At 64.7% G+C, this 57671-nt stretch carries 42 protein-coding genes, 1 tRNA gene and 2 pseudogenes (1 of these 45 running past the window's edge); 14 read left to right on the top strand and 31 right to left on the bottom strand.

Annotated features, from left to right (window positions below; translation table 11 throughout):
* The 3 genes from ABFE16_11070 to ABFE16_11060 form a co-directional block, all read left to right on the top strand.
* Positions 1-106, top strand: the end of a protein-coding gene (locus tag ABFE16_11070) for a hypothetical protein (protein ID MEN6345833.1). Its footprint begins 890 nt before the window's first position; 106 of the gene's 996 nt are visible here — the last part of the coding sequence; its start codon lies beyond the left edge, outside the window; the stop codon is at positions 104-106.
* A 141-nt stretch (positions 107-247) separates the two neighbouring features.
* A complete protein-coding gene (locus ABFE16_11065; GenBank protein MEN6345832.1) occupies positions 248-1372 on the top strand; it encodes a Gfo/Idh/MocA family oxidoreductase in 1125 nt (374 codons plus the stop codon).
* 370 nt (positions 1373-1742) lie between these two features.
* The gene (locus tag ABFE16_11060) at positions 1743-2279 is read left to right on the top strand and encodes an HNH endonuclease (GenBank protein ID MEN6345831.1); all 537 of its coding nucleotides are present in this window, start codon (positions 1743-1745) and stop codon (positions 2277-2279) included.
* Here the strand turns inward: ABFE16_11060 and ABFE16_11055 are convergent.
* Both ABFE16_11055 and ABFE16_11050 read right to left on the bottom strand, forming a co-directional pair.
* Positions 2276-3379 carry a phosphotransferase gene (locus tag ABFE16_11055; GenBank protein MEN6345830.1) on the bottom strand — a complete coding sequence of 368 codons (1104 nt, stop codon included), beginning with the start codon at positions 3377-3379 and terminating at the stop codon, positions 2276-2278. The two genes, ABFE16_11060 and ABFE16_11055, sit on opposite strands and share 4 nt — an antisense overlap.
* A gap of 51 nt (positions 3380-3430) precedes the next feature.
* Positions 3431-3868 (bottom strand): universal stress protein, encoded by a 438-nt coding sequence (locus ABFE16_11050; GenBank protein MEN6345829.1) that lies wholly within the window; start codon positions 3866-3868, stop codon positions 3431-3433.
* A 398-nt stretch (positions 3869-4266) separates the two neighbouring features.
* Between ABFE16_11050 and ABFE16_11045 the strand changes: the two genes are divergently transcribed.
* Positions 4267-4896: a hypothetical protein gene (locus ABFE16_11045; protein ID MEN6345828.1), complete on the top strand. Its 630-nt coding sequence runs from the start codon at positions 4267-4269 to the stop codon at positions 4894-4896.
* 13 nt (positions 4897-4909) lie between these two features.
* Here the strand turns inward: ABFE16_11045 and ABFE16_11040 are convergent, their stop codons facing one another.
* From ABFE16_11040 to ABFE16_11025, 4 genes are all read right to left on the bottom strand, one after another.
* On the bottom strand, positions 4910-5086 hold the full coding sequence (locus ABFE16_11040; GenBank protein MEN6345827.1) for a hypothetical protein: 177 nt from the start codon (positions 5084-5086) through the stop codon (positions 4910-4912).
* Positions 5087-5255: 169 nt separating this feature from the next.
* Positions 5256-7055 (bottom strand): translation elongation factor 4, encoded by a 1800-nt coding sequence (gene lepA / locus ABFE16_11035; GenBank protein MEN6345826.1) that lies wholly within the window; start codon positions 7053-7055, stop codon positions 5256-5258.
* A gap of 181 nt (positions 7056-7236) precedes the next feature.
* Positions 7237-8592: a hypothetical protein gene (locus ABFE16_11030; GenBank protein MEN6345825.1), complete on the bottom strand. Its 1356-nt coding sequence runs from the start codon at positions 8590-8592 to the stop codon at positions 7237-7239.
* A gap of 4 nt (positions 8593-8596) precedes the next feature.
* Complete coding sequence (locus tag ABFE16_11025) at positions 8597-9151, bottom strand: hypothetical protein (protein ID MEN6345824.1); 555 nt, start codon at positions 9149-9151, stop codon at positions 8597-8599.
* A 755-nt stretch (positions 9152-9906) separates the two neighbouring features.
* Here ABFE16_11025 and ABFE16_11020 point away from each other — a divergent pair.
* Complete coding sequence (locus ABFE16_11020; GenBank protein MEN6345823.1) at positions 9907-10299, top strand: hypothetical protein; 393 nt, start codon at positions 9907-9909, stop codon at positions 10297-10299.
* Positions 10296-12932: an extracellular solute-binding protein gene (locus ABFE16_11015; protein MEN6345822.1), complete on the top strand. Its 2637-nt coding sequence runs from the start codon at positions 10296-10298 to the stop codon at positions 12930-12932. Before ABFE16_11020 ends, ABFE16_11015 begins: the two co-directional genes overlap by 4 nt.
* A 25-nt stretch (positions 12933-12957) precedes the next feature.
* Here ABFE16_11015 and ABFE16_11010 read toward each other — a convergent pair whose 3' ends face one another.
* The 7 genes from ABFE16_11010 to ABFE16_10980 all read right to left on the bottom strand — a co-directional run bounded on the left by ABFE16_11010 (position 12958) and on the right by ABFE16_10980 (position 20719).
* Positions 12958-14790: a sialidase family protein gene (locus ABFE16_11010; protein ID MEN6345821.1), complete on the bottom strand. Its 1833-nt coding sequence runs from the start codon at positions 14788-14790 to the stop codon at positions 12958-12960.
* A gap of 228 nt (positions 14791-15018) precedes the next feature.
* Positions 15019-15516 carry a reverse transcriptase-like protein gene (locus tag ABFE16_11005; GenBank protein MEN6345820.1) on the bottom strand — a complete coding sequence of 166 codons (498 nt, stop codon included), beginning with the start codon at positions 15514-15516 and terminating at the stop codon, positions 15019-15021.
* 326 nt (positions 15517-15842) lie between these two features.
* Complete coding sequence (gene hslU / locus ABFE16_11000) at positions 15843-17264, bottom strand: ATP-dependent protease ATPase subunit HslU (GenBank protein MEN6345819.1); 1422 nt, start codon at positions 17262-17264, stop codon at positions 15843-15845.
* On the bottom strand, positions 17261-17794 hold the full coding sequence (gene hslV, locus ABFE16_10995; GenBank protein ID MEN6345818.1) for an ATP-dependent protease subunit HslV: 534 nt from the start codon (positions 17792-17794) through the stop codon (positions 17261-17263). Before hslV ends, hslU begins: the two co-directional genes overlap by 4 nt.
* A 23-nt stretch (positions 17795-17817) precedes the next feature.
* Positions 17818-18819, bottom strand: coding sequence for a tyrosine recombinase XerC (locus ABFE16_10990; protein MEN6345817.1), 1002 nt, complete (start codon positions 18817-18819; stop codon positions 17818-17820).
* 81 nt (positions 18820-18900) lie between these two features.
* A complete protein-coding gene (gene trmFO / locus ABFE16_10985) occupies positions 18901-20265 on the bottom strand; it encodes a methylenetetrahydrofolate--tRNA-(uracil(54)-C(5))-methyltransferase (FADH(2)-oxidizing) TrmFO (GenBank protein MEN6345816.1) in 1365 nt (454 codons plus the stop codon).
* 193 nt (positions 20266-20458) lie between these two features.
* A complete protein-coding gene (locus ABFE16_10980; protein ID MEN6345815.1) occupies positions 20459-20719 on the bottom strand; it encodes a hypothetical protein in 261 nt (86 codons plus the stop codon).
* Positions 20720-21051: 332 nt separating this feature from the next.
* On the opposite strand from ABFE16_10980, the gene ABFE16_10975 reads away from it, so the two are divergent.
* The 4 genes from ABFE16_10975 to ABFE16_10960 all read left to right on the top strand — a co-directional run bounded on the left by ABFE16_10975 (position 21052) and on the right by ABFE16_10960 (position 27464).
* On the top strand, positions 21052-24351 hold the full coding sequence (locus ABFE16_10975; protein MEN6345814.1) for a sugar-binding protein: 3300 nt from the start codon (positions 21052-21054) through the stop codon (positions 24349-24351).
* Between the two features lie 109 nt (positions 24352-24460).
* Positions 24461-25486, top strand: coding sequence for a rod shape-determining protein (locus ABFE16_10970; GenBank protein MEN6345813.1), 1026 nt, complete (start codon positions 24461-24463; stop codon positions 25484-25486).
* A 127-nt stretch (positions 25487-25613) separates the two neighbouring features.
* A complete protein-coding gene (locus tag ABFE16_10965; protein MEN6345812.1) occupies positions 25614-26384 on the top strand; it encodes a TIM barrel protein in 771 nt (256 codons plus the stop codon).
* A gap of 75 nt (positions 26385-26459) precedes the next feature.
* Positions 26460-27464 (top strand): Gfo/Idh/MocA family oxidoreductase, encoded by a 1005-nt coding sequence (locus ABFE16_10960; GenBank protein ID MEN6345811.1) that lies wholly within the window; start codon positions 26460-26462, stop codon positions 27462-27464.
* A 103-nt stretch (positions 27465-27567) separates the two neighbouring features.
* On the opposite strand, the gene ABFE16_10955 is transcribed toward ABFE16_10960, so the two are convergent.
* The 16 genes and pseudogenes from ABFE16_10955 to ABFE16_10880 all read right to left on the bottom strand — a co-directional run bounded on the left by ABFE16_10955 (position 27568) and on the right by ABFE16_10880 (position 50120).
* On the bottom strand, positions 27568-28764 hold the full coding sequence (locus ABFE16_10955) for a pyridoxal phosphate-dependent aminotransferase (protein MEN6345810.1): 1197 nt from the start codon (positions 28762-28764) through the stop codon (positions 27568-27570).
* 156 nt (positions 28765-28920) lie between these two features.
* Complete coding sequence (locus ABFE16_10950; GenBank protein ID MEN6345809.1) at positions 28921-29775, bottom strand: tetratricopeptide repeat protein; 855 nt, start codon at positions 29773-29775, stop codon at positions 28921-28923.
* A complete protein-coding gene (locus ABFE16_10945; protein MEN6345808.1) occupies positions 29772-33740 on the bottom strand; it encodes a PQQ-binding-like beta-propeller repeat protein in 3969 nt (1322 codons plus the stop codon). Before ABFE16_10945 ends, ABFE16_10950 begins: the two co-directional genes overlap by 4 nt.
* 184 nt (positions 33741-33924) lie before the next feature.
* A tRNA-Ile gene (locus ABFE16_10940) sits at positions 33925-34000 on the bottom strand.
* 114 nt (positions 34001-34114) lie between these two features.
* A pseudogene (rpoD, locus tag ABFE16_10935) lies at positions 34115-34864 on the bottom strand (RNA polymerase sigma factor RpoD).
* Positions 34865-34999: 135 nt separating this feature from the next.
* Positions 35000-36184 (bottom strand): annotated as a pseudogene (locus ABFE16_10930) (Ig-like domain-containing protein).
* Positions 36185-36189: 5 nt separating this feature from the next.
* Positions 36190-38223, bottom strand: a complete 2034-nt coding sequence (gene dnaG / locus ABFE16_10925) for a DNA primase (protein ID MEN6345807.1) — start codon at positions 38221-38223, stop codon at positions 36190-36192.
* A gap of 202 nt (positions 38224-38425) precedes the next feature.
* On the bottom strand, positions 38426-39445 hold the full coding sequence (locus ABFE16_10920; protein ID MEN6345806.1) for a hypothetical protein: 1020 nt from the start codon (positions 39443-39445) through the stop codon (positions 38426-38428).
* A 105-nt stretch (positions 39446-39550) separates the two neighbouring features.
* Entirely contained in the window at positions 39551-40453 is a 903-nt protein-coding gene (locus tag ABFE16_10915; GenBank protein ID MEN6345805.1) for a hypothetical protein, read from the bottom strand.
* A gap of 209 nt (positions 40454-40662) precedes the next feature.
* A complete protein-coding gene (locus ABFE16_10910; protein MEN6345804.1) occupies positions 40663-43566 on the bottom strand; it encodes a glycoside hydrolase family 38 C-terminal domain-containing protein in 2904 nt (967 codons plus the stop codon).
* 68 nt (positions 43567-43634) lie between these two features.
* Positions 43635-43979 carry a hypothetical protein gene (locus tag ABFE16_10905; protein MEN6345803.1) on the bottom strand — a complete coding sequence of 115 codons (345 nt, stop codon included), beginning with the start codon at positions 43977-43979 and terminating at the stop codon, positions 43635-43637.
* A gap of 148 nt (positions 43980-44127) precedes the next feature.
* Positions 44128-45936: a hypothetical protein gene (locus ABFE16_10900; GenBank protein ID MEN6345802.1), complete on the bottom strand. Its 1809-nt coding sequence runs from the start codon at positions 45934-45936 to the stop codon at positions 44128-44130.
* Positions 45937-46032: 96 nt separating this feature from the next.
* Entirely contained in the window at positions 46033-47076 is a 1044-nt protein-coding gene (lpxD, locus tag ABFE16_10895; protein MEN6345801.1) for a UDP-3-O-(3-hydroxymyristoyl)glucosamine N-acyltransferase, read from the bottom strand.
* Between the two features lie 87 nt (positions 47077-47163).
* A complete protein-coding gene (locus ABFE16_10890; protein MEN6345800.1) occupies positions 47164-48273 on the bottom strand; it encodes a hypothetical protein in 1110 nt (369 codons plus the stop codon).
* A gap of 7 nt (positions 48274-48280) precedes the next feature.
* Positions 48281-49090, bottom strand: coding sequence for an OmpH family outer membrane protein (locus tag ABFE16_10885; protein MEN6345799.1), 810 nt, complete (start codon positions 49088-49090; stop codon positions 48281-48283).
* 250 nt (positions 49091-49340) lie between these two features.
* Positions 49341-50120, bottom strand: a complete 780-nt coding sequence (locus ABFE16_10880) for a sugar phosphate isomerase/epimerase (protein MEN6345798.1) — start codon at positions 50118-50120, stop codon at positions 49341-49343.
* A 256-nt stretch (positions 50121-50376) separates the two neighbouring features.
* Here ABFE16_10880 and ABFE16_10875 point away from each other — a divergent pair, with 256 nt between their 5' ends.
* From ABFE16_10875 to ABFE16_10865, 3 genes are all read left to right on the top strand, one after another.
* Positions 50377-51261, top strand: a complete 885-nt coding sequence (locus ABFE16_10875; GenBank protein MEN6345797.1) for a FecR domain-containing protein — start codon at positions 50377-50379, stop codon at positions 51259-51261.
* Between the two features lie 198 nt (positions 51262-51459).
* Entirely contained in the window at positions 51460-52572 is a 1113-nt protein-coding gene (locus tag ABFE16_10870; GenBank protein ID MEN6345796.1) for a hypothetical protein, read from the top strand.
* Between the two features lie 13 nt (positions 52573-52585).
* Positions 52586-53746: a hypothetical protein gene (locus ABFE16_10865; GenBank protein MEN6345795.1), complete on the top strand. Its 1161-nt coding sequence runs from the start codon at positions 52586-52588 to the stop codon at positions 53744-53746.
* Positions 53747-53878: 132 nt separating this feature from the next.
* Here ABFE16_10865 and ABFE16_10860 read toward each other — a convergent pair whose 3' ends face one another.
* Positions 53879-54970 (bottom strand): radical SAM protein, encoded by a 1092-nt coding sequence (locus ABFE16_10860; protein MEN6345794.1) that lies wholly within the window; start codon positions 54968-54970, stop codon positions 53879-53881.
* Between the two features lie 275 nt (positions 54971-55245).
* On the opposite strand from ABFE16_10860, the gene ABFE16_10855 reads away from it, so the two are divergent.
* A complete protein-coding gene (locus ABFE16_10855) occupies positions 55246-57174 on the top strand; it encodes a DUF6785 family protein (protein MEN6345793.1) in 1929 nt (642 codons plus the stop codon).
* A 131-nt stretch (positions 57175-57305) separates the two neighbouring features.
* Here the strand turns inward: ABFE16_10855 and ABFE16_10850 are convergent.
* The coding region (locus tag ABFE16_10850) for a family 16 glycosylhydrolase (protein ID MEN6345792.1) at positions 57306-57671 on the bottom strand (366 nt) is incomplete at its 5' end.

Below are 57671 nucleotides of genomic sequence, written 5' to 3'. Positions count from 1 at the left end.
CAAGATGTCCATGGGCGAGGACCTGACCTCCGACGTGGTGGACGGAACCGCTGAGGGCATCCTGTGCATGACCCAGATCGTCGAGGGGCTCAGCGCCGGAGAATAGACCTGTGTCCCCTGGGCGGCTCCGCGGGTGCTGACCCAGGCCCGTCGCCGCGCGCTATCACATGACTATCCGACGCGAACGACACACCGTATGAGACGCTCGTCGCAATCCTTCTACACCGTTCGAAGGGAGAGGCAGTGTATGCCCACCACCAAGAAGACGTCGACCAAGAGCAGTGACATCGGATTCGGGATCATCGGCTGCGGCGTGATCGCGCCGACGCACCGTGACGCAATCAAGGGTGCACCGGGTGCCAAGCTCGTAGCCTGCTGCGACATCGTCCTCGACAAGGCCAAGAAGTTCGCCGACGATAGCGGCACCGGCGTCAAGGCCTACCGCAACGTGGAAGACATGCTCAACCAGGACAACGTCGAAGCCGTCTGCGTCTGTGTCCCCAGCGGTCTCCACGGCGACGTCGCGATCATGGCCATGGAAGCCGGCAAGCACGTCCTGTGCGAGAAGCCCATGGACATCACCCTGGCCAAGATCGATGCCATGGTCGAGACCTCCAGGGCCTGCAACCGCAAGCTCTCCGGCGTCTTCCAGCGCCGCACCTACGCGCAGTCCAAGAAGGTCCGCGAGGCCGTGCGCAGCGGCAAGCTCGGCAAGCTCGTCCTTGGTGACTGCTACCAGAAGTACTTCCGCAGCCACCAGTACTATGCCAGTGGCGACTGGCGCGCCACCTGGGGTCTCGACGGCGGCGGCGCACTCATGAATCAGGGCGTCCACGGTATCGACCTGCTCCTCTACCTCATGGGTGACGTCAAGCGCCTCAGCGCCTACTGCCGGCGCCTCGTCCGCAACATCGAAGTTGAAGACACAGCCGTCGCCATCGTTGAGTTCGTCAATGGCGCCGTCGGCGTGATCGAGGGCACCACCTCCGTCACCCCGGGCTACGGCTGCGACATCGAGATCAGCGGCGACAACGGCACCATCAAGCTCAAGGGCGACAAGATCGCTGTCTGGGACGTCAAGGGCGAAGAGGGCGCCGAGGTCCAGGGCGAAGGCGGCAAGGGGACTGCAGCCGACCCGACTGCCGGCCTCACCGCCACCGGCCACACCCAGCATGTTGCCGACCTCGTCCAGGCCATCCGTGAGGACCGCGAAGTCGAGATCCCGGGCTCCGAGGCCCGCAGGGCCGTCGAGGTCATCAAGGCCATCTACAAGTCCAGCCGAGAGGGCGGCGCGACCGTCGAGTTCCCTCTGGCCTACGAGGACGATGGCCCCGGCATCGAACCCAGCACCACCAGCAGTTGGTTTGAGTAGTCGACGGCTTTTTCAGCCGCTTCAAGGGGGCCCGTTGAGCCCTGACTTGACTTGCTCGCAGGCCCTTTGTTACACTCTGCATGTAACTTGACACTGGCCAAAGGGTGTATCCGATGTCTTGTGGACGCTGGTCGGCAGTGACGACTAAGCTCCTGCGACGAGGCAGACACGCTGCCTTAGGCTTTCCGTGTCCACTGGCGATACATCCATACCTGCATGCGTAACACAACGCCCCGCCGAAGGAGTCCTTCCCGGCGGGGCGTTTCGTTTATGTGCACCAGATAGGCGGCCACCCATGCGCAGACGTCGCCTGTCAACTCTTGCGAACCCACCCTGGTCCACCCGATCGCGGGCATCAGAGACATCAACCATGGCTACGAACGGACGCGTGCTTGTCCTCAACCAGAACTACGAACCGCTCAATGTCACTAGCTGGCAGCGGGCCGTCACCCTCATCTACCTGGGAAAGGCCAGTACTGTCCAGCCGGATGGCAAGGTCCTGCGCTCCTGCACGAAGAGCCTTCGCATGCCCTCGGTGGTCCGGCTCAACTACCACGTTCGGCGTCCTTTGCCTGAGGTGAGGATCTCGCGTTCGAGCATCATGGCCCGCGACGGCTATACCTGCCAGTACTGTGGCAAGAAGGCCAAGAACCTCACGCTGGACCACGTCATCCCGAAGGAGCGCAGCGGCGGGCACACCTGGGAGAACCTCGTCGCCTGCTGCGTTGAGTGCAACAACAAGAAGGGGAACAAGACGCTTGAGGATGCCCAGATGACACTGGCGCGGCCCCCACGGCGACCGCGCTTCATCCCCTATCTGAGCTATGCCACCTTCACCGACGCCCTGCGGCACCAGGAGTGGCGCGACTACCTGGAGCCCTTTGCGCCACAGCTGATCTCTGACTAACCCCGCAGCCACTCACCTGCTTGTAGCCCTTCCTCGAGTTGGCTGATCTGCGCGAGCGGCTCACCGGCGTCCTCCAGCAGGTAGGACAGCCGCTCCCTCTGTGCCACCTTGCGCTGCATCGCGTCGACCCGGCAGAAGAGCCAGCGCGCCCGGAGCAGATCCGGCAGAGCGCGCAACTCTTCGGCAGTCGGCTCTATCTCGGCCCCATACCCCTGCCCGAAGGACCCAAGAAGCGCCCGATCGAACCGGAAGGTCTGTGTCAGTGCCCGAATGTCGCCGGCGTCCATGGGTGCCTTCCGGACTCCGCATCCGAAGATGAGCCCGTCTGCAACGTCCACCATCCGCGGCTGTTTCCCCACCCAGTCGAAGTCGAACAGGCCCACGATCTCGTTGCCCTGGTACTTGAGGTTCGCCGGGTGGTAGTCGCCGTGGATGACACACTGCGGAAGGCCCCAGTAGGCGGCATCCGGGAGCCGCTGGAGGATGTCGTGCGCCGTGTCCTCCAACTCCGCCAACTGAGAGGCCCAACTGTCCAGGCGTTCGGGCGGGTCCTCGGCCCTGCGCTGCCGGGTCTGCAGCTCCTGGCCCGCCTCTCGCAGACCGGCCAGGGTCGCTCGCGGGTCGTGCATGCGCACCTGGGGCTTTTCGCCCTTGGGTGCGAAGTCCTCGGTGGCGCGATGGAACCGGCCCAGGAGTCCGCCGGCCGCTTTCACCTGGTCGACGTTCCCCAACTGCGCAGCCTTGCCCACGATGAAGGGGTAGAGCTCGTAGATGCTCTCCTCGCGCTCCAGCCAGCGACTGCCGTCCAGGGTGCGGACCGGCGTGACCACCGGCAGGCCGGACTTGGCCAGATGCCGGACCACCGAGTGGTCGTAGTTGAGCTGCCCCCGCGAGCAGTACCGGGGATTGCGCCGCTTGAGGAAGAAGGTGCCACGGTTGGTGACCACGATGACGGCCGGACTGGCCGTGCCTGCACCGGGCCGTGTGAACTGGAGCTTGCCGACATTGTAGGCCCGCAGCACCTCGGTGACCTCATAGCTGCTGAGGCCCCTGCCTGTGTCGCCGGACTTCCGTGCGCGGTGCTTGCCTTCGCTCTTCATCGACGAGCCTCGATCTCAGCGTAGTGCCTGGAGGTTACCACGGGTGCCGGATCACTCGCGTTCCGTGGCGCGCACCAACAACACCGGAACCTTCGCGTGACGTAGTACTCGGTCGGCGATGCTGCCGTAGACCCAGCGTCCCAGACCCGACCGGCCATGGGTTGACATGACGATCAGGTCACAGTCCTGCTGGTCGCAGTAGCGCAGGATCTCCTCAGCCACATCGCCCTGACAGACGTCCCATTCGGCCTCTACGCCCTCGCCCATGACGCGCTTCCGGATACCGCCCATGTAGTCCCGGGCACTCTCGACTTGGGCGGTCCAGTCAATGGACACCCCTGCCGCGAACATCGTCTCTGCGTCCAGCACCGGAATGACGGACACAAGGTGAATGGTCGCCCCGAAGGCCTTGGCCAGAGCCACGGCATGGGGCAAGGCCCTTTCCGCCAGTGCCGATTCGTCGAGGGTTACAAGAATGTCCTTGTACATGCCTGATACCTCCCCAGGATGTCACGCCTGGACGATCTGGTTACCGCCAGGTTCTTCAGTTCCACTCATCATTCCTGCAAGTCCGGCCGAAGTAGCAGGAGTCACTACTCGTGGCGCGAATAGGACTGCGAGCCGCCGTCTCATGTATTCGCCACAGTTGGAGGGCACAAATGGGAAAGCTCTGCAAGAAATGCGGCATGGAAAGCGATCGAGATGACATCTGCACCTGGTGCAGCGCGGATCTGCGGCCCCCGAAACAGGCTCAACCTAAGGCGCAAACGACCGCGACCCGATCCCAGGTTCCCGCCGGGTCGACAGCTGCGCCGTCGACGCCCAGTGCTCCGCGCGCGGCGCGCCGACCGGAGCCCGTGGAGTTGCCACCCGAGAAGCCCGCATGGATGATGCCGCTGATCGTGGGAGGCGGGCTCATTGTCCTGCTGGTCGTCATCCTGCTCGTGGTGGGCATCGCAGCTTCCGGGGCACCGCCGGATCCAGGCACCTGGAAGACCTTCGTCGAGAAGGACAAGCAGTTCACAGCCCAGTACCCCGGCGGTTGGACGAAGCCCAGCAACTCCGGCTCGTCGGGATCCTACGTGTCCGTTGACTTCCGCGCGAGTAAGCTGTGCTGGGTGCAGGTACAGGGCACCCAGAAAGCCGGCGCTATGGGTGACGTCGCCGCCGCCGCCTCAAGAGCCGCAGGGGGCACGGTCTCCGTGGAGCGGAGCGCTGAGGGAGCCGTCCTGGCCGGCAGCACGGCGTCCTTCACCGCCCAGCGTCCCGGCTTCAAGCAGGGGACCATGAAGGAGGTCTGGGACTTCGGCGGCAGTAAGGCCGCCTCTGCCGAATACACCTATACTAAGCGTGTCGGCCTGCTGCCCATCAAAATGAAGGGGATCCGCTGGGGAGCCTTCAAGGGCGACTTCGGCTATGTAGTCTTTGCGGAAGCCCCGGAGAAGCATTGGGCCAAGTTCCAGCCGGTCGCCCAGAAGATCGTCAGCTCAGTGCAATTCGGAGGCGGGACAGGGTAGCGCAGCCTCTACGTCACTGCTTGGGTGGCTTCCACAGCAGCGGCAGCAACAGGCTGGCCGCGATGATTGCGGCGGCGACGCCGACGGCAATCGCCCACCCAAGGGGAAGGCCGGCCCTCTCCCCTCCGCAGGCAGCAACGCCGGCGACAACGCCGGCGATGATACGTCTGACTTGATGCCAAGTGGTCATGTCGATCCGTACCCGAAGCTCGTCTACCAGGCTCGGCCCGCATGTCGGCGGGCCGAGCCTGGCGAGATTGTTGTGGTCTGCAGCAGGTCGAGCGAGGTCCTCAAGCTCGCCAGAATACACCGGCTCGTGCAAAGGGACCTGGCTCTCCCCTGACCCGGCCAAGGAGCAGCTAGTCAAGCCGCAGCACCGACATGAAGGCCTCCTGCGGCACCTCCACGACACCGACCTGCTTCATCCGCTTCTTGCCGGCCTTCTGACGCTCAAGCAGCTTCCGCTTGCGGGTGATATCTCCGCCGTAGCACTTCTCCAGTACGTCCTTGCGCAGCGGGGCGTTGCGGGTCGAGGCGACGATGCGGCCGCCGATGGCCGCCTGCATGCGCACCTCGAACATCTGCCGAGGGATCGTCTCCTTGAGCTTGCGACAGATGGCGCGTCCGCGCTGCTCGGCGAAGTCGCGGTGCGTAATGATTGCCAGGGCATCCACGGAGTCGCCGTTGATGAGGATGTCCACCTTCACCAGGGCCGCATCTTCGTATCCCGTAAGCTCGTAGTCCAGCGTCGCATACCCGCGACTCAGCGACTTGAGCGCGTCGAAGTAGTCGACGATGATCTCGGCCAGCGGCAGCTTGTAGTGAAGGGCGACGCGGTCGCCATACAGGTAGTCCATCTTCTGGAAGACGCCCCGACGCTCGTCCGACAGCGTCATGCAGGGCCCCACGTGCTTTTGCGGGACCATGATCGTTGCGGCGACGACGGGCTCTTCGAGCAACTCGATCTCGCCGGGGTCCGGAATCTGGGCCGGGTTCTCCACGTCGAGGACCTTCCCGTTGGTGCACAGAACCCGATAGACCACGCTGGGCGCCGTCGCGACAAGGTCGAGGTCGTACTCGCGCTCCAGACGCTCCTGCACGATCTCCATGTGCAGCAGGCCCAGGAAGCCGCACCGGAAGCCAAACCCCAGGGCGGCGGAGGTCTCCGGCTCATACTTGAGGGCAGCGTCGTTTAGTGAGAGCTTGTCAAGGGCGTCCTGCAGCGCTTTGTAGTCGGCGTTGTCGCTGGGGTACAGGCCGCAGAAGACCATGGGCTTTGCCGGACGGTAGCCCGGGAAGGGCTCCGCAGCCGGCTGATCGGCCCCGGTGATGGTGTCGCCGACCCGCGCATCTTTGACGCCCTTGATGTTGGCCATCATATAGCCTACATCGCCGGCGGCAAGCTGCGAAACCGGCTCCATCTTCGGCGAGAACACGCCTACTTCGGTGACTTCGAACTCCTTGTTGGTGGCCATCATGAGGATGCGGTCGCCGCGTTTGACGGTGCCGGTCTCGACCCTCACGTAGGACACGACCCCGCGGTGCTGGTCGAACTCCGAGTCGAAGATGAGCGCCCGCAAGGCCTCATCGTCGGAGCCCTTCGGGGCTGGGACGCGAGAGACAACAGCTTCCAGGAGTTCCTCGACGCCGGCGCCGGTCTTGCCCGAGGTGAACAGCACATCCTCGGCGGCAAATCCCAGGTCCTTCTCGATCTCCTCCGCCGCGCTCGTGGGGTCAAAGAGTGGCAGGTCGATCTTGTTGACGACCGGGACGATCTCGAGCCCCTCCCCCGTAGCGAGGTAGGCGTTGGCGACAGTCTGCGCCTCGACGCCCTGGCTGACGTCTACCAGAAGCAGCGCGCCCTCGCAGGCGTGCAGAGCCCGGGAGACCTCGTACTGGAAGTCCACGTGCCCCGGTGTATCGATCAGATTGAGGGTGTAGGTCTCACCATCGCGTGCCGTGTACTTCATGCGCACGGCGCTGGCCTTGATCGTGATGCCACGCTCACGCTCCAGGTCCATGCTGTCGAGAACCTGGTCCTTCATGTCGCGCTCGCTGATCGCTCCGGTACGCTCCAGCAGCCTGTCTGCCAGGGTACTCTTCCCGTGGTCGATGTGCGCGATGATACAGAAGTTGCGGATTAGGTCTTTGCGCGTCATATCCTGTCCTTTAGCCCTCTCAACCCCGGCTGGTCCCCGTGCTACCGGGCCCGACCACCCAGAAAAAGAGGCGACCCCCGTGGTCGTGCCACGACCGACCGTGGTCGCCCCTGCCGTATCATCATTGTAACCCATCAGGCCCTTGCCGCACAATCGTTGTGCGTCGCAGGAGAGGTCCGTCTCAAGGCATCAGCCCGGCCATAAGCCGGTACGCAGCAGGGAAGTGGGTCTGGAGCACGTGGTAGACCTCGCTGGCGTGTCGCTTGAGTGTCCTGATGACGTCGTGCACGCTGACGTCGGCCGCCTCCATATCCAGGAGTTGCGGGTAGTCGAGGAGCAGCTCGAACTCCGTCTGTGTCAGGAGAGTTCCGGCCTGGGTCAGGAGGTCGACGAGATTCCCGAAGGCGTCGGTGCCCCGGTACTGCTCCGGCGTCGCGAGAAGGTCCATCATGAAGGCTTCGTCGGGAAGGCCTGCAGAGAGCATGGAGATGCGGCGGAGCAGACAGGGGATGCACCCGCCACAGGGCCGGTTCTGGCGGCCCGCAGACCAGCAGGAAACCGAGCCGGCGATCTCGTCGGGCCGCAGCAGGGGACGCAGGAAGGTACGGATTACCTCCCCCTTAGTCTGGTACAGGAAGGGGTTAACAACCTGACACGGGATGTCAGCTAGTTCGAGCAATTCGCTGAACAGCTTGAGCACCATCGGGTGAGTGCTTCGTGTCGACAGGCTCCCGCTTCGGGCAGGCGTCAAGGGCAAGGCTGCCGTCAGGATCCCGTTCTCGCACAGGTAGACATCGCTGACACCGGCGCGACAGGCTGCAACGACGCCAAGGGTCATGAACAGCAGCGAGCGCGCCCGTCGCGACGGCTCCCTCATCTCAGGGGGCGGATAGGCGAAGGGCTGGTGTCCATGGGCGCCGGGCAAGACTCGGGCAACGGCGTGGGCGCACTCCCCCAGCTTGCTGAGATGCGATACCACGCGGCGCTGTGCGGACTCGACTGTGGGGTTGCCGGAGACATGGCTTATCAGGAGAGGACGACGGCCGGTGTGCAGCAACATCGCGGCGCCCGCCATGGAGTCCAGACCACCAGAGAGGAGAGAGACACAGTCGGCGTCCACCTCCGGAGTGGCGGCTGTGGGCGGCTCCGCCTGCTCCACGGAGGAATGTGGTGGAAAGGTGAGGCGGATATTGTCGCGGGTGAGGGTGTACAGCAGGTGGGACAGGAGTCCGTTGACGCTACGCCAGAACCCCGGGTCTCTGACCGGCACCTCGATCTCGAGGTCGCGGACCCACTCCTCAAGCCGTCCGCGCGGCGAGGCGACGTCGGCAAAGTAGGCGGCCGCCACTATGTCCATCAGGTCAGCGAGGAGTGGTGACTTCGCACTCGGCGCCGAGCCTGGTAGCCCAGTGACGTCAGCGATCGCGTTGCGACGATCAGAGGTCCAGTCCAGCATCCACAGGGCGCTGTTGTCCTCTGAGGCGTCCGGCACGGGGCCCCCCGGCATCCCGTGAGCGACAACGAAACGTGCGGCCAAACAGCTACCTCCCGGCGATACTGCTCAGGCCAGCGTCCAACATCTCATTGAAGGGCTCTGCCAGCCGCTGAACGCGCTCCGGCGGGGCTTGGCCCTCCAGTTCCAGCAACCGGTCTTCGTGCAGTGCAGGTGTGATCTGTGAAGCTACACGGCGGCAGTGAGCACCGACGGCGTCAGCGACCTTCCGTGCCTCAAGAACGGTGGGGATCGCACTGGTCCCCACGTACTCAGACAGGTCGCGCGTTACGAGATAGCGGAAGCATCGGTCGAGGTCCCATCCCACGAACTCGGAGGCCAGCTCGGAGAGCCGCCCAGACTCGCGGTAGCTCCCCAGCACGCTCGGCGACAGCGCACTCAGCGTCTGCAGGTCCATCGTCCCCGGTGCCTGAAGCGCGAGCCCCATCACGGAACTGCCCAGGGCGTCGAGGGCGAGGTCACTGAACCTGGACCCCCTTCCGCTGGTGGCCAGCCTTCGCTCCGCTTCGGTGCGCAGCCTCGCCGCGACCTCCAGCAGGGACCCGGCACCCGTCAGGAGGCCCTGTGCAGGACCTCCTCCCACCTCTTGGGCTCCCTGAAGCAAGGTGTCCAGGCACGTCACAACGCCCGGCCCCTGCATCTGAAGGCGGGTGGGAGGGGCGAGGGCACGAGACACTCTTCGGGAGATCTCCGAAGCGTCTCGCACTCCTTCTCGGTATAGCTCGCGCACGCTCTCCCATTCAGGAGACCGTGGCGAGCGCTGCGCGGTAGACGTACCCATGGGCTGGTGTGGCCGGTCCAGTGAGACGATGATTTTCCGTACCATTGTATTGTACTCGAAGTTCGACCAAAATGCCAGGAGACACAAGCCCAGATCAGAGCTGACAAACAGAGCGAGAGCCGAAGGGTCAAGGCCAAGCCGTCCTCGGCCAACCGGCCAGACCAGCCCCGCGCCAGGACCACCGTCACGGCGGCCAAAGAGCCGGCTTCTCGCTTGTCGGCCAGCAGCACGCCTGGTTTGCAGGCCCTGATATGGTCCACAGTGCTTGCGCCTTCCTGATATCGGTCGAATAGTCTTATACTACATTATATTGGCATAAAGGTAAAGTTACACTCTGTTCCAAATCAACGTTTGCTCTTCACAACACCCGCTTTCGCCGACTCGCGAATCGGGAGACGTCAGTCGGCCCTGAGCTGAGGACCGGGCGGTACTACTCTGGGACAGGCGCGACAATCCTTGCAGGAAACCAAGATGACAGGTAGAATGTAGAAGAGTGGGAGGATTGTGCGGTTCGCCGTCAGGACGCACCCCGATGCCAGTGCAGGGGGGATGCGCATATGGACGACAGAATACGCGACTTCATCGCCACGTCCGCTCGGAGCATCGTGGGCCTGGACGTCGCCCTGTTCTTCCAGGCCAACCCGAGCGCTTTTGACACGCCCCGGGGTATTGCTCTGCGTACGCACCGCGCCGTTGACGAGGTAGGCCCCGCACTGGAGCGATTCGCCAAGCGCGGTATCGTGGAGCGCCACACCCGCGGCGAGGGCCGATATACCTGCTATGCCCTCGCCAAAGACCCCGACATCTGGGACCTTCTGTGCATGGTCAGCGAGGCGTACCTGGACGACCCCACCTCGCGCAAGGAAATCGTCCGGCTGCTCATCAGCATTCAGCATGAGGAACGGGCCACACAGGTGCAGCCGCCGGCCACCGGGGGTGACAACCCATGATGGCAGCCCCGCTCTCCACCGGCATCCCCGGCCTCGACGAGCTTCTCTCCGGCGGCTTCCTTCGAGGGAGCTGTAATCTGGTTGAGGGCGTACCAGGCACCGGCAAGACCACGGTCGGCATCCAGTTCGTCTATGCCGGCGCGGTCGCCGGTGAGCCCGGAATCATCATCACCTTTGAAGAGTTTCCTCAGCAGATGCATCGCGACGCCCTCAACTTCGGTTGGGACCTGGCGGACTTGGAGGCCAAGGGCGTGCTGCGCACCATCTGCACCTCCCCCGAAGTATTTCTCGACCAGCTTCAGGAAGTGGACGGCCTCATCGAGCGGTCCATTGCCGAGACCGGCGCGGTGCGCCTCCTGCTGGACAGTGTCTCCCACCTTGGGCAGACCGGGGCCAGTGCCAGCGAACTGCGGGCCCAGGTCTACAGCATGATGAACGGCCTGCGTCGCGCGGGTCTCACCAGCGTGATCACCAAGGAACTCGAGCAGGTCGACATCAACCGCGTGCCTTTCGAGGAGTACCTGGCCGACGCCGCCCTGCGTCTGCACTACACCCTGGAGACAGATGGGCAGCGTCGGCGTTACGTCGAGATCCTCAAGTCACGTGGAGCCCCACACATACCCGGGAAGCACATGCTGGAGCTCGCCGAGAACGGCGTGAAGGTCTACCCACGTCGTCAGCCGGTCTCGCGCACCAAACTCGCCTGGGAACACGGTCTCTGCCGCACGCCGACCGGTGTCCCCGGCCTGGATGACATGCTCGGAGGCGGCTTGGTCTGCGGGTTCTCCACTCTCGTGGCAGGAAGCGCCGGCGTCGGGAAGACAACGCTGGCGATGCAGTTCATGTGCAAGGGCGCTGAGGAGGGCGAGAAGGGCGTCTATGTCAGCTTCGAGGAGACGCCGACGAAGCTCGCGGAGCTTGCGAGGGGCTATGGGCTGCCGCTGGCAGAGTACATCGACAAGGGCATGATCAGCATCCTGTACCGCTCTCCCCTGGAGGTCAGGCAGGAGAAGCTCACCCAGGAACTGGTCAACGAACTGCGCGCCACCAGCGCCAAGCGAGTGGTCATCGACAGCATCACAGACCTGGAGATGGCCAGCTCGCAGCACCTGAGCCTTCGCGAGTCCGTGTACTCCATGGTCGAGTGCCTCGAAGCCTCGGCAGCCACCTCGCTGCTGATCGCAGAAGTTCCGGAGGTGTTCGGACAAACGCAGATCACCGGTGAGCACATCTCGGTGATCGTCGACGGCATCATCCTGCTCAAGTACATCGAGATGGAGAGCGAGATCCAGCGGGCCGTCTCGGTGCTCAAGATGCGAGGCAGCGACCACGACAAGGGGATTCGGCGCTTCACAATCTCCTCGCACGGGATGCGGGTGAGGGGGCGGTTCGAAGGCACAGAGGGACTGATGGCCGGCACCCCGCGTGCAACCACCATCGAGCTGGCGGTCCGCAGCTTCTCCGAGTTCGACGAACAGCTCAACCGGGAGCTCATGGACCGGTTCTCGCAGCTACACCCACGGGTCAAGCCTGTGCCCCTGAACATTCCGTATAACCCGGATGAGGCTCGTGACGTGGTAGCGATGGCCCTGAGCTCGCGCCGGTCCAGCCTCAGCGTCGTGCCGCTGTGCATGTACTGGATGCCCGACGTTATTGACCCGAGCCGACTGTCTCCGCTGGATGACGTCCTGCCTGCGTCGCAATGGGAGCAGCACCTCGACGGGCTGGTGTGGCCGGCGGTCTCGCAAGATCATCTCTATGCCGCTCCGGCCATCGCGCTGTGCGGGGTGCTGATGTACCGGAAGGACCTCCTGGAGCAGCACGGATTCAGCGCGCCGCCGGCTACCTGGGAGGAACTCGTACACCAGGCCCAGACGATCTGCAGCGCTCCGGGGAACGGGGACTTGCTGGGGTTTGAGTTCCCGGCGTACCTGTACGAGGGCCTGAGCACCAGCTTCCTGGTGAACCTGTGGAGCAACGGCGGCCGAGTCCTCGATGACGACACAGGCGAGGTGGAGATCGGTTCGCCCGCGGCACTGGAGGCTCTCACCTTCCTGCACGACTGCATCTACGTCCACAAGATCAGCCCGCTGAGCATCACCGACCACATCGGCGGCGTTGAGCCGCAGGCCAACTTCCTGGCAGGACGCACGGTCTTCCTGTGGATGCTGCCGAGCGTGCTGCAGGGATCGCAGCAGCCGGACTCGCCGATCCGGGAGCGAGTGGGAGTTGCACCGGCGCCGATCGGGCCCTCGGGTCACACCTCCTACACCTATCTTGGCGGCTGGCACTACGCAGTGCCGCGCAGCGCCCTGGCACCCTCCGCTGCCCGCGATTTCATCCGCTTCATGACCAGCTATGACATACAGAAGGAGCGGGCGCTCCGCGGAGGCCCGCTCCCCACTCTGAAGACCGTTTACGAAGACCAGGAGCTACTCGCCTTCCATCCCCACTACCGTGACCTGCAGGCGATTCTGGACCATGCACGATGCCGCGAGAACATCCCGCACTACAGCAAGATCACGCGGGTGATGCAAGGCCAGTTGCATGCTGTCCTTACCGGGAAGGCGGAGCCGGAAGCCGCCCTTGCCACGATTGAGGCCGAAACCAGGGCGCTGCTCGCACAGGCCTGAGCCGAGCACGAGCAGTGCCGGTGGCCTACTGGTAGAGCCAGTCCACTCCAAACAACGCAATCCCGGTCTGCGCCAGCGCAGGTATCCCCTTGTCGCTGGCGCAGTAGCTGAGGAGCACGTTGTCCCCGACGAACTCCATGGCCATGTAGCAGAACCAGCCGTCCGGGTCGTCCTCGAGGATCTTCCGATGCTCCCAGGTTACGCCGTCGTCGTGGGAGATGGCGGCGGTCAAGGGCGTGCGCTTGCCGCCCAGGGTGCGTTCCTGCGAGTGGTCATTCCACACGAGCAGCAGGTCGCCCGTACTGGGGATGCGCTTGAAGGTTGCCGGAGAACAGGGCGCAAGGATATCCGTGGGTTCGGCCTCGGTCCAGGTCACTCCGCCGTCGCTTGAGTAGGACCGGAAATGGCAGCCCTGATCGGTTCGCGACAGCATCATCACTCGCCCGTCCTTGAGCTCGACCACACCGGGCTCCTGGAGGCCTGAACCAGACTTCGCCGGGGCGTGCAACTCGCTCTGGCTCTTGTACCACGTGCGACCGTTGTCGTCCGAGAGATAGCACATCGCCACTCCGGGGCGCAGATGGGCATCGGTGTACAGATGCAGCGCGGTCGGCATGACCAGGCGCCCGCTCTTGAGCTGGATCACCCGATCGTTGTTGACCACGTAGTAGCCCGGCGTCGCGATGCACTCGATAGGGTCGCTCCAGGTCTGGGCCTCGTCGGTGGAGAAGCGGACGTAAGGGCGACAGTCCTCGAGTCCGTTCTTGCGCAGGTAGAAGAGGGCAATCTCGCCGCTCGGCAGTCGGTTCAAGGACACCGACATGATGTTCATCTTGCCCTCGTTCGCGAGCACAGTGACGTCCTCGGCGGTCCAGGTTCGTCCGCCATCGGTGGAGTAGCGCCCGGCCAGGTAGGCGGTTGAGTGGTCTCCCCCACCGCCGGTGAAATGTGTGTAGACGAAGAGTATCCGTCCATCCTTCAGTTGGACGAAGTCGCCCTCGGAGTTGCGCGGATTGCCGGGCTTCGGAGGCAGGAGGCGAACACGGAGCAGCCCGCCTTCTTCGATGACCTTCGGCGGTTTCACAAGCTGCACCTCGGCTGGAGCCAGGATCTGGTTGCGGACGGAAAGGCGAAGGCTGCGGGAGTTGTGCCAGACCCTCGCGACCTCCTTATCCCCCACCTCGATCGGCGTGGGCTCCTCGACGGTGAACTCGGCCCAGTCCGGCGCATTGGCGGCGAGGTAGGCGAGCTTCAGGTTCGCCGACCACTCCTCCGGCGGGACGGTCAGGTCGGGGAACAGCACCGGGCCGGTGTCGCTCTGCCAGACCCCTTTGGCGACATCGACGTTCATGGTCTTAATGGGGTACTCGAGGATCGCGATGCGCCCGCTTGCCTCATCGCGGATCTCGGTCTGGCCGACGAGCAGCCCGGCTTCCTTCGTTGCCGTGACCACTTGCGCGGCGTCCGCGCAGACCTGGTACTTGCCCTCGACGATCCTGGGGGTCATTCCGCCCCACTTGGGCTTGGAGACCTCGCGGTAGCCGTCGCCGGCGGTGACGCCACGGCGGAACACGACGACCTCGCCCTCAGAGAAGACGGGCAGAAAGTCGTAGCCGGGGACCACGAACAGGTCCTCGGAGGCAAAGGTGCGCTCGGCCTTGCACAGGGCACACTGGTAGTAGTCGCGGGTCACCTTCGCCGCGGGATCGATGATGCGGCAGCGAGACTCCAGTAGGAAGGCCGGCGAGTTCCCTGGTCCCGGAGTGGCAATGTAGGAACGACCGTAGTCGGCGGCAGGCGTCAGAAGCGGTTGAGCGGGCACCAGGTGGAAGGTGCTCAACAACATCACTCCCATCATAGTAGACACGTGATCCTCCGTAGCGCGGCGATCCGACGGGCAATTCCTCCCGAGGGTCCGCAAACCCTTCAGGGCACAGGAGCTGTCCAGGGCGCAGGCTGGGGAGCACGAGGATAGGAGGTCGAAGTCTTCGACAGGGGATAGTGCGACCTGGGCAGGCAACCGCGGAGAACTCCGAGCCGCGGCTTGCCGCGGCTCGTTGGTTGAAGCGATTGGGCAGCGCGACGTCTAGGCTGCTGAACGGGGACGCGGCGCAAGGTCATCGCCGAAGGACAGGGGAAGCAGAGGCGTCTCGTAGCGGACGTCGATGGTCTCCTTGCCGACAAGGGCGGCTCGTGCCAGTCGGCGGGCTGAGAAGCCCTGGACCCCCGAGGCCGGCTCGAAGCGAACTCGCCGCAGACCGTTGGCGGCACAGCGCACCTGGACGAAGACCGGCATCAACTCGTAGGGGACGCGGACGCGACGACCGAGCTGGTCGAGGACCGGGGCGCTGTCGACGTAGACCGTGAGGCCACGGACCCGCTGCTGCCGGGCGTCGGTCAGGGCGGAGAGAATGGCGTCGTAGGTGGCCTGCTCCGTGGAGAGGTTCTGGACCAGATACCCGACTCTGCGTACCGTGGTATCGTCACGCCTCCGGAACACCAGACCAACACCAACCGAGGTGCCCCGCCGAACTGCGCTGACCAGGACCTGCGTGAACTTGTCGGTTTGCAGGATCGCCCCCATTTGCCTCACTTCGCTTTCTGCGGGCGGTTTCCACCACACCTCTCGCCTGGGTGTGATGGAAGCCGCAGTCGGCGAGACCCCTTCACGTGGGTGTCCTTCATGGCTGTCAAGGCGTGTGCAGCTTTGCGCGGCGCATCTTCTACTACTATAGACTGTGTAACCAACCTTCTTGTTCCTCAAACACCCGTCAGGTGCGTAACGTTCCCGCAAAGCCTCCATTCCGTGACTGGCGGCTGGAATCGGAGCAGCAGGCCCAGACCTTGTGGTCCAAGCCTGCTGCAGGCTGTGTCGTGGTGTTGGTGGGGCTGCCTGGGAGCCGAGAGGCGCTAGAGCATATACCGGGCCAGGTCCTGCTTCTCGACGACCTCCTTGAGCTGGGTAAGGACGTAGGCGGCGTCGACCACCACTTTCTGCTCCCCCACCTCCGGCGCCTCGAAGGAGAGTTCGTCAAGCAGCCGCTCCATCATGGTGTAGAGGCGCCGAGCGCCGATGTTCTCGGTGGTGTCGTTGACTGCCCGCGCCAGCCGGGCGATTTCGTCCAGCGCGTCGTCGGAGAACTCCAGCTCCACGCCCTCGGTGGCCAGCAGGGCGGTGTACTGCTTCACAAGGGAGTTCTGGGGCTCCTCAAGGATCTTGCGGAAGTCTTCCTGGGTCAGGCTGGTCAGCTCGACGCGGATGGGGAACCGGCCCTGCAGCTCTGGGATGAGGTCGGAGGGCTTGGCGACATGGAAGGCTCCGGCGGCGATGAACAGGATGTGGCTCGTGTCGACGGGGCCGTACTTAGTCATCACCGTGCTACCCTCGACAATGGGCAGGATGTCGCGCTGGACGCCCTCGCGGGAGACGTCGGGGCCCTGGCCGGATTCGCGTCCGGCGATCTTGTCCAACTCGTCCAGGAAGATGATAGCGTTCTCTTCGACGCGCTCCAGGGCCTCGCGGGTTACCTCCTGCTGGTCAACGAGCTTCTCGGCCTCCTGGTAAGTCAGTACGCGCCGGGCCTCGGCAACGGTCATGCGCTTGCGAGTCTTCTTGCCGGGGAACAGGTTCCCCAGCAGGTCCTGCATGTTGAAGCCCATCTCCTCGAGACCGGCGCCGGAGAAGACCTGCATGGTCTGCATCGCGGACTCTTCGACCTCGATCTCGATCTCCTCTTCCTCTAGTTCGCCAGCGGCGAGGCGCTTGCGCGTGAAGTCCCTGACGCGCTCCTCCTGATGCTGGATATCCTCGGAGCGCCGACGGGCCTCCGCGAGTTCGTCCTGGGTCGGGCCGTCCAGGGCCTCTACGGCACTCACCAAGGGTGCGGGACGGGTCGTTGGGGCCGGCGCTCCCTTGCCTGCCAGGTAGTCGAGCAGGCGCGCTTCGGCGCTCTTCTCGGCGTCCTCCCAGACATCGTCGAAGTACTCCTCCTCCACGAGTCGGTAGGCGGTGTCGACCAGGTCGCGGATCATGGAGTCGACGTCACGGCCCACATAGCCGACCTCAGTGAACTTGGTCGCCTCGACCTTGATGAAGGGTGCGTGGGCAAGGTTGGCAAGGCGGCGGGCGATCTCGGTTTTGCCGACGCCCGTCGGCCCGATCATGAGGATGTTTTTGGGGATGACCTCGTCGCGCAACTCCTCGGGGATCTCACGTCTCCGAGCACGGTTGCGCAGGGCGATGGCGACGGCGCGCTTCGCCTTGTGCTGCCCGATGATGTACTTGTCCAGCTCGGCTACGATCTGCCGGGGGGTGAGCTCGTCAGCGATCACTTTAGCACCTCCACGGTGATCTGGTCGTTGGTGTAGATGCAGATCTTCGAGGCGACCAGCACGGCCTCGCGGGCGATCTCCTCGGCCGACATCTCGGTGTGGCGCAGCATCGTCTCAGCGGCCGCCTGAGCATAGCCGCCACCTGATCCAACGGTGAGGACGTTGCCGTCAGGCACGATGACATCGCCAGTGCCGGAGACCAGCAGCAGCGTCTCACGGTCCGCGACAATCAGCATCGCCTCGAGACGCCGGAGGGCGCGGTCCATGCGCCACTGCTTGACCAGTTCGACGGAGGCGCGCTGCACATTGCCGGAGAACTCGTCGAGCTTGGCCTCCAGACGCTCAAACAAGGCCAGGGCATCAGCGGCCGCACCTGCATAGCCGACCAGAACCTGACCGTTGCGCGCCGTGCGCAGCTTCACGGTCTGCTGCTTGACCATGATATCGCCAAGGGTGATCTGGCCGTCTCCGGCGATGGCAACCTGACCGTTGCGCCGAACTGCGCAGATTGTTGTCGATCGACTCTTCATAGGTCTTCTCCTAGGCTCGTCACTCAGGTTTCGGAGTCCGGTTCGCCGGGCTCGTCCCCTGTCTGGTGTTCTTTCGCGGCAGCTAGCGGGTGTGCCTGCTCATAGCTGCTCCGCAGCCGCTCTGCCGTGACGTGGGTGTAGATGCCGGTCGTCGCCAGGCTCTCGTGGCCCAGCAGCTCCTGGATCGCCCGCAGGTCTGCGCCATTGTCGAGAAGGTGCGTCGCAAAGGTATGACGCAGGGCATGGGGCGAGATTCGGTGCGCAGAGGCCGTATGCAGCACGTGCTTGTCTACCACTCGTGCTATGCCTCGCGTGGAGAGTCGGCCGCCCGACCGGTTGAGAAACAGTGCCGCTTCGCTTCCTTCTCCCTTGCGCCGGGCCAGAAAGGCTCGCCGGCCGTGGTCGACGTAGTTCTCCAGCGCCTCCGCCGCGGGATCGCCGAAGAACACGATTCGCTCTTTGTTGCGTTTGCCGATCACCCGGATCTGCCGCTCGACGAAATCCACCTGATCCAGGTCGAGACCGTGCACCTCGGAGAGCCGCATCCCGGTGGCGTAGAAGAGCTCCAGCAGGGCCCGGTCGCGAGTACCGTCGGGTGTGGAGGGATCGGGCGCTGCAAGCAACTCGGTCAGCTCGTAGTCGTGGAGTATCTCCGGAAGGTGATGGGACTGACGCGGGGACGATGCAAGTGCCGCGGGGTTGTGCTCCACGATTCCTTCGTCCACCAAGTACCTGAACAACGCTCGGAGCGCAGATAGCTTCCGGGAAAGCGTGGGTTTCGCGAAAACCTTGCGATTCAGGTGGGCCAGGTACCGACGAACCACGGGATAGTCCACCTGCGCCCAGTCGTAGGCCCGCGGCTCTCCCCACAGGTGGGCCAGGAAATCGGAGAAGTCGGCCAGGTCCCTGGCATAGGCCTCGGCGGTGCGTGGTGAGACGCGCCTCACGTGGGTGAGATAGCGTAGGAACCCGTCGACGTTCCAGGCGCTGCCGCCTGCCCCAGAGTTCTGCGTCTCGGTTGTCACCCTCCATCACCTGTCTGGTAGTGCGAGTGCGGATGTCGGCCTGCGTCTTCCGCGAGCTTCATGCCCCCCGTGAGAGAGATCCTATCCCGAAGACTGCGACGTGATCCCCACCCTGGACATCCACGCCTCCAGCGCCGTCAGGCAGAGCCTTCCGCGTGCTTCCTTCTTCTCCAGTTTGGTCAGGTGCTTCCTGCCCTCGGGCGCTTTGAACTGACTTTCGTCGACGGGCGGGAGGACGCCGAAGTTCGCGTTCATAGGCTGGAAGTGCTCGGGATCGGCGGCGCAGATGTGGTGGGCCAAAGCTCCGAGTACGGTATCCCGAGGCAGCTCCAGGAGTTCCTTGCCCTGCAGGAGGCGTGCCGCGTTGAGGCCGGCCAAGAGACCGGAGCCCGTCGACTCGATGTAGCCCTCGACGCCGGTGACCTGACCGGCAAAGAAGAGGTCGTCACGCTTGCGGAACTGGTAGGTCGGCCGCAGCAGCGTCGGGGCGTTGATGTAGGTGTTGCGATGGATCTGACCGTGCCGCAGGAACTCGGCGTTCTCGAGCCCCGGGATCATGCGAAAGACGCGGTCCTGCTCACCGTACTTAAGCGAGGTCTGGAAGCCAACCAGGTTATACATGGTCAGTTCCTGGTTCTCGGCGCGCAGTTGAACCACGGCGTAGGGCTGGGCCCCGGTTCGCGGGTCGATCAAGCCCACGGGGCGCATCGGGCCAAAGAGCAGGCCCTTGCGTCCGCGTCCGCCGATGACCTCCACCGGCAGGCAACCCTCGAAAAGCTCGTTGGGATCGACATCCGCATGGAGGCTGATCTCCGCCGACATGAGGGCATCGTAGAAGGCGTTGTACTCGTCTTCGTTCATCGGGCAGTTGAGATAGGCCGCTTCGCCCTTGCCATAGCGCGAGGCCAGGAAGACCTTGTCGCGGTCGATCGAGGCAGCATCGACGATGGGCGAGATGGCGTCGTAGAAGAAGAGGTACTTCTGGTCGGTGAGGCCGAAGAGCGAGCGTGCCAGGGCCTGGGAGGTCAGCGGCCCTGAGGCAACGATGGTCAGGCCCTCCTCGGGAATCTGCTTCACCTCTTCCCGGCGGACCTCGATGTTGGGGTGCCCGGCGACGGCCTCGGTGATCATGTCGGCGAAGCGCTCACGGTCGACGGCAAGCGCACTGCCTGCCGGAACCGAAGTGGCATCGGCACAGCGCAGGATGAGGGAACCCAGGCGCCGCAGCTCGGCTTTGAGGACGCCACCGGCACGGTCCAGCGAGTTGGACTTGAGCGAGTTGCTGCAGACGAGCTCCGCGAACTTGCCGGTCTTGTGTGCGGGCGTCATGGTGTCGGGCCGCATCTCGTAGAGGACAACCTGGGCGCCCTGTTGTGCCGCTTGCCAGGCAGCCTCAGAACCGGCCAGACCTGCGCCGATGATCGTCACGGTGTTGTTGTGGGACATATCTGTCTCCTTCGGTCACAAGGGTGACCGGTGATGACTGCGACGCAGGCCCGCCGGAACTAGCGACCCGTTGGCCCTGCAGGCACGGTTGAGCCCTCAGACTGCCTGGCCGCAAAGGCCTATCCCGGGCACGGCTCCTGCAGAAGTCAGGTGACACGGCACCGGCTCCCGGGCTCCAGTCAGAGGGCTTTCCCTAGGGCTCCCAGGTTGGATGCGTCCTCAGGTATGCGTCAACATCCACCCAACTGGTGTCAATCGCGGGGAGTCTTGGGGGAGCGGGACGGGCCAGAGCCGGCCCCTGGGCCTGCGCATTCCACCACAGGAGGCCGGTCATCGTGAACACCTGATGCCACAGGAAGGCTACGACCAGCACTGCCGCCAAGGTCAGCGTCCAACTGCGGAGCCGCTGCCTACGGGCTTCCTGAGGATCCTTGCTCGCTTGCTGTGAACTCATGTTCCTCGGTCCAAACGGGCGGCTCGCAGCCCGTGGTTTCGCTGCATGGCTACGCGTCCACACACCGGGCAACGGAACTTGCGCTGGCCGTGATGCACGCCTCGCGTCTGCTTCATGGTCACTCGACAACGTTTGCAGGTCACATTCCGTCTTCTCTCTGTCGCTCTCCTCCACTATGACCGATTCTATAGGGGGGCTCTGAGGATTGTCAAGCAAGCACGACTGAGGCGGTCTGAAGGTGCGCTGTCGGGAGGTCAGAAGGTGGTCTGCGGCCAACTACACGTATTCGTGCAAAGTTGGCTACCTGCCGCTGTGTGTCGGAGGTCTCTCCCATGCGTCGACTGCTGCCACTCGTGCTCCTGGCCCTGGTCTCGACGAGCCATGCTCAGACACCCGAGGAAGTGACCCTGACTGTCGCCGACTTCGAGTCCGGTTCTGCCTGGCCGGGCGGATCAGGGGACAAGGGTGGCGTCGGCAAGGGCGAGATCGTCGCCACGGAGGCCCACGGTGGCAAGCAGTGCCTCGCCTTCCACTACGATTTCAGCGGCACGACGGGCACGGCCTTCCTCTATGCGCGGGTACAGCCGAACCTGGCTCTGCGCGGCACGCCCTCCAAGCTGACCTTCTGGGTCAAGGGAGACGGCTCGCGGCGTCCGCTGACGGTGCGCCTGACAGAGGCCGGAGGAGAGGTCTGGCAGCGAGTCGTGGGGCAACTCGATTTCACTGACTGGCGCAGGGTGACTGTGCCCATGACAAGCCAGGGCGCGTTCTCCTGGGGCGGTCCACAGGACAAGACCCGAGGCGTGCTCGACCTGCCGGTCAGGCTCACGGACATCATCGTCGACAAAGCCTCCGAGACTGCACCCGCGACCGGCGTCCTCTACCTGGACGACTTCGCCCTCACCACCGTGATGGCCCCCGAAGACCGCTACGACGTCAAGATCGATGCTCCCGGCCTCACGATCAGCGCCTCAGCCCGGCCGCAGACGATCAAGGCAAAGGTGAGCGTGCTGAGCGCCTACTCCAAGGACGCTGAGGCGGCGGTCACCTGGCGGCTGGTGGACTACCGAGACCGACGCATCGAGAGCGGTCGGGAGACGGTGCAGGTGCCCGCCTCAGGAGTGGTCGAGATCCCTCTCAGCCTGACGCTGGCCGAGCAGGGGTACTTCGAGCTGTCGGCGGTGGCGCAGATTGAGGGCGTCGCGTACCGGAGCAGCTTGCCCTTGCGTATCCTGCGGCCATCGGCACAAACGGAGCTCAATCCCGAGTCCTCCATCGGGATCAACGGCCACCTGGCCAGCGCCGCTGAGATGGAGATGATGCAACGCGGCGGGATCAAGTGGATGCGGGCCGACTGGCTGTGGAGCGTATGCCAGCCACAGGCCGGGGACTTCAACTGGAAGACCCTTGACAGCCGCTATGAGGCCGCGCGGAAGGCTGGAATCAGCCTGCTGCCGATCCTGTGCTACGGTGTGCCCTGGGCCAGCACGAAGCCCGAGGGCGGTACCGGCGACGCCACTCGCTACATCCCCAGGATGGAGGCGTGGCTCGCCTATGTGAAGGCTGTGGTCGGGCGCTACAAGGAGGGCATCCACTACTGGGAGGTCTGGAACGAGCCGAACATCGGCTTCTGGCTCAGCAGCAACGAGGACTACGTGAGGCTGCTCAAGGAGACCTACACCGCCATCAAGCAGGTTGACCCGACGGCAACCGTGCTCATGGGCGGCACGGCGGGTGCTCCGCCCTCCTATGTCGAGATGCTGTACAAGGCCGGCTGCAAGGACTTCATGGACATCGTCAACGTCCACCCGTACCAGTACCCGCGCGTTCCTGATGAGGGCATGGCCCAGGCCGTCCGCAAGGTCTGGGAGGTCATGAACCGCTACGGGGACGGCACGAAGCCGATCTGGGTGACGGAGGTCGGGTACCCGAATCACCTGGCCTCGAACGGCGTGACCCTCCACCGGCAGGCAGAGTGTCTCGCACGGACGTACCTGTGCATGCTCGGGATGGGTGTGCAGAAGGTGTTCTGGTACGACTACCAGAACGGGAACGACCCCTACTACAACGAGGCCAACTTCGGCGTGGTCTTCTCCGACAACCGGCCGAAGCCGTGCTACTTCGCCCTCAAGACGATCTCCGACTTGCTGGGTGACGCACGGTTTGTGGAGCAGCCGGCCGCGCCTCCGGGAGTTGCCGCCTACCTGTTCCGCCGCACGGACGGCACCCAGGTCCTGGCGCTGTGGGCGGTCAAGGACCGGGCGACCGTCTCCCTGCTGCAGGCCGGTGCGACACGTCTGACGGACCTGATGGGCAACACGAGGGTGCTCAAGTCCGAGGAGGCTGTGGGGCTGGAACTGGACGGTTCTCCGGTGTTCATCAGCTCAGGCAAGGCGCCGGTGATCTCGTCGATCGTGCCGCTGAAGCTGGAGGTGTCCGCCGCGGAGGTCTTCCCGACGACCTCGATGCCGGTGACGGTGACGGTTGCCAACCCGACCTCGGCACCGCTGGAGGGGGTCGTCGATGCGGAGCTTCCCGGCGGCTGGACCATCGGCAAGTTCGCTGGTCGAGTGCAGCTTGCGCCGGGAGAGACTCGCACCTTCCGGCTGGAGTGCGCGGCGAATCCCGACACAGCCTATGGTCCCTACGAGTTGCGTTTCGCCTTCACGGGCTGGGCGGGCTCAAGGCGTCTGCGGTACACGGAGGCGGCATCGGTTGAGCTGAAGGCCCCATGGAAGGTGGAGTACTCGACCACCCACGAGGGCGCCTCGGTGAGACTGGCGGCGGAGGTGACCAACCTACTGGATCACTCGGTCCGAGCGTCCGCATACTGGGCAGCCCCTGGCTACCTGGCGGGCGGTCGGGGTGATGGCGGTCAGCGCTGGGAGCTCTTCCGCCCTGGTGAGCCGGTGACCGTGCAGGTTCCGGAGTCCTGGGTGCCCCATGCGACGGCGGCGCCCTACTGGTCTCTGCTGCTGAAGATCGACACGCTGGAGATGCCGCCTGCGTCCTACACCACGCGGTTCAGCGGCGCCCTGGCTCCGCGAGCCACCGAGGCACTGTTGGCACTGCCGCTGGATGCGACCATGCCCGGAGTCTTGCCGCTGCGCTACAAGGAGCAAGTCCAGCAGATCGCCAACTGGGGCGGCGTCAAGGACCTCAGCGCCCTTGCACAGGTCCTGTGGACGGAGAAGGACCTGGTGGTGCGAGCGGTGGTGCGGGATGACCATTCGGTGCAGCCCTTCCTGGGCGAGAACACCTGGCAAGGCGACGGCCTCCAGTTCGCAGTGGACCCCGGCTACCTGCACACACCGACCTCGGCCTACTTCGAGTACGCGGTAGCGCTGACGCAGCAGGGCTCAGAGGTGTACCGCGAGGCCGCTGCACCCGGGGTCACCGCGCGGACGACCGCGAAGGCCACCGTCGAGGAGCGGACGGACGGACGAGTGTACACGGTGCGGGTGCCCTGGTCGGAACTGGGCATCAAGCCCGCGGCAGGCCTGCGCCTGGGGTTCTCGCTGCTCGCCAATGACAACGACGGCGGAGGACGACGCGGCTGGATTGAGTGGGGCGGCGGCATCGGCTGGACGAAGGACCCGTCGCTGTACCTGGACGTCACGCTGGGCGAATAGCGGCCGTCCCGCGGTCGCCCGTTGCTTCGAAGACCATAGCTGTGGTAAAATGTGAACGTGGTTCTGCTGGGGGTGCCATCGGGCTGGACCAGTCTGGGACTCTTACACCATGCGACTTCCCTGGGGCGACGAGCTCGCCATTGACCTCGGTACGGCTAACACGCACATCTGCGTCAAGGACGCAGGTGTGGTCGTGCGTGAGCCGTCGGTGATCGCCTTCGACGCCGGAGGTAGGCGCCCTGTTGCCGTAGGCCTCGAGGCCAAGCGGATGCTGGAGCGTGATGTCGAGGGCGTCGTTGTGGTGCGTCCCATCCGCAGCGGTGTCGTTGCCAACTTCGATGCGGCCGTGGCCATGCTTCGCAGCTTCATCCAGCAGGCCCTCGGCCATCGCCCTCTGTTCAACCCCCTGGTCATCATCTCCCATCCCAACGATGCTACCCTTGTCGAGCAGCGAGCACTGGTGGATGCGGTGCGGGCTGCAGGTGGCGGCCAACTCCTGAGCGTTCAGCGAGCCCTGGCAACCGCCCTCGGTGGTGGGCTGCAGATCAGCGGCGACGCGAGCCAGCTGGTCATTGACCTCGGGGCGGGGATCACCAATGTCAGTGTCGTTGCCATGGGCCTGGCGACGACGGGCATCTCGATTCGGTACGGTGGCGACGACCTCGATGAATCGCTGCGTCGGGCGATCAAGCGCACGCAGGGGATCCGCATCAGCCCTTCCTCGGCGGAGCAAGTGAAGCTCCACGTGGGCACGCTACTGCCGCCGGACCAGAGTGAATCGATGCGGGTAGACGGTGTGGGCGCAAATGGTGAGCCGGCTGTGGGCGCTGATATTAGCCTCACCGACATTCCCGACCTGCTGGCCCGGTCGCTCAACCGGGTGGTCAGTGAGATTGCCTGGCTGCTCGAGGAGCTTCCGCCGCGACAGCAGAGCGAGGTTGCAGCCACCGGCGCGGTTCTCACTGGTGGCGGGGCTCTGCTCGGCGGCATTGACAGCTACTTCGCCGAGATGCTGGGCATTCCGGTGAAGGTGGCGACCGATCCCCCGTCCTGCACGATTCTTGGACTTGAGGCGGTTCTCAACGATCCGCACGCCCTATCTCTCGGCGGGCGAAGGTTCAAGACCGCAGGATAGCGAAACCTACAGGACGTGACCCCGGGCGGCCTCCAGCCGCGACTTGCTCGACATTGTCGGCATACGGTCGCGAAGGGAGACCGCTTTTGCGTGTGTCCCACAACAACTCCCGAGAAGGAGACCCACGATGGCTGTCGTCAAACTCTCTGCTTGCGTGGAAATGATCTTCCGCAACGTGCCCGAGTTCGTGGACCGCATCGACAAGGTAGCCGAGACCGGCCTCAAGGCCTTTGAGTTCTGGGGCTGGAGCAACAAGGACCTCCCGGCGATTCGCGAGCGCGCTGACAAGTGCGGCATCGACCTCGCCTGCTTCGGTGGCGCATCCTCCGCCCCGATGGTCGACCCCCAGTGCACCGCCCAGTGGATCAAGGATGCCGAGGTGTCCATCGCCAAGGCCAAGGAGTTCGGCTGCCCGAGCCTCATCGCCACCACCGGCAATGAGCTGCCGATCGCGCGCGAGATCCAGCATGCCGCGATCGTCGCCTGCCTCAAGGGCATCGCGCCGGTTGCCGAGGCACAAGGCATTACCATCGTTCTGGAGCCGCTGAACATTCTGGTCAACCACGCCGGCTACTACCTGTCCACCTCGAAGGAAGGCTTCGAGATCCTGCGCGAGGTGAGCAGCCCGCGGGTCAAGCTCCTGTACGATGCATACCATCAGCAGGTCACCGAGGGGAACCTCATCCAGACCTTCAGCGAGAACATCGACCTCATCGGCCACTTCCACATGGCCGACGTTCCGGGCCGCCACGAGCCGCTCACCGGCGAACTCAACTACGAGAACATCTTCAAGGCCATCGCAGCCACGGGCTACCAGGGCTACGTCGGCATGGAGTTCGCTCCGACCGGCTGCCACACCGAGGCCTGCAAGACGACGCTCAAGCTGGCCGGAGGCTAGGCCGAGGTCGACTGCGACGCGCTATGGCTCGACCGCAGTAGTCTGAGTCTGTGTCACGCGAGAGGGGAACTCACGGTGTCCAAGCAGACGGTCAACTGTGCCATTATCGGGTACGGCGGCGCCTTCAACATGGGCCTGCACCACTCGAACTCGATCAACCAGGTCGAGGGGATGCAGGTCGTGGCAGTGTGCGACCTGGACAAGGCCCGGACCGCTCAGGCGGAAAGGGACCTGCCCGGCATCCGCACCTACAACGAGGTGAAGGAGCTGCTGAAGGACGACGGCGTGGACCTGTGCGTCGTGATCCTGCCGCACAACCTCCATGCTCCGGTGGCGATTGAGTGCTCCAAGGCGGGCAAGCACGTGGTGACTGAGAAGCCCATGTGCCTGACGATCAAGGAAGCCACAGCGATGATCACGGCGGCCAAGAAGGCCGACAAGATGCTTACCGTGTTCCACAACCGCCGCCATGATGGCGACTTCAAAGCGCTGCGGGACGCGGTGCAGAAGGGGCTCATCGGGCAGGTGTTCCATGTCGAGATGTGGGGTGGCGGGTTCAACGCTCCGCGGAACTGGTGGCGAGCGGACAAGGCCATCTCGGGTGGTGCCTTCTACGACTGGGGCGCTCACTATCTCGACTGGCTGCTGAACATCATCCCCGAGAAGATCGACTACGTGACGGGGCACTTCCACAAGCGCGTCTGGCACCAGATGACCAACGAGGACCACGTTGAGGCGATCATCCGCTTCCGCAACGGCGCGGTGGCCAACGTCCAGCAGTCAACGATTGCGATGGTCGGCAAGCCCCGGTGGCGCGTCCTGGGGACCGAAGGTGCGATCGTCGACGCCGGTGGGCAGTTCACCTACCACACCCAGAAGAACGGGGTGCCGGTGCAGGGCGTGATCAAGTACCAGGAGTCGGACTGGCCGACCTACTACAAGAACCTGGGAGACCACCTCCTCCGGGGTGCCGGACTCGAGGTCAAGCCAGAGGAGGCACGACGGGTCATTGCCATCATGGAGTGCGCGGAGAAGTCCTCGGAGACCGGCAAGACGGTGAAGGTGCCGTACGAGGACTGACCCGGGTAACCCTGGGGATAGTACAGAAGGCCGCGGGCACGTCCATTAAGTGGGCGATGACCCGCGGCCTTTTCGTTGCCTGAGGAGAAGGGAGAAGCGAGCGCTACTGCAGGGCCTCGGCGATGCGCCGCACACCCTCTTTGAGCTGCTCCATGCTGCAGGCGAAGCTGATGCGGAAGTAGCCTTCCGATCCGGAGGCGCTGCCGTGGACCGTGCTGACGCCGGCGTTCTGCAGCAGGTAGACTACGAAGTCCCTGGAGTTGTTGATGGGCGTGCCCTTGAGCGTCCGGCCCAAGTGTGCGGTGATGTCCGGGAAGACGTAGAAGGCGCCGCCGGGATTCGGGCACTTGATGCCGGGGATCGCGTTCAGCGCCGGCACGAGGTAGTCCCTGCGCTCCTGGAAGGCGTTGCGCATGGTGGTGACGGAGTCCTGGGGACCGGACAGCGCCTCGATGGAGGCGGCCTGCGAGATGGAACAGGGATTGGAGGTCTCCTGACTCTGGAGGTTGCCGGCGCGCTTGGCGAACTGCTTCGGAGCGATCATCCAGCCGATGCGCCAGCCGGTCATTGCGTAGGTCTTGGCCACACCGTCGGCGATGATGGTGCGCTCTTTGAGGTCGGCGTCGAGCTGAGCGGCGCTCGCATGCTTGCGACCGTCGAAGAGGATGTGCTTGTAGATCTCATCGGAGATGATGGTGAGGCCGTTTGACTGAGCGATGTGCGCCAAGCTCTCAAGGGTCTCGGCAGTGAAGACGCCGCCGGTGGGATTTGAGGGGCTGTTGATGAGCATGGCGACCGTTCGCTTGCTGATCTTCGCCCGCACCTCGTCGAGGTCGGGCTGGAAGTCGGTCTCGCCGGAGGTGGAGATCACTACCGGGACGCCGCCAGCCATCCGCACCTGCTCGGGGTAGCTGACCCAGTAGGGCGCGAAGAGCAGAACCTCGTCGCCGGGGTTGAGCAGCGTGCGCCAGATGTTCATCAGGGCGTGCTTGCCGCCATTGCTGACGACGACCTGATCGGGCTCGTAGGTGAGTCCGAGGTCGCGCTCGGCAGCGGCGACGATGGCCTTCTTGAGATCGGGCGTCCCTGACGCGGGTGTGTACTTGGTCAGGCCCTGATCGATGGCACGCTTGGCGGCCTCACAGACGTTCGCCGGTGTCGGGAAGTCGGGCTCGCCGATGGCGAAGGAGAGGACGTCCTTCCCCTCCGCTCTCATCTTCTTGGCCAGAGTGTCCATCGCCATCGTGGGTGAGGCTTCCAGCGACAGCGCGAAGTCCGAGATGATGCGCAGATCCTCCATGTGTGCCTCCCGTTGAGTCAGTGAGCCGGAAGCGCCTTCCGGGTCGCGTCATTCCTGGGCAGGTCGGCCGGTCTCGGCGGTGCAGCGAAGCGGGAAACTATCCCCTGCGCACGCCCGAGGGCGTAGCCTTCGCGCTGTTAGGGCGCAGCACCTGCGTCAGGAAGCTGCAGATTCGGCGCAGGCCATGGCCGGGCTCGGCAGCAGCCAGCGCATTGTTCTGAGTTCGCGGCGGACCTCCGGATGCTCCGGGTCGAGCGCCTGGGCTTTCATCAGCATCTTCACGGCTCGCCTGCGGTCGCCCTGGCGAGCGTAGGCGGCACCGAGGTGGTAGAGCAGCTCTGGTTCCGCCGGTGACGCCTGCAATCGCACCGCGCGCTCAAGGAAGAATATGGCTCGCCGGTAGTCGCCCGTGCGGTAGAACAGCCACCCAAGGCTGTCGACGCAGTTGACATCCAGCGGCAGGACGTCGACGGCGGTCTCCAGCATCCGCTGGGCCTGCGGGAGCGCAACACCAGCATCGGCCAGCAGGTAACCGGCGTTGTTGAGCTCCATGGCCGTTGCTGCACGCAGGGGGTCGTCGCTCCGCCTGCTCTCAAGGGATCGAGATGCCGCCCGACCAATCCCCACCAGTATCTGTGTGCCCTCACGGACTTTGCCCTCGTGCAGGCGACACTGGGCGAGCAGATACGGATTGGGGTTCATCTGCTTCGACATCATCTGGAGCGCGCGGTCATAGGCTCCGGCAGCGACATAGATCTCCGCTGCCGCACCGACGACGTTGGCCTGTGAAGGTCCGAGAGCCAGCGCGCGGTCCATGTGGCTGATGGCCTCCTGCCGCCTGGCCGGTCGACTGTGGGCGCACAGGAAGGCCTCATTGAGATGCCCCAGGGCCACGTACTCGGTCCGCATCTGGTCCAGGCTACGCAGGACCGGCTGCCGCAGCCCCGCAAGCAGGGACACAGCAAGCACCAGTAGCCCGAGAGTGATCATCAGCGGTACGTGACGGTTCATCGCTTCTTGCCCACGCCAAGTTCCGCCTGGGGCCGGAAGGCCGCCAGGTTGTAGTAGTCCAAGCCCACGAACACCGTCTGCTCGGCGATGGCCGGTGCGGAGTACAGACCATAGGCGGTCTGATGGCGCCACACGACCTCGCCATCATGGACCGAAAGGGCGTAGAGCGCGCCATCCCGGGAGCCGACGTACACGAACTCACCGGAGACCGAGGGCGCTGCCATGATCTCCTCCGCTGTCTCGGTGGCCCACACGATCTCGCCGGTTGCCCGTGACACGGCGTAGCACTTGCCGTCTGTGCTGCCTACGATGACGAGCTCCTCCGTCAGTGCCCCAGAGGATCGGACCTGGCCCTTGAGATCGGCGCGCCAGATCAGCTCACCGTCACGAGTGGTCAAGGCGTAGAGCCCGTGGTCATCGGAGCCGCAGTAGACGGTTCCCTCGGCTACGGCCGGGGAGGAGGAAACCGGGGCCTGCGCTTTGAAGACCCACACCTCACTGCCGTCCGTAGTGTTCAGAGCATGGATGCCCGCATCCCAGCAGCCGACCAGCACGAGGTCCTCATAGACCGCCGGTGCTGCGGAGATCTCACCGGGCAGCGTACGCTTCCAGACCTCCTCGCCGGTTGGAACCGCCAGACGCACGAGCTCGCCGGCACGGGTACCGACGTACAGGCCGTCGCCATCGATCACGCAGGAGGACCGTACCGGCCCTTCCAGGGAGACCTTCCAGCGCTGCTCGCCTGAGGCCACGTCAAGGCCGTGGACCGACCCGCTCAGGGTGCCGAAGCAGACCAGCTCCTGCGAGAGAGCCGCTGCACTCTCAATGCGTTCGGGTGCATCGAAGCTCCAGCGGGCGGTGCCCTTGCCGGTGTCGATGGCGTAGAGGCGCTTGTCGCGTGAGCCGATGTAGACCGTGTTGTCGCGGACCACCGGCGAGGCGACGATCTGGTCCTTCGTCACGAACTCCCAGGCGATCTCCAAGGGCGGCGTGACCTGCTGCATGGTCATGGCGCCATGGGCCGCAATCTGCCCGAACATGGGCCATGCATCCACGCCTGCGGCCGCACGTCGCTTTGATCGGCGCAACTCCCGGTCAGCCTCGTCGAGCGAGGCGATGCCGACCTCCTCCTGCACGCCTTCCCGGGCCTTGCTCAGGGCCTCGCCCGCCTCCGGGAAGCTGCGCCGGAAGGTGTAGGCGACTCCCAGGGCGTAGCTGAGTTCGGGCCGCGACTTGCCCTTGGCCGCCTTCTCCAGAGCCTTGAGATCGCTCTCGGCAATGGACACCCGCCCCAGGGCATAGGCCGCGCTCCAGGCGCTTTCGGGGGCCGCCGAGACGCTTCGCAGCAGCATGGCCGGTGCACGGGGCTCGTCGATCGCGATCAGCGCCGCCGTCAGCTCATCCCGCAGCGGCACGCTTCCCTCCAAGAAGGAGTCGGTGAGCGCCTTGACCAGCCGCCGGGAGCCGGTCCGCCCCAAGGAGCGTGCCGCCAGGGCACGAACGCGGTAGTCCCGGTTTTCGAGCATGGCCTCCAGGTGGCCCTCAAGCTGTCCCAGATAGCCGGTAGCAAGGGTTCGTATCTCGGCCTGATCATCATCGAGACCATGCACCAGGTGGCGGATCAGCCGGGGCTCAAGGTGGTCGCCGAGCTTTTGGTAGGTCGTGAGTCTGACCTGCGGCGCCTCATCCCGCATGAGCTGGGCCAGGAACTCGCCCTTGTCGTCGCCCAGGTCCATGACTCTGTCGAACCAGTAGTCAGTCTCCTGCTCCTGTGTCAGGGCGCTGCGGATCAGGAGTTTCAGCTCGTCTGGTCCCATGAGGAGTTCGTCGCGTGCCTGATCGATCATCCGCAGCTCTTCGGGCGGAATCAGCAGCCCAAACTGCGCGGCGTTGTTCATTTCGCGTGTGAGTAGGTCCTGGACATCCCGCGTCATAGGCTGCTTACCGGCGAGATCGCTCTGGATCTTGTCGGCCAGGATCTCGTGGACCAACTCGTACTCGCGACGACGTCCACGTCCGACCGGTCGCAGCAGACCCATATCAACCAGTCGTGCGAGCACGCGCTCGACGAGTTCCCGATCGGCCTCTGCCTCGGCGGCGATGCGCTCCACCGGCTGCGCCGACTTCAACTCTGAGCCGCCGGCGATGAAGATGAGCATCTTCGCAGCGACCCGCCTCTCGGGCGGCAGTAGCAGGTTCAGTGCTCGCTCGAGGTACTTGTCCAGGATCTGTTGCGCGCCACCGAGCTCGTCGTAGAGTCGCTCGCCGAGAAAATGGCTTCCCTTCGACCGCGCCTCGTAGACCGAGTGGCACACGATCTCAAGCTGCGCGGGTTCAATGCCCTCGCGATTGAGGTCGTCGACGATCCGCTCGACCAAAGTCCGCTTGACCTGCAGCTCGAAGTTCTGCGCAGGCTTGATGATGGCGTCGGCGGCCTGCTCGGGCGTGAACTTGTGGAGGCGGTGCATGTTGTGCATGATCGCCGGGAAGTCGCTCTGCATCTCGTAGAGCTCGCCGACGAAGTCCTCACGGATCGCCAGGACCATGCGGAACTGATCGCCGCAGTTGTCGAAACAGGCGCGCAAGGCCTCGCGTGCCTTCTCCTTGGTCTTATCGCCGAGCTTCACATGGAACTCGGCGAACTGATCGAGGAGGAGGATGACCTGGCGTCCAGTGAGTTCGGCCGCCCCCTTGACGACCTCGCACAGGGACCGGGTCTGCGCCAGCTTGCCCGGCTCATACCCGAGCTGCTCCAGGGAGTTGATGATGGCTGCCCGGATGCTGGCAATCGGCTCGTCGCCGACGCGGGTATAGGCCACCAGCCACGGATGCGTGTCCTTCTTGTCCGCTTCCTCGGACTCGCGCCTCAGGGCGGCCATGACACCGGCACGCAGCAGCGAGGTCTTCCCCATGGCCGCCTGGCCGAAGACCACGGTGATCGGGCTGGTCTGGATCTTCTCCATCACAGCCTTCACGTCGTCCTCGCGGCCGAAGTAGAAGTCTCCGTCCTCGACATCGAAGTGGTCGAGGAAACGGTAGGGACCGCCTCGCGAGACGGTGAGGTCGTACTTCTGGCCACGCCGCAGGTGTCGCTGGCGGACCAGTCGGGTGTGGAGCTTGGCGGCGAACTCGTTGAAGGAGCCGGGCTCGCGGCAGAGCAGGTGTCGGGAGGAGTGACGAGCCTCCAGCAGCTCGATCACGTGCGGCTGGTAGCGGTGGTACTCGGCGCTGGCCGGGTTCTCAATCCGCAGCTCGTCGTAGAGCTCCTCATTGGCCATGGGGATGAGGGTGTTGATCCAGAAGATCCGGGCGCCCTCTTTTGGGACCTGGGCCAGGAAGGCATCCTCCCGCTCGGTCATGGCCACGAAGACGGAGAAGATCTTGAAGTTCCCCTGGATCACCTTGTTCATATCGCCGGCGATGCGCGAGAGCTCGGCCCGGGACAGAGGTAGGAAGTCACGCGTCCAGTCGCCGCCGCACTTCACCAGGGCCGGGCGCGTGGACTCGGCCAGAGCAACGTTGATCTCTTCCGGGTCGTCGAGGCCGCCAACCAGGAGATGGTAGTCCTTACCGGGCTCGAGATGCTGGGCATGGAGGGCCCGCTCCAGCATATCGTCGGGTTCCGTGACGAAGATCGTGGAGTAGTAGCCATCTTTGACGAGACGGGACAGGCGCACGTGCCCCTCGGCGGGCCTCGCCTCTTCGCCGACCTCCTCACGCAGCAACCGGCAGCGCTCACGGTGATCGGTGACCTCGGCGGCCATCAGATCGAGGGCTGCGAGAATCTGCTCGGTGCCCTCTAGATCGGCCACACGGTCACCGGCCCACTTCAGCGCCATCTGCTCAAGGGAGGTGAGAACGAGCTGGTCCTTTGGCGGGATCTTCACCGCGGAACCGATGAACAGCGCGTGCTTGCCCAGTTGGTGCCGGTGCGTTTTGAGGTGTTCTGCGATGACACCGATCATGACCGCATCTCCTGTCAGGCCTGTGTTGCCTGTGCACACGTCACACGTGGCGGGGGCTCCCCGGTTACTTCTCGGCCGACGCGGAGGCGCCCTCAAACCGTTTCATCGCTGCTGCTAACAAAGACGCCACCCCTCAACGAGCCCACACGCGAAGGGCACGGATCGGAGTGGCGAGCTTTCAGACTGGTGGGCCCGGCCGGATTTGAACCAGCGACCAATCGGTTATGAGCCGACTGCTCTAACCGCTGAGCTACGGGCCCAGTGCCAGGGCGCCCACAGTATACCCAACCGTCACGGGGCCTCGCAACTGGTACTCGCAAGGGGGAGGGCACTCCGATCCGCCCTTGTGCACCGCGGAGCTTCTGCAGCACCCGCTAGTCCAGGTAGTCGCGCAGTGCCTTGTTTCGTCCCGGGTGGCGCAGCTTTTTGAGTGCCTTCGCCTCGATCTGGCGGATGCGCTCACGAGTGACTTCGAAGATGTGCCCCACTTCTTCCAGGGTTCGCGAGTACCCGTCTTCGAGCCCGAAGCGCAGCTTCAGAACCTCACGCTCGCGTTCGCTGAGGGTCTCAAGGACCTTCTCGAGCTGCTCCCGGAGCACGAGGTTCGAGGCAGCATCTACCGGAGTGTAGATCTCCTCATCTGGGACAAAATCCCCCAGATGACTGTTCTCCTCCTCGCCCACCGGGGCTTCCAGGGAGAGTGGCTCGGGAGCGATCCTGCGGATCTCACTGACCCGCTCCAGCGGCATGTCCATCTCTGCTGCGACTTCCTCGAGGGTCGGCTCTCGGCCGAGTTGCTGGAGGAGCTGCCGCGAAGTCTTGACCAGGCGGTTGATCGTCTCGACCATGTGGACCGGGATGCGGATGATCCGGCCCTGGTCGGCGATGGCCCGGGTGATGGCCTGCCGAATCCACCAGGTTGCATAGGTGCTGAACTTGTACCCCTTGCGGTAGTCGAACTTCTCGACCGCCCGCATGAGGCCCATGTTGCCTTCCTGGATGAGGTCAAGGAAGCTCATGGACGAACGCCCGGTGTACTTGCGGGCGATGCTGACAACCAGGCGCAGGTTGGCCTCGGCGAGGGCTTTCACAGCCTGCTCATCCTTGACCTTCATGCTGCCCGCGTCAACGCTACTGGGGTTGATGCGCTGGTTGAAAACGGCGTGAACCGCTACCCGTGGCGCGACGCCTCGCCCCTCATGGTGGGGGTATGTCTCGACCACCGTGGGCCTCTCGTGCTCTGAGGAGGTGTCGAAGTCCACCGACTGGGCCTCGTGGAGCGCAAAGCCCGTGATGCCAACGATGCCCTTGCGTCCGCCCACAGCAGTGAGGGTGTAGTGCATCTCGGCTTCCAGCGGCTGGTCGGGCAGGAAGGTGATGCGGTGCAACTCATCGCTATAGTGCACCGTCCCGCTCATACCGGTACCCATGGCGTCGGTCAGTTGGACGGTCCGGGTGTTGACGGTTTCGGGCTGCAGGCGACGGTCGGTATCCAGGCTAAGGCCAATGCCCAGCGGCACCTCGGTCGCACCGTCGGCCGGGAAGGAGGCGACTACTCGGGGCGCCGCCTTACGCTGGGCGGTGCTGAAGGTGGAGGTGAAGTCCTCGGGCAAGACGCGGCCGGTCTCGCCACGCACGCCACGAACGCCGCCCCTGACCGTGAAGGTAAAGGTGTTGCGATGCAGCAAGGGCGCCGCAGGCGTGAAGATGAGGCACCAGGGATGCTCGCCAGGTCTGACCGATCCCTGAACGGCCCGGCCCTTGTCGTCGGCCAACTCCACACTCTCGGTGGTGATGGTGGAAGGCTCGAGGGCGTCGTTGAACCGCACGTAGATCTCGACCTCGGCCTCTATCTCCTCGGCACGGTCAGCCGGCCGGACTGTCTCGACCTGGAGGGCCGACTCGGCCGAAGCCACACGAAAGGAGAACACGGCGTCCTTGTCCATGGACTGGCCCTGGACATCGAAGACGCCGCTATCGCCGCCCTTGACGGTGACGGTGTAGACGGTGTTGGGCTCCAGGCGTTCGTGGGGCGTGAACACCAGGCTGTTGTGGACGACATCCAGCGCGACCTCGCCGTCACCCTTCTGGATGCGCCGGGCGAGTTCGACTTCCTCGCGGGCAGTCAGCAGCGCGACGCGACCGATGTCCCGCAGGTACATCCGGACCGAATCGTCGATGGGGACGTCCTCCAGCTCATCGAGCTCGTCCTCACTGAGCTCTTCTTCCTCCTCTTCTTCTTCCTCGTCTTCATCCACCACGCGGATGCCCGCCTCGACAAACAGGCGATAGACGTCCTCGATATCGCCCGCCTCAAGTTCCTCAAGTTCGCCAAGGCCGTCCTGGATCTCGGCGTAGGTGACCACGCCGGTCCGGCGGCCCTTGCGCAGCAGCGCGCGAACCTCTGGAAGCTCGTGGATCTCAGCTTCCTTCCCCTCGGCCAAAGACTTCAACTCCCTTCCTCTGCAAACGGGTCATCATCTTCGGGCAGCAGGTCTGCAAGCGCCTCCGGGCCCTGCCGGCCCGTGTCCCTGGCGACCGTTTGGGCGCCCTCGCCCCTCACGGTGCCGCTCTCCCCGCCGACAAACCCCAACTGGCCTTTCCCATGGAACCGCGCCGTGTACGTCCTATAGAGGATGTAATCCGGGTCCTCTGGATCCAGGGTACCGGCGTTGATCTTCTCCGTTACCCGTTGGCGCAACGCCTCCCAGTCGGCAACCTGGGGCAAGGGTGCATCCTCTTCTTCGGCAGGCACTTCATAGAGGCCGCGGTAGCCTCCACTTGAGCGATAGTTCTTGATGGTTGTGATGTTCGTGGACAGGACTTCGTCCACCTGCTGAGGCTCTTCAAGGGTCAGGGTAGCGGCCAACTCCCACGCTTCCTGGTCCGTTTCCAGATGCTTGAGCACCTCTGCGGCACTGTAGTCTGCCGCCTCCGTCAGAGCCTCACCGAGCGCCGCCGCGATCCTCTGGTGGAGCTCCAGGTTGAACTCCTCGGGCTCGACCTGGGCGGTCACCTGGACTGCCCACTCACGCCGCATCAGAGCCGCACACAGCAACTCGCGTTCCGCCGCCTGAACACCCACGTCCACCTCAGAGGCCTGGCGCGCCACCGTCGCGGTAATGAACCCGCGGTCGCGGGGAGACTCGGCGCGGTTGTGCGATGGTGCCTCACGCTGCCCCAGCCGGACTTTGACTTCCTCCCGCAGCGACCTCTCCATCGCCGCCGTTCGCCCGGGATGCCCTTGTCCCCACAGGTCGGCTGCACGTCGGAGGAACTCGTCACGGCGTGTGCGATCCGGGACCCGCAGAAGCACCTCTACCGCTTCGCGAGCCGCCCGCAATACCCCGTCTGGACCGCGGTCCCTCTGCTGGGCGAACTTCAACTCGATCTCGTATTCGACCGGCGTGGAACGTTTCGCCAGTGCCAGGCGGAATCCTTCCGCCCCCTGCTGCTTGACGAGGTCGTCAGGGTCCAGACCCGTCGGTAAGAGCACGATCTTGACCTCGGCCGCGCAGGCTTCCAGCATCGGTATGTTCCGCGCCGCAGCCCCGATTCCTGCCGCGTCCGCGTCGTAGGCCAGGATGATCTCCTCGGCATAGCGGGAGAGCAAGTTGAGGTGGTCCTGGGTCAGTGCCGTCCCCAGGCACGCCACCACGTTCTCTACCCCCGCCTGATGGAGGCTGATGACATCTGTATAGCCTTCGACGATCACCGCGCTTTTCTCGCGCACGATTGCCGGTCGCGCGAGTCCGAGGGCGTAGACGTGGTGGCCCTTCTTGAACATCGGCGTGTCGGCCGTGTTCAGGTACTTCGCAGGATCGTCCGGGTCGAGGGCTCGGCCGCCGAAGCCGATGGTGCGCCCACTCACGTCCATGATCGGGAACACCACGCGCCGGCGAAAGACATCATAGGCGCCGCCGGTCGCCCGCTCCTTGGCGAGCCCGGCCTGCACCGCCACACCTTCGTCGAGGCCCTGTTGCCGCAAGTATCGCAGGAGTTGGTCCCAGCTATCGGCGGCCCACCCGAGGCGGAAACGCGTGATGGTCTCATCGGTGAACTGCCGCCGATAGAGGTAGTCGAGCCCTTCGTTGCCGGCGGGTGTGCGCAGGAGCTTCTCGAAGTAGTCTACTGCCAGTTCGTTGGCCCTTCGGGCAAGCTCCCGGCGCTTCGCCCTGGCCTCCTCGCCGGGCTCGACGCGCCATTGCAGCCCCACACGCTCGGCCAAGCGCTCTCCGGCCTCGCTGAAGGTGAGGCCCTCGATGCGCATCACGAAGTCGAAGACGTCGCCTCCGGCCCCGCAGCCGAAGCACTTCCAGAATCCGAGAGCCGGGTTGACGTAGAACGAGGGGGTCTTCTCCTGGTGGAAGGGGCAACGAGCCCGCAGACGACTCCCGGCGCGCTGTAGGGCCACGTGCTGCGAGACGATGTCCTCCAGCTTGACCCGACGCTTGATCTCTTCCTTTACTGACTCGAAGTCCATGGAGTGTCCTACCAGCTCAGTTGCTGGTCTTGTACGTTATCCGGCGCAGAAAGGGTCGCACCTCCACACGCCCCGCCAGCCCTCAAGCCGGACACGGAGCCGCCAAGGTGTTCGCCGAACGCCCCGCTCTTCCTTCCCCCAGACAAGCCAAAACGCCCCCCGACCGGGGGGCGTTTCACACCTAGTCGAGAGGGAACCCTATCTATTGGGGCGAGCTTGACCCAGGTTCGGCAGCACCCGGGGCAGGCATGCCTTCCGCACCGGGAGCGGCCGTTGTTCCACCGCCACCACCGGCACGGGTCTCAGGAAGCCTCATGTCAGGCTCCCAGATGTGGATTCTGACGACCTTCATGTCGCGCATCAGGAACTCCACATTGTCGTTGAAGCCATAGTGCAGGACCAGGTCGCGGGCCGCATTCGCGATTCCACCAAAGGCCGCGTTCACCGCAGCCGGAGAGAGCCGGCTTACGAAGGAGCGGTCGTTGCGGGCATAGGTAGAGGTGGTCTCCGGGTAGCCGTAGCGCTGGAGGACTCGGGTGTAGTCGTCGCCGAGCTTGATCGAGCGCTTCGGATCCCACATCGCGGTGCGCGCCCAGTCGCACTTGCGCCCCGCCACGGCAATCGCTACCACGTAGCCATCGCGGTCGAGCACGACGCCCAGGACCACGTCGCCACGGCGGTAGACGTAGAGCGTCTCTTCGGTCATGAGCGGCACCCAGACGGGAGCTGCCCAGTCCGGGCAGTCTGTCCGGAAGAAGGGCAGAGGCCCCGTTGGCGCGCCACCTACGGCACCGCCGCCACCACCAGCGCCACCGGCTCCGGCTCCGGCCGCAGCAGCACCGGCTACCCCGGGAACACCTTCGGCACCCGTGCCTGTAGGAGCTCCGGGTACGGCGCCACCGGCACCGCCCGCAGCGCCCTCCGGACCGCCGGCCTCTGGTGCAGCACTGCCGGGCTCGGCAGAACCTGCGCCGGGCTCAGCCGCTCCGGGCGTTGCAGCAGTCGGGGCGGCTGCTCCTGTGCCTCCGGCTAGGGTCACACCGCCAGACCCCTTGACCACGCCCTGGGGCTGGCCGTAGACCTCCATGACATGCAGCGCGTGCTGCCCCAACCGGATACCGGCCAACTGGATCTCATTGGCCGACACCGTGGCTGCGCTGAGCACGAACAGAGCCCCCGCCACAAGACTCCAGCGCGACGGCAGCAGGTGACGGTTGTGCATCAGGCTATCGCTCCCTCAGGGGATGGTATCTTCCCGCACCCGGAGCGGGCCGGTTGCCCGCTACCACCACACGGTTGGCACGTGGGTCTGCAGCTTCCCCTCGCCTTAGCGCCGGAACCCTGACGTGGCCGGCATTGAGGCGCCGGCCGGTCCGAGGGACCCGCTGATGCCCTGGCCCCGTGACGGAAGGCGCACGGCCTCTGGGCGTCGCAACTGCGACTCCCAGATGTAGATGCGCCGCACCTTCATGTCGCGAAGGGTGAAGTCGATGTTGTTGTCATACCCGTAATGCAGCGTCACGTCACGGGAGTATCCGCTGCCGGGCGTTGTGGAAGTATCCATGGGAAACCCGTAGCGGTCAATGACTTTCTTGTAGGTATCGCCGAGCTTGACCGTGCGCTTGGGCTCTGCGAGAGCGGTCCGCACCCAGGCGCACTGCTTGCCGCCGGCGGTGATCGCCACCACGTAGCCGTCGCGATCCAGCACGAAACCAAGGGCGGTGTCGCCACGGCGATAGCACCACATGGTCTCTTTGGTCGTCATGCTGATCTGGACCACATTGGCCCAGTCCGGCACGTCACGGGATGCGGCAAAGCGTCCTGCCCCACCTGCGCCGAAGGTCCCGCCGAAGGAGGGCTGTCCGGCAGCAGCGCCGCCAGCTTGCCCTCCGGCACCCGGTTCTGCGCTGGCTCCAGGTTCGGCACTGCCCTCAGGTGCAGGAGCTCCCGCTTCGGCTCCACCAGCTCCAGGTGCCCCTGGAGCTGCGGCAGCGCCACCGGTCTGGGCGCCTCCGCCACCGCCGCCACCACCACTGATGGCCCCGGGACCACGATCGCCGAGGATGACACAGTCCGGCTGGCCGTAGACCTGAATCACGCTCAGGAAGTGCTGTCCGAGGCGGATGCCCGCGAGCTGCACCTCCGCAGCCCAAGCGCCACTGGCGAGGCACAGGAGCGTGACGGTCAGCACGATCAAGCTGCTTGCTGCACACAGGCGGCGTTTCTGCATCGCGCGAAGACCCCTTGGTTGCACAGGCTAGATGACAAGCTGGTGGAAGGGCTCATGGCGCCAGAGCACAGCCATCACCGCACGTCATGCTACACGCGCGGCGGCAGCCGGAACGGCCCTGACGTTCCGACCGTTTGCGAGTATAGCATAGTCAGTCGGGAGAAAGCAATGTTGCTGCCTCCAACGCCCCTGACTACTCTCTGCCGCAATCAGCCGACTCGCACCGTCGTGATCCCGTAGGCCGGAACGGTCACTGTCAGCACGTCGCCATTCATCTTCGCCGTGCTCTCCGGCAGGGCACGCTCCAGAAGGTCGGTCTCAAGGGCCGGCGAGCCGGCTGCAGCCAGCCAAGGCGCGATCCGCACCTGGGCGCTCGTCGCCTCCCCGGTCATCTCGTACAGGCGCAGGATCAGGCCAGTGCCGTCTTCAGCTTTCTTCACACCCGACAGCATTACCTTCGGCGTCAGGACGGCAAGGCCCTCCATCTCCGCGCCGAGATCTCCCTCATGGACGGTCGTTCCGACGGTGATCACGGGATGATTGAAGGCGAAGCCCTGCCGTGTGGCCTCGGGGACATCCAGAGCCGCCATGTGCGGGATGACCGCGTAGCGGATCTGGTGGCGGCCAATCTCAGGCAAGGGATCCGGATCGTAGCTGGAACGCAGTAGTGTGACCTGTACGGTATCCTCACTGATCCGGTGACCGTACTTGCTGTCATTCAGAACCGTGGCCCCGATCTCCTGGTCCACGTCCTCCCAGGACATTCCGGTGACGTCTGCCCAGTTCAGTGCGGGGGCCTCTTCGCCGTCGGCCTTGCGCTCGATCGAGCCACAGGCGATCTCGAAGGTGGCCTTGCCCTCGGTCACATTGACCGGGAAGCACGCCCTCAGGACGGGCACACCCGTCTGCGGCTCGCCACGTTCCAGCCAATTCACGTCGAGGTCGAAGTTGATCTGGCGCGAACCGCGGGCAAGGCTGATGGTCAGCCGGTAGTCCGAATCGTTGTGCTTGCCGCTGAGCTGGACGGCCGCAAGGTTCGGACCGGCCTGGACCACACGCAGCGTCCCGTCAGCCAGGGGCTCGACCTCGTCGACGATCGCGCCGAGCTGCCAGGCGGTCATCCCGTGGGGAGCCTCCTGCTGGCGAAGCAGGGCGCCCAGAGGCAGCATCGACTGAGCGATGCCGACGCCGGAGGCCTTGTCCATCAGCTCAACGATGCCACCCTCCTTGGCAGAGAGGGTCATCTCAAGGAACTCGTTGCCCATCACGACCGGGTTGGTGAGCTGCGCATTGACATAGCCGAGCCCGTAGATGGGGCGGCCGGTCTCGCGGATGTAAGCACCCTCACCGTCGGCGGGCGCTTCGCCGGCCTCGACGGTGTAGGCTCTCCAACCCAGCGCGGGCAGACGGCGGGCGACGAAGGCCACGGTAACGAAGGAGTGACCCCAGTAGTTGCCCTTGTCGACGACCTGCCCGGCTGTGAGGTTGCCCGCACTGTCGCGGACGACCACGCCACCGGGAAGCTCGCGGTCCCAGATCTTGAGGCGAACCAGCTCATCGCGCTCGAAGGCGGCCGGATTGTAGACAACGAAGGGATCGCTGCCGCTCTGGCCTGCGCCAAGAGTCGACACGCCGCCCCACCAGGCATCATTGCCGGCACCGCCGCCGAGGCCCTGATCACTGCCGGGCTTCGCAGGGGCCAGCGCCGAGGTGTCGATCTTGTCGGCAAGCGAGCGCAGACTGCGAGTGCGGATGACGCCGGTGTTGGCCAGGTTCTCCTGGAACAGCCCCATGGCGTGCTGCACCGTCTCGCGCACGCCGGAGCCTGGCAGGATGTCGTGGAACTGCACGAACATGGCCCGTTCCCAGCACTTGTTGAGCTGCTCCTGCGGGTAGGCGACCCCGCAGGCTCTCTCGGCAAGCAGGGCTGCGAACTCAGTGTCGAAGAGGTCGTTCTCGCCTTTGCGGTTGGCGAACTTGATGCAGCTCTCAGACGTGTAGCAGCCCTCGAAGACGAAGTTGAGCTCGTCCTTGTGGACCGGGATCTGCAGGTTCCGCTCCGCGATCTGCCTCTCGGCTTCTGTGTAGAAGTCATCGGTGCTCGCCAGCTTCACGCACGGGAAGATGGGCCAGGTCACCATGTCCCGCGCCGCTCGCAGGTGCCGTCGGGTCGGGCCACCACCATGATCGCCAACGCCGTAGATCCACAGCATGCAGCGCAGCCCGCTGTTGCGCTCCAGGTCAAGGAGCAGGTGCGCCATGCGCGGAGTGATCTCGTTGTTGTAGCCGTTGGGTGAGTCGTCGAAGGCCAGTATCCGCGAGCCGTCCTTGCCCTCCCACCAGTACACCTGCGAAAGCTCGCCGCTGGACATGCCACGCAGCCGAGGCCCGCTGGCGCGATGGTGGTAGTAGCGCGTCACGCCGCCGCGGGAGAGGATACCCGGGAGCGTCCAGCAGTGCCCGAAGGTGTCGCACTCCCAGTCCAGCTTGATCTGATCGTAGGGGATTCCCAGGTGCTCGAGAAACCAGCGGCGAGTGTAGAGCAGATGGCGGCAGAGGATCTCGCCGGAGGCCAGGTTCTTGTCGCCCTCAACCCACTGGCTGGCAGTGATGTCCCACAGACCGGCCTGGACGCGCTGCTTGATCTTCTCGAACAGCTCGGGGGCGTACTTGCGGGTCAGCTCGTACACCGAGGCCTGGCTCTGGGAGAAGTGGAACTCCGGGAACTCGTCCATGAGCTTGTCCATGGTCGAGAAGGTATCGTAGGTGACCGACACGGTCTCCGGCCAGGTCCACATCCAGTTCATGTCGATGTGGGCATGACCGCAGCAGAAGATGGTGTACTCCTTGGCCGCGGCACCCAGGGGCGCAAGAAGGGCCTCAGCCTCAGCGACCAGACCTTCGGCGCCCTTGCCGGCCTTGATCCCCTCGGCGACGAGGCTCACAGCCTGCTGGAGCAGTCTCCCCCATTCCTCGGTCTTCTCCGGACGGGTGCCGGCCAGTCGGGCAGCGAAGTCCACTTCGGCCTTGAACCGATCCAGCGCGGTAACCTGTGGAGCGGCAGCGGAGTTGAGTGATGCGGCAAGTCCCTGAGCGTCGAGTTTCCCAGACAAGGAGTGTCACCTCAAAGGGGAGCCCGCAAAGCTCCCCGTGATTGCCGACGGCAGGCGTGGTTGGTGCTCTAGAAGCCCTTCATGCAGGCTGTGCGCCCAGTTCCGTCGACCGTAAAGTGATTGCGCACGCAACTGCAGCACAGACCTCTGCGCTCACAGGCCTCGTAGGTGCAAGTGCAGAACTCAGCGTTGCGGGCCTGGTTTGTCGAGCACTGCTTCACTGCCAGGTGCATGAGGTTCAGGGTGGCCGGGTCGCGCTGTGCTCCCCTCATGCACGCCGTCGTGCTGTTCTTGGCGTAGTGGGCCTGTATGCACTCACAGCAGATGCCCCGGTTGGCGCAGCCTTCGTTCTTGCACGGGCACATCTGCAGGTTGATCTCGCGGTTGGCGCACTCACGCGGCTCGGTCGGCATTTGGCGGACCTCCCATGGGTTCGTGAAGGGCCCGACGGGGCGTGCATGCCGTCCCATCGGCGCCCGGCGTCGAGGCTACCAGCGTCAAGTGCCCCCGGCTCCTAGAGACTACGCTATTCCGCGCCCAGGTGCCTGCGACCTTCGTCGATCAGCGGGCAAAACTGCGAACAATGAGCGTCATCGGGTAGTTCGAGCCGCCCTGCGGGATCAGCCGAAGATGCGCGACCTGCTGGCGAAGGCCAGTGATGTTGCGTTTGTACAGGAGCGCCTCATCGCCCTCTCCCAGCAGCCCGGTCTCCACGGTCGTCCCATCGACGTCGACCACGGCGCGAGCCGGTCCACCACCGGACCTGACCGCCACTTCCAGTCGCGCATCGTACCCCTCGGGGTTCTCGAAGACGACGCGGAGGTCGTGAAGGACCGCGTACTCACCGCGCAGTCGCGGGTGCAGGCTGGTGTCCTCGGCAGTGCGGCCAATCCGCACGAAGTTCCAGGCTCGGCCGACCTGCTGCTTGACCTCCAACTGCTTCGTGCCGGGCAACTCCAGGAAGCGTGACGGCGAGCTCGGCTGCAGCGCAGCGGGCACGGGCTCGACAGCACCGGGAGTCGAAGACTGCGGCACCGAGGCCACTTCGACGAACACTCCACTGCCTTGCTCGAGGAGGAACTGTGCCAGACCGCTGACGACCAACCCTGGCGGCATGGGCAGGCGGGTGACCTCACACTGGCTCCGAGCGGGCAGCTCAAAGAGCGAGCCGGAAGACGCCTGCCAGGCCGCCATGTAGCGTTGCATGGCGCTATGGCCGACGAAGACCTCATCGCTTGAGGGTCCGCCTTCGCCGCCGAGCACGTGGACTGCCGCCGGCCCATCGCCCGCGTTGCACAGGCGGACGACGAGCCCCAGTCGCTCCTGCGCGTCGTTCATGTGGTGCCACAGGAAGTTGATGGGTTCGCGCGCAGAGAGCGGAAATCGCGCCAGCAACTGGCTCGTGACGACGCGCTCGGGATCGTTGCTGAGGATCGCACGCACCGGCGAGGTGACGGCTCGCGGATAGGCGGTGTAGCGGATCGGCACCGTCTTCTTGAGGTGGAAGTAGTCCGGCCCCGAGGCCTCGACGGTCGCCGCCGGATTCGCGCCGGAGGCACGCATACCCAGGACGCCGCCCTGGGCGCCCGGCTCAAGGACCAGACTGTTGGTGACGGCAACCCGTGCTGCCTGCTCGTACCAACTGTTGCGGCCCAGTCCGCCGGAAACTCGCACAACCACAGGGTCTTGCATCCTTGCGGCCCACTTGCGGACCACGACGGTCGCCAGGGCCTCAATTGCTCCGGAGCGAAGGCCGATGAGGGTCGTGCCCGGGGCTACGCCACGCACACGGACAGTCCGGCCGTCGCCATCAACGGAGGCGGAAGCGACCGACTGGTCGTAGGAGCTGGCGGTCACTCCACCGGCGAATCGACCGCCGTACTTCAAGGGACGGGTGTCGCCCGCCGGAATCTCGGTCGTCGAGGTCGGCGCGACCAGGTAGGGGTCGGCGAAGCTCGTCTTGAGCCGCCGAGCCCACAGCTCCGCCAGGGCCACAGGGGTACTGTGCGAAAGAGCGGCCTGGGACGCGTCTACCGTGAGGGCCGCTGTACCCTTGATGAGGATGGCGGCCGAGGAGGGTGTCTTGCCGTTCTTGACCGACTTCGGTGCGGGCACGGTCTGCGCCACGATGTCGGCCGGGGCGACGCCCTCGTAGGCCAGCCGGTTCAGGCGTGAGGCCACGTTCTGGACCTTCGGCAGCGGGTCTTCGCTGCCGACAGCACGCCACCGGAGCAGCACAGCCGCGCCATGGTGCAGGGCCGCGACCTTGCCGTTGCCGTCGCTGCTACCTTCGGCAGAGAAGGTTGGGAACTCGGCTGCCTGGGCCAGCGTCACCGAGGCGGCCAGCATGAGCGTCCACAAAACACGCATCAGCAACATCTCCGCAAACAAAAGGCCCGGCCCCGATACGGCGATCGGCAGCCGAGCCCTGAGGCTTACGTAAAGAGCCCTTCAGGAAGGTCGCAACTAGCTGTCCTTGCCTTTGGCTTCCAGTTCCGCAATGCGCTTTTCCAGGTCGCGGATCTTCTTGAGCAGGTCCGGGAGCTTCTGAGAAGCCGCCGAGACGCGAAGCTGACTGGTATGCGGCCGCGCCGGGTAGCCGGAGTAGATGCCGGGCTCGGTGAGGTCACCGAACACACCGGCCTGCGCCCCGATCACGACGTTGTCGCCGATGTTGACATGGTCGTTCACGCCGACCTGCCCACCCATGACAACGTTGTTGCCGACCTTGGTGCTGCCGGCGATCCCGACTTGTCCGCACAACAGGCAGTTCTCGCCGATTTGGCAGTTGTGCGCGATGTGCACGTGGTCATCGATCTTGGTGCCATTGCCCACCACAGTGGCCCCGACCGTCGCGCGGTCTACCGTGCAGCAGGCGCCGACTTCGACGTCGTCGCCGATGTTCACGGTGCCGATCTGCGGGATTTTGCGATGGCCCTGAGCGGTCTGCAGGAACCCAAAACCGTCGCAACCCAAGGCAGAGCCCGAGTGGAGGATGCTGCGCTTACCGATTGCGACGCGCTCGCCGATGAAGACGTGGGGATAGACGATCGTCGCATCGCCGATGGTGGCCTCGTGGCCTACGTAAGCCAGCGGATAGACGATGACGTTGTCGCCCAGGATGACGTTGTCCTCGACGACGGCGTAGGCGCCCACCGAGACGTTCTCGCCCATGTGCACGTTGCGCCCGATAACCGCTGTCGGATGTACGCCCTGATAGACACGCGGCTTGGGCGCAAAGATCTCGAGCACCTTGCTGAAGGCAAGACGCGGGTCCTCGGTGACGATGATGGGCTTCGCGGAGGTGCGGGAAGCCGGCGACACGATCAGTGCCGACGCCGCGCTCTGCTCACCCATCGTGAGCAATTCGGGTTTCTCAACAAAGACGATCTGGCCCAGCTCGGCGCTTTCCAGCGTGCCGGGGCCGGAGATGGTTACGGCGGCGTCTCCCTCTACGCTGCCGTCCAGCAAGGCGGCCAACTGACCCAAGGGTATTTGTACAATATGCACCGTTTGGGTTCCCTCCTGCGGTTTTACCCTGGCCCCGTCGTCGACCCTTCGGTAGTCCCCACACCCGACCTCCCTAAGCTCGGGGGGTTAGGACTGTCCGGGAGACGACCAGAGCATGCGTACCGCGTCCCGTATCTCAGGCGTCAGATCCGGCCCGATCGCATCGTCCTCGGGCACAAAATGCAAGGTGATTCCTTTGTCTCGCGCGACCTTCTCCGCCGCCAGTCTCGTCGCCGCCAGGATCCTTGCAGTCACGCGGTTCCGGGCTGCAGCCAACTCCTCAAGCTGGACCTTCCGCGCCGCCGCCCGTTGCTTCTCCGCCTGTTCCAGCGTCATGCCCTCGGTTGGCGTTGCTCGTGGGAGCGGAAGGTCAGTTTTGACCTCCGCCGGCCACTGCGGGACCTCAAAATCACGCAGCCCCTCGCGCATCGCTTCGGCAAGTCCCTGGTCGTTTGCTCCGGCCGGGGGTCGCAAGCGCTCTTTTGCTCGCGCCCAGACCGAGCGTTCGGCTTCGCCGATTCTTGCGGTGGCACTCCCTCGCAGCGACTCTTCGACTTGCGCCAGACGCTGCTCGTGTTGCTGCCGGAGCTTCTCGAGCTCTGCCTCCAGCTCCTGACGCACACCCTCCACGGTCTCCCCCATCCCCGGTGACGTCAGCCTTTCCTGGTTACGCTGGTAGAGGTCTCTGGCGGCTGCCGCGTACTCTTGACTGGCCCGACTGCGCTCCTCGAGCAGGCGACCCTCCAGCGAGCTCTGCGCCTGTCGTCGTTGCCAGCCGAGGCCGATCTTCAGGTCGCCGGGTAGCATGTCCGGCGTCTCGAGCGGCTTCTGAGCCAGCGCCTCCAGGGCGAGGTCCCGATGCTCCGTGAGCAGGCTCCCCGGCCACTTCAGCGCCACAGGGCCCGCTGTGAGAGACGTCGGCAAGGCAGCCCGGGCCTCGAAGGCCGGCAGCTCACTCAAGGGCTTCTCGGGCAGCGACAGAGCCCGAACTGCTTTCTCCAGGTTGCGAAGGTCCTCGTACAGAGGATGGAGCTCAATCAGTTGTGCGACGAAGCAATGCCCTTCACGGCGCTGGCCTGTGGCGGCCTCAGTTCCCGCACCTGCGCCCTGTGGCTCGCAGCCGGTTACCGACGCGACCGCAAGGATCACCGCGAGGGCCGACAGGTACCTGAGCACCGCGCCGGCGGCCACTCTCACGGCCTGCCTACTTGCCTCCGGTCGGCGGAGCCGGTGGCTTTGGCTGGCCGGTCGGAGCGGTCGTGGGAGCCGTTCCGGGCTTCGGCGCGCCTGCCGGGGCCGTGGTTGCGTCGGTCTTCGGCGCAGCCGTCGGTGCAGGCGCTCCCTTCCCGTTGAGCTTGGCGATCACAGTGTCGCTGATGTCGTCTCCGCCATAGACCACAACCAGCTTGTTGAGGACTACGGCGTACCCGCCGGCGGTCGCAACGTCCTTGACCGCCTGCAGGAGGTTGTTGGTGAGGTCGATCTCCATCTGAGACTTGCGACTGGAGGCCTCAGTGTTGAGGTCGTCGTCCATCGCAGTGAGCTGCTCCATGTTGGCGGCGTACATCGCCTGGAGCTGCTCGAACTCTTCTCGCTCTTTGTCGGTGCGTCCCAGCTTTGCCTGCAACTCAAGGTGCCGGGCCTCGGAGTCGCCGCTCTGCTTCTGCAGCTCATCGCGGCGCTTGGCCAGTTCCTGAGACAGCGGGCGCGGCTTGGCGAGGATATCCAGGACTTCCTTGAACTGCGCCTGGGGCAGGTAGGAGTAACGGTTGGCAAGCTCTTGCAGATAGGCCTTCTGCTGCTGATACCAGACCTGCTGCTGCTGGTGCCACTGCTCGATTTCGCCGCGTGCCGCCTGAAGCGCCTCATAGTTGGCACTGATCTTGCTGATGTCTACGAGGGCTACCTTGACCGACACGGGCACCGGCTGGGCGAAAGAGCTGGAAAGGGCGATAAGTGCGAGAACCAGACTGACCAGAACCGTCCCCACGGCTTGCCTGTACGTGCGCATCATCAGGTCCTTTCGACTACTACGCCGCGCAAGGACTTCTGCGGCGTGTACTTTAAAGACAGGTGAAGGTCGCTACGGTTTCGATCCCCATGCAAAAAAGTGGAGCCTGAACAAGCTTGGCGCCCCGTGCATATCACACGGGGCGCCCGGCGGGAAGATCGACCGACACTGCAGCCATCCTGGCCTTGAGGATTGTACCTCCAAGATAGGCCGCCGCACAAGACCGTCAGAGGGCTGCGGGACGGTGTGAGGTCTACAGTCCCAGCGACTTGAGGTGCTCGAAGCTGATCCGGCAGGCTTCCTTGGGCTCAAGCGCAGTCCGGTCCTGCTCGTACACAATCCAGCTCGGGCTGAACTTGCGGGCGGCCGCGAGAGCGCCCGCGAGGTCAACCGTGCCACAGCCGAGCTCGGTGAACTCATAGGGCTTGGGGGCCACGGAACCGGTCGGGGTGTAGGGGCCGTCCTTGAAGTGGTAGTAGCCCACGCGGTTGCTGTAGCGCTCGATGAACTCGGCGGGGTTCTCGCCACCGACAGTCACCCAGTACACGTCCACGTTGAGCTTGACGACCTCCGGGTCGGTCACTTCGCACAGCTTGTGGATGCCCTTGACGCCGTCGAAGCTCTCGAACTCCCACCCGTGGTTGTGGTAGCAGAAGGTGATCCCGTTCTCCTTGCACTTGGCCCCAAAGGCGTTGAAGGGCTCGGCGCAGCGGAGGTAGGGCTCGATTCCCTCGCCGGGTGCAACGCCGGAGGATAGGATGTAGCTGACACCCATTGCCTTGCAGGCGTCGATAGCCTTCGGGCCCCACTCAGGGTTGGCCACGGCGGCATAGCCGGCATGCAGGCCTGAGATCACCATACCCTTGTCATCGAAGACGCCCTTGACTTGCCCCCAGTCCTCGTCGGCGAAGTTGGCGCCGATCTCGGCTCCCGCATACCCGATCTGTGCCAGTTCGCCAATCACGCCCGCCAGGTCCTTGGCCTGTCTGCCCGCGTACACGATGAGTTGTGCCGAAATCCGTGGTTCTGACATGCAAACGCCTCCATCGGGCAAGATGCCCCGTCATTGGTCGTGCGATGGCGGGCTATTCCCCGCCCATCTCAGGACACCTCCACGCAGATTCCGACGTCGCGCTGAAGTGCTGTTGGTGCTCAAGGATGCCTGAAGGCCGCGGCGTTTAGGGCTTCAGACCATCGGGTATACCTCCTCGCGGGAGAGGGGAGCGGCCCTGCGGGCCGCCCGTGGTATGCCGAAGCTATGACCGCCAGTGGCGGTTGAGGGATTGAGCATGAGAAAAGCGGCCGTGCTGTTGATCTGTTCTTTCGCGACGCTGGTGTTCGTCGGCGCCTCGCTTCTGGAGTCGGTACTGGTGCTCCAGCGCGTCGCCGCCGTCAGTGACCCGGGCGGCAGCATCAGCGTCCAGCCTGCCGGATCGCCCGGCTTCGTCCCCCTGGGAACCACGGAGCGAGTGAAGGCCGGAGACGTCCTGCGCACCGGGGCAGACGGCCATCTCACTCTGAACTGGGTCGACGATTCACGCCTCCGAATCGGCCCGGATACGACGGTCCAGGTTCTCAAGTGCCAGGTCAACCGGTCCGACGACAGTCAGGACTACCTCTTCAAGCTGGACAGCGGCCAGGTGTGGGTTCGGGTACTGAAGGCGCTCTCACAGCAATCGAAGTTCGAGATCCGCACTCCGACGGCGACTGCGGCCGTCCGTGGGACGGTTTTCTCCGTTGCCGTCACGCCAGACGGTGCGACCCGGGTATCGGTGCTGAAGGGGAGTGTGGCGCTGTCGGATAAGCAGGGCAGTGTTGACATCGGGGCCGGAGAGGCCGGTGCTGCCGGTGCTGTGTCGCACCAGGTGGCCGAGATGAAGCCTGACGAGGTCGCACAGTGGGATCGAGAACTCTCGGTCGCCAAGCCCAGCCTCGAGCTCATCGAACCCACTTACGAGACCTTGCCGGTCGGGCTCACAGCAGTCCCGGTAAGCGGCAAGGCTGAGCGGGGCTCAACAGTGACCGTGAACGGCGTGACGATCACCCCGAACCTCTTGGGCAAGTTCGCGATCCAGGTTCCGGTGCCTGCAGGCAGTGATCGAGTGGATATCACGGTTCGCGCGGTGGATGCCAAAGGCTTTGAGTCTGTGCAGAAACGTACCCTCGTACGGTAGGGTCCATCGTGCGGCTGTGTTGAACGCGCCATCCTCCGGGGTGGCGCGTTCTGCTTGCGGGGCCTGCCGGGGTGACGGCACCCCACTGACCTGGCTCCTCAGGCGCTGTGCCAGGCAGGAAGAGACGCGACGGGACAGGAATACCCGTGTCTGGCCGCATCACTTTCGCCGAGCCACGCCCTCACGGTGAACTCGACCTTGACCCTCCTGCTCAAAGCGATCCTGACGCTCGCCTGCACCGCAGCGTGGGCCCAAGAGGCGGCTACGTCAGATACCCTCGTCTCCGTGATCCAGAGCGCAGTCGAGGTCCAGGTTGTCGGCGCCGACGTCACCTTGTTCCCCACTCCCGAGAAGCCTGCAGTGGTCACCGTCAGGGCACGGAAGCACACCCCGGGGCCGGTCAGCCTCGTCTGCGGCGTGCACCTCACTGATGCCGGAGCCGGCTACTCGGCAAGCCCGGCGGCCACCCTTGCGGTGACCGGTGACGGCGAGTGGCATGGCACTGCTCTGCAGGTGTTCGCGGAGGCCCGACCGCAAGGGATGATCACCGGCAGGCTGTATGTGCGGAGCATGGCCACGGGGACCGATCGGCTTCGCGTCGACAAGCCTCTCCGCATCGCGCACGGAGCTTGCAGCTACTCCCGGCAGCAGGTAGTCAACTTCGCCTCAGGGCCCCGTGCGGCAACGGTCCTGTGCCTGGAGAACCCCCGTCTGCGTGCCGAGTTCATCGCGGACATCGGGTGTCTCTATGCCCTGGTGCCGCGAGAGACGGGGCAGGACTTGCTGGTCGAAGGCGACTTGCCACTCGGCCTTCTGTGGTCGGGGACAGGCCGGTGGTTCTGGTCGAAACCCTCCGTCGGGGAGAGGGCCGCCTGCTGTGAGTTCCGGACCACCTACAAGGGCCGCGTGCTGCGGTTTGCGGCACTTCTGGGCGATGACGACAGCGCCCTGCGGCTGACCCTCGATTCCGGTGATCTCGACGGTCCTCCGCCGCCGCTCTGCCTGATCACGTCGCGATCGAAGTCGGGGGTGGACGAGTTCGCACTGTCTCCAGGGGCGGCCCAGTTCGAGACGGTCCGGGATGCGGGCTTGCAGTACGCGCTGCCGCCCATGGAGGCCTGGTCTCTCGGCCTGTGGCTTGCTGAGTCTGACCGAACCTTGACCCTGTCCTGCTCGACTTCGCAGCCGCTGGGTGCGGTGCAGGTCAGGAGTGCAGGGGCGCAGTACAATCAGGTCACAGTGGTTTTCAGCGCGCGGGTACCGGCGGGCATCGACCTGCTACTCGGTTGCCCACCCGGGAGGCGGCTCTGAGAGGAGGGAACGGATGCGGAAGCGCGGTCGCGGCCGGATCGGCACCCTCACCAAAGGTCCCCGCTGGGCCCTTCGGGGCCTTGTCGCCCTGTGCCTGCTCACGCTGCTGACGGGCTGCGAGCGGATGATCCCGCCCAAGGGGAAGATGCCGCTGCCGCCCAGCGACTTACTGGTGAAGGTGCCGCCCGCGGCCTATGGAGGGCTCTCGCAGTCCTTCCGCAGGGTCGCCGATGCGCTACCCCAAATCTCCGACTACCGCCGCCAGGCTGAAGGGATCGTCGGTGGCATCATCCCGGCGCCAACTCAACTCCAGGAGACAGCGCGGTCTTTGGCCTCGGCCCTTTCGAGTCTACGAGCGGCGCTCGCCGAGGAACCGGAGCGCTGGCCGGGGACGATGGGCAGTTGGGAGTACGACGCGCAGGCTGTGGCTGAACTCGCCGACGCAGTGGCCGTCGTTGCCTGTGCCGAGCTCAAGGCGGGTGACACGGCGGAATGTCTGGCAGTGTGCACCGACGCCGTGCGCCTGGCGGCCTTTCTCTGCGCCTGCCCCGATCCTGAAGCCGAGAAGGATGCAGTCCGCCTTGAGCGCGCTGCGGCAGCCGTCCTGACCACCGGCATCACCTCGCACTCCTTCCGACGCGACGAACTGGTGAAGGTGGATCGGCTGGCCGCGGAGGCGCTGCAGAAGGTGCCGGCGCTGGACCTGATCCTGCGGCAGGGGCTGACGACAGCAGTGGAGTCGTACCGGGCGATGTCGACGGAGGACTGGTCGCAGACGGTCCGGACCCTGTGGCGATTTGACCCGCGCCGCGATCCGGCGGGGTCGATGAAGACCGCCTGGGACAAGTGGCAGACCTTGCTGCGGGCGACTGCACTCCCGGCGCCACAGGGCCTTGCGATGGAGCGGGCCCTGGAGCCCCCACGGGACCCGCTGGAGCAGGTGTTCTCCATCCCTGCCAGCAAGATCCTTGAGTGCCGCTACACACGCCTGCAGGTACTCCAGCGGCTGCGGATCGTGACGGCGCTGGAGCTATCCCGTCTTGCCGACGACCGCTACCCGGCAGGACTGAGCGCTCTGACGCCACAGTATCTGGCAAGGGTTCCGGCGGATCCCCTCACGGGCCGCCCCTTCACCTACGACCGCCAGGGCTCCGGCTACACCCTCACGCCCTGACGAGCACGCGACAGGCGATCGCCATCTCCCGGCTCACAAGGGCCCGGCTACCTGCCCGCGGAAGTGAAACTACCCACTTCCAGCGCACAGGCGGAAGCGGGCAGTCGGGATCTGTGATGGCTGCAAGAGCAGCTAGGAGCCGGAAGAAGCCACGGGCGAAAGCCGCTGGTCGAGGGTACCCTCGCGGATCTCCAGCCCGGCCCTCTCGACCAGTTCTCGCAACTGCGGCAGGTTCGGGAGCCCGGCCTCAGCACGATCCTCGTCCTTGAGCGGCTCATGGTCGTGGGTCACCACGACTACCGTATCTACTCCGAAGTTGAGCGCGATCTGCGTAGTCTTCATGCCCAGATCATTGGCGTAACAACGCAGGTGCGGGAAGGTGGACAGGAAGATGCGCCCGACGGCAAACTCCCGCAGGTCCTCAACGCCGCCGACGAGTGCGCCGGCATTGGCGAGACTGTTCTCAGCACGGAAGGTCCGGGGTGCGTAGAAGGTGAACCGGCCGGTCTCGTCCTGGAGGTCGCGCAGGTGGCACAGGTGCTCAATCTTCTCCTCGCGACCTTCGTAGTGACCATAGAGCATGCTGGCACCGCCGAGCATACCCATCCCGTGGGCCTCGCGCATGACCTGGAGCCACTGCCCACCAGTAGCCTTGGTCCGACACAGGACCCTGCGGATGGCCGGGTCGAAGATGTCGGCCCCGTCCTCCAGCAGAGAGTCGAGCCCTGCCTCACGAAGCTGAGCAAGAACCTCAGTCGACGGCAGGCGGGCAGCATTGGCGATGTTCACAAGCTGTGCGGGTGCGAAGCCCTGGAGGTGTATCTTGGGGAAACGAGCGCGGAGAGTGGAGAGCATCTCAAGGAAGTAGTCCAGCTCGTCCGAGGGACTGGAGCCGCCTGCTAGCTGGAACTGGGTGAAGCCCAGAGATATGGCCTCGTCGACCAGATCGACGACTTCCTCGACGGTGCGCTGGTAGGCGCCCTCCTCACCAGGCCGCTTGGCCTTGGCGCAGTATGAACACTGATTGCGACACACATTACTGTATCGGATACGGCGAGTCCTGATCAGGGTACAGTTACCGTCGGCCAGGCGATGACGCACACTCTCGGCAAGCCTGCCCAACTCAAGCAAGTCGGTGCAGGCATATAGCTCTTCGCCCTCGGCCACCGTGAGTGGGCGGCCGCCGGCGATGCAGTCCTTTACTGCGTACAGCAACTCAGTCATAGTGGGTCACGACACGTCCTCAGCGAAATGAACGGCTTGTATAGTCAGTTTACCCACATCGTGCCGTCTCCTGCGGATTATACACAACCCCAACCGGGCAATGCAATGCTTGCCGAGGCTGGCGGAAGGCAGGGCCTGGTCCTGCCCGGGGGTACCGACCGTGCAGACAACCCCGGTAGCATGCCCCCTTTGCGTCTTTAGACACCCTCTCCCGGTTGACGTTTCTGCAACGCGACCGCTACAATGCTGTGACCTCACGGTTACGGGACTGAATCGTGCAAGAGGTACCCCGTCGACACGGCGTCACGCCGCGCTGCATCCTGATCGGCCTGCTGCTGATGCCGGTCAATGTCTATTGGGTCACGCTCGTCGAGGTCCGCTGGTACACCCTCGACGGCTCCTGTCTGCCTCTGTTCATCACGCCCGTCTTCATGCTCTTCGCCCTGGCCCTGCTGAACCTGCTCCTGCTGCGCTTCGCCCCCCGACAGGCTTTCAGCCAGGCCGAACTGCTGGTCATCTACCTGATGGTCGTGATCTCGGAGACCCTGGCCGGACACGACTTCGTCCAGAATCTCTTCGGCACCATCGGTCACCCCTTCCGCTTCGCAACCCCGGAGAATCGCTGGGAGGAGCTGTTCTGGCAGTACATCCCCCGGTGGCTCACCGTGTCGGATGAGATCGCGCTCCGCGGTCTGTACGAGGGGCGCGAGAGCTTCTGGCAGCCCCAGATGTACGGCCCCTTCCTGGTGCCACTCGCGGCGTGGGGCGGCTTCTTGTTTGTGCTGATCTTTGTGATGCTGTGCATCAATGTTCTGGTTCGGAAGCCCTGGACCGAACAGGAGAAGCTCTCCTACCCTTTGATCCTGCTGCCCCTGGAGCTGACTCGCGGCCAGGAGTCGGCGCGGTTCTTCCGCAACCACCTCATGTGGATCGGCTTTGGGATCGCGACGGTCATCGATGTTGTGAACGGCTGCCATGCCCTGTGGCCGCAGATCCCCGAGATCCGCTACATCAAGCTGTATGAACTGGCCCAGCACTGGCCCAGTCGGCCCTGGAACGCCACCGGCTCGACACGTCTGGGCATGTACCCCTTCGCCATTGGCCTGGCCTTCTTTCTTCCCTCCGACCTTAGCTTCTCGTGCTGGTTCTTCTATGTGGTGTCGAAGTTCGAGCGCGTCGCCGGTGCGATGATGGGACAGCAGTCGGCCCAGGGCTTCCCCTACCTCAACGAGCAGGCCGGTGGTGCGTGGATCGGGATTGCCCTGGTGTCCCTGTGGGCGTTGCGCGGGCATCTGCGCAAGGTGTGGGACCATGTCCAGGGCCTGCCGACGGACCTCGATGACCGCCAGGAGCCGATCAGCTACCGAACGGCGATTGCCGGCATTGTCCTGGGGAGCGTGGCCCTGTGCATCTTCTTCGGCTACGCAGGGATGTCCCCGGCGGTCACGCTGAGCTTCTTTCTGATCTTCTTCCTCCTATCCATCGCCATCACCCGGGTGCGGGCCGAACTGGGCACGCCCCACGAGATCTACTTCGTCAACCCCCACCGCCTGATGGTACAGATCGCCGGTGCCGGGGCCTTTGGGGCCCGCAACCTGACGGCGCTCTCGGTCACCTACTGGTTCAACCGCGGATACCGCTGCCACCCGATGCCCTGCCAGCTCGAGGCCTTCAAGATGAGCGAGTTCGCCGACCTGGACCGCAAGTGGCTGGCCGGGGCGATCATGATCGCTACGGTCGGGGCGATCGTGTTCAGCTTCTGGGCGAACCTTCATATCACGATGCGGGAGGGTGCTGCGGCACGCTGCATGGGGTTCAAGTCGTGGGTGGGCCGGGAGACCTACGATCGGCTGTCGACGTGGATCCTCTCGCCCCAGCCGACGGACTACAGCGCCATCGCCGCCATGGTTGTGGGTGGGGTGATCGTGTGGGCGCTGAAGGCGCTGCGGTTCCGTTACGGCGGCCTGCCCTTCCATCCGGCCGGGTATGCGCTGGCGATCTCCTTTGCGATGGACTACTTCTGGTTCGCTTTCTTTGTGAGCTGGCTCATCAAGGTCGTGCTCATGCGCTACGGTGGCCAGAAAGCGCACCGGCAGGGGATTTGGTTCTTCCTCGGACTGTTAGCTGGAGACTACACGATCGGTGCCATCTGGGCCATCATCGGTCCGGCCTTCGGCGTGAAGACCTACAAGATCTTCATCTAGCGCGAACCGGCTTCCCTTCCGACGGGCAAGGCGAGCCCGGTCGGAGCGCCGCCCCCGTGGTTGGTCGGCGCTCCGTCGCAGGACAGCCCTACACCGAAGGGCCGGTGGGGTCCGCGTCGTCCCCCAGTCCCCTATCCTTCGTCTCGCGCGTAGACTCGGACGTAGTCGATCTCGAAGTCGCGCGGATAGGTCATGTTCGGGTCGATCTGGCCGATCCAGCCGGAGTACTGGAACAGCGCGACCAGGATGAACATCTTCTCCTGCGGAGTGGGGCCCCTGTAAGTGTGGATGACCTCGCCGTCGAGGTACCAGTCGATCTGTCCCTCCTGCCACTCCATCGCCCAGACGTGGAAGTCGGCGGAGGCGTCGATGCCGGCCTCGGGGCGGCTGTGAGCGTCGCGGGTAAAGTGCACGTTGAGGTCGATGCTGGTGGCGGAGTCGGTGATGTACCGGCCCTGCTGCTCGAAGATGTCGATCTCCACGACGCCGTCGCCGAC

Source organism: Armatimonadia bacterium (genome assembly GCA_039679385.1).
Taxonomy (GTDB): Bacteria; Armatimonadota; Zipacnadia; order Zipacnadales; family JABUFB01; genus JAJFTQ01.
This window is presented reverse-complemented; position numbering and strand designations above follow the sequence as displayed.

Coding starts and splice junctions, on each gene's coding strand:
- ABFE16_11065 (MEN6345832.1), top strand. CDS start 248: ATGCCCACCACCAAGAAGACGTCGACCAAGAGCAGTGACATCGGATTC.
- ABFE16_11060 (MEN6345831.1), top strand. CDS start 1,743: ATGGCTACGAACGGACGCGTGCTTGTCCTCAACCAGAACTACGAACCG.
- ABFE16_11055 (MEN6345830.1), bottom strand. CDS start 3,379: ATGAAGAGCGAAGGCAAGCACCGCGCACGGAAGTCCGGCGACACAGGC.
- ABFE16_11050 (MEN6345829.1), bottom strand. CDS start 3,868: ATGTACAAGGACATTCTTGTAACCCTCGACGAATCGGCACTGGCGGAA.
- ABFE16_11045 (MEN6345828.1), top strand. CDS start 4,267: ATGATGCCGCTGATCGTGGGAGGCGGGCTCATTGTCCTGCTGGTCGTC.
- ABFE16_11040 (MEN6345827.1), bottom strand. CDS start 5,086: ATGACCACTTGGCATCAAGTCAGACGTATCATCGCCGGCGTTGTCGCC.
- lepA (MEN6345826.1), bottom strand. CDS start 7,055: ATGACGCGCAAAGACCTAATCCGCAACTTCTGTATCATCGCGCACATC.
- ABFE16_11020 (MEN6345823.1), top strand. CDS start 9,907: ATGGACGACAGAATACGCGACTTCATCGCCACGTCCGCTCGGAGCATC.
- ABFE16_11015 (MEN6345822.1), top strand. CDS start 10,296: ATGATGGCAGCCCCGCTCTCCACCGGCATCCCCGGCCTCGACGAGCTT.
- ABFE16_11010 (MEN6345821.1), bottom strand. CDS start 14,790: ATGATGGGAGTGATGTTGTTGAGCACCTTCCACCTGGTGCCCGCTCAA.
- ABFE16_11005 (MEN6345820.1), bottom strand. CDS start 15,516: ATGGGGGCGATCCTGCAAACCGACAAGTTCACGCAGGTCCTGGTCAGC.
- hslV (MEN6345818.1), bottom strand. CDS start 17,794: ATGAAGAGTCGATCGACAACAATCTGCGCAGTTCGGCGCAACGGTCAG.
- trmFO (MEN6345816.1), bottom strand. CDS start 20,265: ATGTCCCACAACAACACCGTGACGATCATCGGCGCAGGTCTGGCCGGT.
- ABFE16_10980 (MEN6345815.1), bottom strand. CDS start 20,719: ATGAGTTCACAGCAAGCGAGCAAGGATCCTCAGGAAGCCCGTAGGCAG.
- ABFE16_10975 (MEN6345814.1), top strand. CDS start 21,052: ATGCGTCGACTGCTGCCACTCGTGCTCCTGGCCCTGGTCTCGACGAGC.
- ABFE16_10970 (MEN6345813.1), top strand. CDS start 24,461: ATGCGACTTCCCTGGGGCGACGAGCTCGCCATTGACCTCGGTACGGCT.
- ABFE16_10965 (MEN6345812.1), top strand. CDS start 25,614: ATGGCTGTCGTCAAACTCTCTGCTTGCGTGGAAATGATCTTCCGCAAC.
- ABFE16_10955 (MEN6345810.1), bottom strand. CDS start 28,764: ATGGAGGATCTGCGCATCATCTCGGACTTCGCGCTGTCGCTGGAAGCC.
- ABFE16_10950 (MEN6345809.1), bottom strand. CDS start 29,775: ATGAACCGTCACGTACCGCTGATGATCACTCTCGGGCTACTGGTGCTT.
- ABFE16_10945 (MEN6345808.1), bottom strand. CDS start 33,740: ATGATCGGTGTCATCGCAGAACACCTCAAAACGCACCGGCACCAACTG.
- dnaG (MEN6345807.1), bottom strand. CDS start 38,223: ATGGACTTCGAGTCAGTAAAGGAAGAGATCAAGCGTCGGGTCAAGCTG.
- ABFE16_10920 (MEN6345806.1), bottom strand. CDS start 39,445: ATGCACAACCGTCACCTGCTGCCGTCGCGCTGGAGTCTTGTGGCGGGG.
- ABFE16_10915 (MEN6345805.1), bottom strand. CDS start 40,453: ATGCAGAAACGCCGCCTGTGTGCAGCAAGCAGCTTGATCGTGCTGACC.
- ABFE16_10905 (MEN6345803.1), bottom strand. CDS start 43,979: ATGCCGACCGAGCCGCGTGAGTGCGCCAACCGCGAGATCAACCTGCAG.
- ABFE16_10900 (MEN6345802.1), bottom strand. CDS start 45,936: ATGCGTGTTTTGTGGACGCTCATGCTGGCCGCCTCGGTGACGCTGGCC.
- ABFE16_10885 (MEN6345799.1), bottom strand. CDS start 49,090: ATGATGCGCACGTACAGGCAAGCCGTGGGGACGGTTCTGGTCAGTCTG.
- ABFE16_10880 (MEN6345798.1), bottom strand. CDS start 50,120: ATGTCAGAACCACGGATTTCGGCACAACTCATCGTGTACGCGGGCAGA.
- ABFE16_10875 (MEN6345797.1), top strand. CDS start 50,377: ATGAGAAAAGCGGCCGTGCTGTTGATCTGTTCTTTCGCGACGCTGGTG.
- ABFE16_10865 (MEN6345795.1), top strand. CDS start 52,586: ATGCGGAAGCGCGGTCGCGGCCGGATCGGCACCCTCACCAAAGGTCCC.
- ABFE16_10860 (MEN6345794.1), bottom strand. CDS start 54,970: ATGACTGAGTTGCTGTACGCAGTAAAGGACTGCATCGCCGGCGGCCGC.